The organism is Pseudomonas sp. Gutcm_11s (assembly GCF_028649395.1).
Lineage (GTDB): Bacteria > Pseudomonadota > Gammaproteobacteria > Pseudomonadales > Pseudomonadaceae > Aquipseudomonas.
This window is the reverse complement of record NZ_JAQSUW010000015.1, coordinates 1-55991: the sequence shown is the minus strand read 5'-3', so window position 1 is coordinate 55991 and position 55991 is coordinate 1. Positions and strand designations below refer to the sequence as shown.

The window sequence follows — 55991 nt, the reverse complement described above, 5'->3', positions numbered from 1 at the left end:
GACTGATCCACCGCCAAGCCGCAGCATGAGCCTCCATCTACACGGAGAAACCATGCCATGCGTCTTGCCCATCACCCTCACCGCGACCGGAGGGACTGAGCCATGCAGTCCCTGTTGCCCTTCCTGCTGTTCGCCTTCGTCGCCACCATCACACCGGGGCCGACCAATATCCTGGCGCTGAGCCACGCCGCGCGCTTCGGTCTGCGCGCCACCTGGCCGCTGGTGCTCGGTGCGTGCCTGGCGGCGGCGCTGATCGTGATGCTGGTCGGCCTGGGCCTGGGCGAGGCGCTGCTGCGCTACCCGCGCGTGCAACTGGCGATGAGCTGGCTCGGCGCGCTGTGGCTGAGCTGGCTGGCCTGGCAGCTGTGGCGCAGCGCGGCCCAACCGCTGAACACCGAGGCCAGCGGCCAGCGCGAGCTGGGCCCGCTGGGCGCGGCGCTGCTGCAGCTGGTCAACCCCAAGGTGTGGATGATGGCGGTCGCGGTGGTCAGCGTGTTCGCCGCAGGCAGCGAGGACAAGGCCGCGCGGGTGCTGCAGCTGTCGCTGATCTTCCTGCTGCTGGCCGTGCCGAGCATGAGCGCCTGGGCGTTGCTCGGCGCCGGCAGCGCGCGCCTGCTGCAGTCGCCCACACGCATGCAGCGCTTCAACCAGGCGCTGGCGCTGCTGCTGTTGGTCTCGACCTGGCTGGCGTTGCTGCTCTAGGGGATCAGCGCAGCGGCCAACTGGTGCACCACTTGCGCCTCGACCGCGCCCTCCGCCGCGCCTGCGGCGAACACCGCGCCAGTGGCCGTACGTTCGCCCTGGGCGCAGTGGTAGACCGCCACCACACTGCCCGGCCCGCCACCGGTGTGGCCACTCAGCGGCAGGCCGTTGTCCGCCGGCCCCTGCATCAGGCCCAGCGCATAGCCGGGGGCAGTCCAGGGCCGGCCGGGAAGCGGCCCGCCCAGTACACGAACCTCGTGCATGGCCTGCAGCAAGGCTGGCGGCAGCAGATCGCCGGTCAGCAGGCGGTCGAGCAGCAGCGCCGCCTCGTCGAGCGGGCCGACCAGCAGGCCGTGGTAGACCCAGCCGGGGTGATAGGCGCTGGCGCTGCCCATGCTCACGTCCTGCAGGTCCGCCGGGGTTCTGGCCAGGCGTGCCTGGGTCAGGCCCAGCGGCGCAAACAGGCGTTGTTGCAGCGCCTGCTCCAGCACCAGGCCGGTGCTGCGCTCGATGATCCGCGCCACATACAGGTAGCCGACATTGGAGTAGCGCCAGCCAACGCCCGGCTGGTAGCGCAGGCGTGTGGCGTCGAGGCGCTGCAGCATCTCCTCGGCCGGCCAGGGCTGCTCGTGCCGGGCGACGGCGGCGTGGTACTCGGCCAGCTCGCTGTAGTCGGCCAGGCCGGCCTCGTGTCGCAGCAGCTGGCGCAGGGTGAAGGGGCCTTCGGCGACTGGCTCGTCCAGGCCGAGCAGGCCGTCACGCACCAGGGTCAGGGCCGTGGCGGCGAGCGCCGTCTTGGTGAAGCTCCACCAGGGCACCCGCGAGACGGGTTGGCCGGATGCTTGCGGGCGCCCGTCGATGAACAGGGCGCTGGGCATGGGCTGATCGCCCATCAGGGTTTGATGCTCTTCACCGCGGCGATCCAGGCCGGGTCGAGGCGCTTCTGCTCCAGGTCCAGCCCGCGTTGTTCCATCAGTTCGCGGTGGGCGTCGATCTCGCGGATCAGCTGGGCCTCCTCGCTGCTGTTGCCGTCCAGCTGGTGCATCTGATGCAGGCCCAGGTGGTAGAAGCGCAGCAGCTTGATGGCGCTCTCGTCGCCCACCGCCACGCCGGCCCGCACGTGGTGCATGACGTTGGTGACGCGCATCAGGCTGCGCTTGAGGCCCCAGCCATAGGCGGCAGCGGCCATGAACGGACGCTGCCACAGCTGCTGGCGCACCACGGCCACGGTCAGGGCCATGCCGGTAAGCACGCCGAGCAGGTTCCACTTGAAGTTGTCGCCGGGCGGGCCGCCGAACAGCTTGGTGCTGGCGGTGGCGCAGAGCATGGCCAGGACCAGGAAGATGGCGATGACCACGAAGGTGCTGCGACGGGTCTGCTGGCGGTAGAGCTCGGGGCTCATGGACTGGAGTTCGAACATGACGGTTCCGGGGCGTTGCGGGGAGCGCCACCTTGCCCGATTGGGCCCGGCGGGTCGAGCGGCAGATGATGACAAGGCTTGAGCGGTGCTTACTTGCTCACCGCGATCAACGGATCCAGATGCTTGGCGCCGGGCTCGGGGCTGATGGCCAGATCGCCGAAGCTGTACCAGTCCTCGCCGAAGGTCTCCACCGGGTGCATGGTGCGCTCGGCGCCGTTGCCACAGGCCAGCGCGCCACTGGGGCAGTAAAGGTCGCAGCCCCAGCACAGGCGCTCGGGGTGCGGCGGGTTGAGCGGGAATTTCTTGGCCATGGCGTGCCTGCGGCGAATTGCGGCGATAACTGCAGGCTACGCCGGTAGCGCGGGAACACCTTGACCTGGGTCAGCGCCTCAGTGCACTTCGATGCGGTCGCGGCCGCCGGCCTTGGCCTTGTACAGGGCGCGGTCGGCGCGATCGAGCATGTGCTGTGGGCTCTCGTCACCACGGAACTGGGTGATGCCGAAGCTGGCGGTCTTGCGCAGCACGGTGTCGAAGTCGAACTGGCGGATGCGCGCCTGCAGGGTGTGCGCGGCAGCCTGGGCCTGGGCCGCATCGATCTCCGGCAGGATGATGAGGAACTCCTCGCCACCCAGGCGCCCGACCTTGTCGCTGGTCCGCACGTTGTCGCGCAGCAGCGCGGCGAACTGGCGCAGCACGCTGTCGCCGACGGCGTGGCCGTGGTGGTCGTTGACGTGTTTGAAGTGGTCGATGTCCAGCAGGATCACCGAGAACGGCGTGCCGTAGCGCTGGGCGCGGGCGATTTCCTCGATGAACAGCTGGTCGATGCGCGCGCGGTTCCACAGCCCGGTGAGGCCGTCGATGCTGGCGCTCAGGGCCAGCCGGCCCTGGTCGAGGAACATGGTCTTGTGCGCCTTCTCCAGCACCATGGCGCAGAGCAGGCCGAAGGAGAACGCGGCCAGCACCCAGATGAAGTGCAGGCGATGGGCACCGGGCTGCAGGGCGTCGACCAGGGTCAGCGCGATCAGCACCAGCGCCGAGCAGGAGGCCGTCAGCGTGGCCTGGCGCAGGGTCAGGCCGGAGACGGTGAAGGTCCACATCAGGTTGAGGTAGATCTCCGGCACGAAGTAGGCGAAGTCCGGGCTGCCACGGTTGAAGGCGAGGTTGGTGAGCACCGCGCTGACCGGCGCCACGCAGAGGATGGCCAGCATCCAGCGGTGCCAGGCGGGGAAATAGCTGGCCACGCCCACGGCCAGCAGCGCTAGCGGCACCAGAATGCCGTGGGCGAGCAGGCGCAGGCCGAGGTGGTCCTGCGCCACGTTCTGCTCGATGGCGGCGTAGATCAGGTACAGGACCATGGTCAGGAAGGCCACCGAGCGGATCTGCGGCAGCTTGGCCTGGCTGTACCAGCAGGCGAACTCCTGCCGCGTTGCCTCGGGCATGCCGTGCAACGGGTCGAGCAAACGCTGCAGCTTCTCGATCAGGGTCAATCCGAACTCCCCGCCACCTTCTACCGGGTGGCTCTAGTGTGTCGGCCTAGGTTGCTCCGGCATGAATGCAGAATGCCATCATGTCTCGACCTGGCTCCACTGCTTGCTCAGCCGCTTGTCGGACACCGCCATCCTGGTGCCGAGCTGCTGGGCGAACAGCGACACGCGGTATTCCTCGAGCATCCAGCGGTACAGCACCAGCTCGGGGTCGCGCTTGCCTTCCTGGGCATGCTTGGCGGCGCGTGCCTGGTACTGCTCCCAGGCGGCAGTCAGCTCGCCGGTCCACACGCGGTCGCGCTGCACCTGGCTGCCGACCTTGTCCAGGCGCTGCTCGATGGCCTTGAGGTAGCGCGGGATTTCCTTGAGCCACTCGCCCGGCGTTTCACGGACGAAGCCGGGGTAGACCAGGTTGGCCAGCTGCTGCTTGATGTCGTTGAGGGCCATGGCCTGGGCCAGGTCGATCTTGCCCTTGAAGCGCTTCTGCAGGCCGTGGGCGAGCTTGAGGATGTCCAGCACCAGCCTGGCGATGCGCTCGGCGTGGCCGGTCCAGTCGCCGCGCTTTTTCTCGGCCAGGGCGGCCAGCGCCGCACCGTCGCGCGGCAGGGTCGCTTCGCCGTCGAGCACGCAGGCGTCGAGGCTGGCCAGCAGGATGTCCTCGACCAGCGCCTCGGGGCGGCCCATTTCGCGGTACAGCAGGCCCAGCTCAGTAAGGCCAGGCAGCTTGCCGCGCAGGAACTTGGCGGATTCGGCCAGCTGTTGCAGCAACAATTTCTGCAGCGCACGGCGGTGCTGGAAGTCGGCCTCGGCCTGGGTCGGGAAGCGTCCTTCCTTGACCACGCCGCCCTCTTCCACCAGCGCCGGGAACACGGTCATGGAGAGGCCGGCGATCTTCTGCTGGGTCTTTTCGGCGACCTGGGCGAAGGCCTTGGCCTCCAGCGGTTTCTGCGCTTGAGGTTGCTGCGGAATGGCCAGGGCAGCCTGGCTGGCCTCGGCGAAGCGCGCGGTCAGCTCGGCCAGGTCGCGGCCCTCGCCGAGGAACTTGCCACGGGCGTCGACCACTTCCAGGTTCATCTTCAGGTGGTTTTCCAACTGCTGCGCCGCCTCTTCCCAGGCCTCGTCGGAGACACGGGCGCCGGTCATGCGGGTCAGCTCGCGGCCGAGGGATTCGGGCAACGAACCCTGGCCGAAGGCGATCTTGGAAAGCGCGGCGCCGACGAAGTCCGGCACCGGCACGAAGTTCTTGCGCAGGGCCTTGGGCAGGTTGCGCACCAGGGCAATGGCCTTGGCCTCGATCAGGCCTGGCACCAGCCATTCGAGACGGTCAGACGGCAGTTGCGGCAACAGCGGCGCCGGCACGCGCAGGGTCACGCCGTCTCGCGGATGATTGGGCTCGAAGTGGTAGGTCAGCGGCAGTTGCAGCTCGCCGAGCTGGAGGATATCCGGGTACTGGGCGGCGGTGACTTCCTTGGCATCACGGGCCAGCACATCTTCCTCGCGCATGATCAGCAGCTGCGGGTTCTTCGCGCCCTCGGTCTTGTACCAGCTCTCGAAGGTGGCGGCCTGGTGGATCTCGGCCGGGATGCGCGCCTCGTAGAAGCCGTACAGGGTTTCCTCGTCGGCCAGGATGTCGCGGCGGCGAGCCTTGGCCTCCAGCTCGTCGAGGCGATCCAGCAGCTCGCGGTTGGCCGCCAGGCACTTGGCGCGGCTGTTGATCTCGCCACGCACCAGGCCCTCGCGGATGAACAGCTCACGCGAGGCCACCGGGTCGACCGGGCCGAAATGCACCGGGCGGCGGCCGACCACGATCAGCCCGTACAGGGTGACCTGCTCGAAGGCCACCACCTGGCCACGGCGCTTCTCCCAGTGCGGCTCGAAGTGGTTCTTCTTGATCAGGTGGCCGGCCAGCGGCTCGATCCAGTCCGGCTCGATCTTGGCGACCTGACGGGCAAACAGCTTGGTGGTTTCCACCAGCTCGGCGGTCATCACCCAGGTCGGCTTCTTGCGCCCGATCACCGACGACGGATGAATCCAGAAGCGCCGCTGGCGCGCGCCGAGGTAGTCGCCTTCCTCGGTCTTCTGACCGATCTGACTCAGCAGGCCGGAGAGGATCGCCTTGTGCACGGCGGCGTAGCTCTTCGCGCGCTGCGCCGCTTCGCCGGCCTCGGCCTGCTCGCGGACGATGACATTGACCTTGGTGTCGGTAGTCGGCTTGGCCTTCTGCGAGCCCTGGGCCGGGCGTTCGCGGCCACCTTCCGCCTTGCTCGTCGACAGCTGCAGTTCGCGGGCGATCAGCACCAGCTGGCGGTGGGCGTCGCGCCATTCGCGCAGGCGCAGGTAATTCAGGAAGTTCTTCTTGCACCAGCTGCGCAGCGGGTTGCTGCCCAGCTCCTGGCGCTTCTCCTCGAAGCCACGCCACAGGTTGATCAGCGCGGCGAAGTCGGAATCCACGTCCTTCCACTGCGCATGGGCCTGGTCGGCGGCCTGCTGGCGATCCATCGGCCGCTCGCGCGGGTCCTGCACGGACAGCGCCGAGGCAACGATGAGGATCTCGTCGAGGCTGCCGAGCTTGGCTGCTTCCAGCACCATGCGACCCAGGCGCGGGTCGATGGGCAGGCGCGCCAGCTGGCGGCCCAGCGGGGTGAGCTGGCTCTCGCGGTTGACCGCCGAGAGTTCCTGCAACAGGTTGAAGCCGTCGCTGATGGCCTTGCCATCTGGCGGCTCGATGAAGGGGAAATCCTCGATGCTGCCCAGGCGCAGATGGAGCATCTGCAGAATCACCGCCGCCAGGTTGGTGCGGAGGATTTCCGGATCGGTGAATTCGGGGCGACCGAGGAAATCCTCCTCGCTGTACAGACGGATGCAGATGCCCGGCTCGACCCGGCCGCAGCGGCCCTTGCGCTGGTTGGCGCTGGCCTGGGACACGGCCTCGATGGGCAGGCGCTGCACCTTGGCGCGGTAGCTGTAGCGGCTGATGCGTGCCGTGCCGCTGTCGATCACGTAGCGGATGCCCGGCACGGTCAACGAGGTTTCCGCCACGTTGGTGGCAAGGACGATCTTGCGCCCGCTCATGGGCGCGAAAATCTTCTGCTGCTCGGCCGGGGTCAGCCGCGCGTACAGCGGCAGCACTTCGGTGAAACGCAGGTTGGCCTTGCGCAGCACTTCGGCCGCGTCGCGAATCTCGCGCTCGCCGGGGAGGAAGATCAGTACATCGCCAGGGCGCTTGCCCTCGGCCTTCTCATGGGCGTCGATTTCGTCCAGCGCGGCGAGGATGCCCTGGTCGACGGTGAGGTCGTCGAGCAGGCTCTCGCCCTCCTCGTCCACCTCCGCGGCCAGCGGGCGGTACCAGGTGTCCACCGGATAGGTGCGGCCCGACACTTCGATGATCGGCGCATCGTTGAAATGCTTGCTGAAGCGCTCCAGGTCGATGGTCGCCGAGGTGATGATCAGCTTGAGATCGGGGCGGCGCGGCAGCAGGGTCTTCAGGTAGCCGAGGAGGAAGTCGATGTTCAGCGAACGCTCGTGGGCCTCGTCGACGATGATGGTGTCGTACTTCTCCAGGAAGCGGTCGTGCTGAGTCTCGGCGAGCAGGATGCCGTCGGTCATCAGCTTGATCAGCGTGCTGTCCTTGCTCTGGTCCTCGAAGCGCACCTGGTAGCCGACCAGCTCGCCGAGCGGCGTGGCGATTTCCTCGGCCACCCGGGTAGCGACGCTGCGCGCGGCCAGGCGGCGTGGCTGGGTGTGACCGATCAGGCCGTGCAGACCGCGGCCGATCTCCAGGCAGATCTTCGGCAGCTGGGTGGTCTTGCCCGAGCCGGTCTCGCCGGCGATCACCAGCACCTGGTGTTTCTCCAGCGCGGCCTTGATCTCGTCGCGCTTGGCGGCGATCGGCAGGGCGTCGTCGTAGCGGATGCTCGGGATGCTGCGCTTGCGCGCCTCGACCTTGGCGCAGGAGGCCTGGAAACGCTCCAGCCACTGCGCCAGCTTGGCCTCGTCCGGCTGCTTTTGCAGCTCGTGCAGCTGGCGGCGCAGGCGGTGACGGTCGGCCTGCATGGCCAGGTCGAGGTTCTTCAGCAGGGAGGCGTGGTCGGTCATCGGAAGGCGGGCAATCGTGGCAAAGGCGCGATTGTCGCAGATTCCGCCGCCGCGTTGCGCCCCGCGCCGTGGATGGCGCCAGGCGCTGCGGATCGGCTCAGCGGGTGGCAGTCACCGGCAGGCTGCGCAGCTCCTGCGGCACGCTGCGCAGGGCCAGGTCCTGGGACTGGATCGCCGCCCAGGCATAGCCCTGCAGATCACCCGGTTTGGCCTGGCCGAGGTGGGCCAGTTGCTCGGCGGCAGGCGCCGGCGGCGGCGTGCCGTAGATCAGCGCATAGAACACCGAAGCGGCCAGGTAGCTGCCGGCGTAGCTCGGGTGGCTGCCGTCCTCGATGAACAGCTGCGGCTGCGGCGAGACTGCCAGCGCGCGTTGCCAGGCCTGGCCGACCGGCGCCAGCAGTGCGTGGGTCTCGTTGGCCAGGCCGGTGTAGACGCTGTCGAGCTGCGCCTGCATGGCCGGCTTGGCCTGGCGTGCCCAGGTCAGGTAGAGGATCGGCTGGGCGCCGGCCTTGCGCGCGGCCGCGGCCACGCGGCGCACGTACTCGCGGGTCAGGTCCGGGTTGTCCACCGGCATGGTGCTGAAGTCCTGGATCACCACGTAGTCCCAGTGCTGGCTGGCGATCACCTTCTGCACCTCGCCGCGCTGCCAGTGGGCCTGCAGGCTGGCGCCGCCGAAGGTCACGTCGCGCACCTGCAGCGGCCTGGGCTGGACGGCCTCGACCGACATGCGTTGCACCATCTGCGGCAGGTCGTTGTAGAAGGTGTAGCTGTTGCCGACGAACAGCACGCTGATCGGCTGGCCCGGCAAGGGTGCCTGGGCGGTGGAGCCAATCACTGGCGTTTCGGTCGGCAGATCGCCGGCCAAGGCTTGGCCGACAGCGGCCACTCCCAGCATCCAGGCCAGGAGGAATCGACGCACGAAAAGACGCATGAAAATCCCCCGGGAAGCGCAACGGCGCGGGTTACAGGCCCGCGCGACCGGCGCAGATTATGTTATTGCGCGTCTGTCGCAAGGCTCGAAACCGGCATGAGCGACGAGAGGTCATACCGTTCAGCGGAGTTCCAGGCGCCGTTGACCGTGATCAAGGTTCGCGGCCGGCGATTGGGCAAACTGTGGCGAAATGCCACTTCTCTTGCGTGCAGATAAAAAAACCATGAAAAACTGGATCCTCAACCTCTCCCTCAAATACAAGTTCTGGGCGGTCAACCTGGTGGCTTTCGTCACCACCCTGCTGCTGGTGCTGTTCGCCATGCAGCAGGAGCAGGCCGGCCGCGCCGAAGCGGCCCGCGAGGCAGCCCAGGCCGAGGCGCGCCTGCTGGCCAACTGGCCGGCGGCCACGCCGCTACCCAAGGATGCCCGTGTACTGAGCTTCCCCAGTGGCGGCAAGCCGGCGCTGCCGGGCGTGAGCGGCAAGGAGCGCGGCTGGGTCGACCTGGAGCACGACGGCCTGTGGGGCAACAGCCCGCTGATCGGTGCCTGGCTGCAGGATGCCGGCGACGGCCAGCGCGTGGCGATCACCGCCAGCGCACCGAGCCTGTGGCAGGTGTTCGAGGCTCGCGCCGGCGCCTACGCGGCCTGCGTCATGGCGCTGATGCTGCTCCTGCTCGGCGCTTCGCAGCTGCTGATCCGCTTCATCCTCAGCCACCTCAACCAGCTCAAGGACGTGATGCTGCATGTGGAGCGCAGCGGTGACCTGTCCGCCCGCGCCGAACTGAACAGCAGCGACGAGGTGGGCCAGATGGCCAACGCCTTCAACGCCATGCAGGCCGGCTACCAGCGCGTGGTCGGCACCGTGGCCCAGGCTGCCGCCAGCCTCGACGACGGCGCGCGGCGCCTGGCCGGCAGCATGGAGCGGGTGCGCGGCGGCATGCTCGGCCAGCAGAGCGAGACCGACCAGGCCGCCACGGCGATCAACGAGATGTCCGCCACGGTGCACCACATCGCCCAGCACGCCGCCGACACCCGCGACCAGTCCACCGAGGCGGATCGCCTGAGTGGCGTCGGCCAGCAGGTGGTCGGCCGCGCCAGCCAGGCCATCGCCAGCCTGTCGCAGGGCGTGCAGCAGACCGCCGAGATGATCCAGCGCCTGAACGACGACAGCCGCACCATCGGCGGCATGGTCGAGACCATCCACGGCATCGCCGAACAGACCAACCTGCTCGCCCTCAACGCCGCCATCGAGGCAGCGCGCGCCGGCGAGATGGGCCGCGGCTTCGCCGTGGTCGCCGACGAGGTGCGCAACCTGGCCAAGCGCGTGCAGGACTCCACCGACGAGATCACCCGCATGATCGGCAACCTGCAGGCCGCCAGCCGCGACGCGGTGGAGTTCATGCAGGAGAGCTCGCACAAGGCCGACCACTGCGTGCAGGAGGCCAACGCCGCCGGCGCAGCACTCGGTGATATCGCCCGCGCGGTGGCACTGATGCGCGAGAGCAACACGCAGATCGCCGTGGCCGCCGAGCAGCAGAGCCAGGTCGCCGAGGAAATGACCCGTTCGGTGGTCGGTATCCGCGACGTTACCGAGCAGACCGTGCAGCAGACGCTGACCTCGGCCAGCACCAGCGGCGAGCTGGTCGGCCTGGCGGAGGAGCTGGGCAAGGCGATTCGCAAGCTGAAGCTGTAGACGAGTCGACCGAACGGGAGCACAAGCCTGGTCTAGCATTCGCCGAAACCGGTTGGCTGGCGAGGTGGACCATGCTCAAGGCGCGTCTGGCGGTGATTCTGTTCGGCATCCTGCTGCCCTATCTGGCCCGCCTGCCCGGCGGCCTCGACTGGCTCGGCCAGTACACCCAATCGGGCCTCGGTGGCGCGCTGTTCCTCGGCCTGTTCAATGCCATCGCCTGGGGCGCCATCCTGCTCGTCAGCCTGCTCTACCGCCGGCCGGCATCCGTGCTGGCGCCGGCAGTGCCGGGCTTCGCTTTCCTGGCCTGGGCGCACTACCAGCTCGACCTCGCCGCGGATGCCCAGGCGGCGCTGGGCATCGTGTTCTTCCCGATCTATGCGCTGCTGCCCATCCTGCTTGGCGGCGCCGCCGGCTACCTGCTGGAGCGCCGCTCCCGGCAGGCGCAGCAGCCGGGCTGATACCCGTCTCAGAACTCCGCCGCGCGGTACACCTCTTCGCCACCGAGCAGGGTCCATAGCACCTTGGCCTGGCCGATCTGGCTGGGTGGCAACTTGAAGATGTCGCGATCCAGCACCAGCAGGTCTGCCTGCTTGCCCACCTCCAGCGAGCCGGTGCGCGCCTCCTGGCGCAGGGTGTAGGCCGCGTCCAGGGTGTAGGCGCGGATCGCCGCGGCCAAGTCGGGCAGGCCGCGTGAACCCAGGCCCAGGGCGTTCTGCATGATGCCCAGCGGCGACAGCGGGTTCACGTCCCAGTCGGAACTCAGGGTGACCCGTGCGCCGCTGTCATACAGCGCGCGCATCGGCAGCATCTGGTAGGCGCGCTGGCCGATCAGCGGCTGGTTGTCCTTGAGGAAGGACGGGGTGAAGTACGGGCTGGGCTGGAAGTCGGCGATCACCCCCAGCTGGCGGAAGCGCGGGATATCCGCCTGATCGACCAGCTCGACATGGGTCAGGCGATGACGGCCGCGCCCGGCCTGCTCGATGGCGTCCAGCGCATCGCGCACCGCCTGGTCGCCGATGGTGTGGATATGCAGGTCGAAGCCCGCGGCCGCCAGCTCGCGGGCATACAGCTTCAGGCGCTCGGGGGGGAAGTAGTACAGGCCGCGTGGATCGACGCCGGCCAGGCTGTGCTGGTAGGGCTGACGCAGGCGTGCGGTGGTGTTGTGCACGATGCCGTCGACATACAGCTTGATCTGGGTGACGTGCAGCAGCTCGTCTTCATCGCCCGGCTGATAGAGCGACTTGAGCTCGGCCAGCTGCTCGCCATCGTCCAGCTGCGGATAGGCCCACAAACCGAGACTGGTGCGTGCCTTGAGGCGGTCCTCGCGCGCCGCCTTCTGCCAGGCCTCCAGGTGACCACGGCGCCAGAACACGCGGGCGTCGGCCACCGAAGTGATGCCGTTGCGCGCCAGCTCATCCTGGCCATCCAGTACCGCCTGGTAATACAGCTGCTGTAGCGCTTTGGAGGGCGGCAGGGCCTTGTCCATCACCAGGTCGCCGGCGTTGTCGAGCACCACGCCGGTGGCCTTGCCCTGCGGGTCACGCAGGATCACGCCGCCCTCGGGGTCATCACGCTCGCCGTCGAAGCCGGCCAACTGCAGCGCCTTGCTGTTGAGCCAGTAGGAGTGCGAGGTCTCCTCCATGATGGCGATGGGCAGGTCGGTGGATATCTCGTCGAGCAGCGCGCGCGGGCTCGCGCCGGCCTCCAGCAGGGTGTTGAGGGCAAAGCCGCTGCCCAGCAGCCATTCGCCCTTGGCCGCATCGGCGCACTCGCCGATCTCGTCCAGCCACTGCTCCAGCGTGTCGTCGGATTGCAGCGGGCAGTCGCCCTGGGCCTCTGACGAGGCGTCCAGCACATGCGCGTGGCTGTCCTGAAAACCGGGCAGGACCAGGCGGCCGCCGAGGTCGACGAGCTCGGTGTCGTCGTCCGCGTATTCCTCGACCTCGGCCCGGCTGCCGACGGCGAGTATCTCGCCCTCCTCGCCGATGGCCAGGGCCTCGGCCCAGGGCTGGTCGGCATCCACGGTGTAGATGCGGGCGTTGTGCAGCAGCAGGCTGGCGGCAGCCTCCTCGGCCTGGGCCAGCGGCGCGAGCAATGCCGCGCAAAGCGGCAGACAGCGGAACATGGAGCGATCCTCAAGCAAAAAAGCCATGCCCGAACGGGCATGGCACAAGTGTGGGAACTGATGAATCCCCCGATGGGAGCAGGTCAGGAAAGGCTAGATCACAGGCGCGGCATGTTCTTGGTCACACAGTGGATGCCGCCACCGCCGCCGGCGATCGGGTCGATGTTGACCTGGACGATGACGCGGCCCGGATAGAGCTGGGTGAGCAGGTCCTTGCAGTACTTGTCCGCCGCCGCGTCGCCGAACTGCGGGGCGATCACCGCGCCGTTGATCGGCAGGTAGTTGATGTAGCCGGGGGCGAAGTCCGGGTTGTTCTGGGTGTAGACGTTGCTGCGCTTCTTCAGGGGTGGCGGCAGGGTGTGCACCACCAGCTTGCGGCCGTCGGCGTCGGTGGCCGCCTTGAGGATGTTCAGGTGGGTGCGGGTCACCGCGTAGTCGTAGGACTTGGGGTCGTTGTCCAGGTTGGCGATGACCACGCCCGGCTTGACGAAGCGCGCGTAGAAGTCGACGTGGGCGTCGGTGATGTCCTTGCCCTTGATGCCGGGTAGCCAGATGATCTTGCGCAGGCCGAGGTTGGCCTTCAGCTCGGCCTCGATCTGCGCCTTGCTCATGCCCGGGTTGCGGTTGCTGTTGACCCAGCAGCTCTCGGTCATGATCGCCGTGCCGTGGCCGTCCACCTCGATGCCGCCGCCCTCGCCCACCAGCTGGCTGCCGACGTAGCTGGCGTCCAGCTCGTAGCTCAGGGTGTCGGCCACCATGGTGTCGTTACTCGAGCGCTGCTTGCCGCCCCAGCCGTTGAAGTTGAAGTCGACCAGGCCTCGGCCGCCCTGGCCGTCGACCACGAAGCAGCCGCCGTAGTCGCGCACCCAGACGTCATCCAGCGGCATGGTGAGGAACTTGATGTTCGTGGTGCCGCACTTCTGCTTGGCCTGGGTCAGCTGATTGGAACGGCACAGCACAGTTACCGGCTGGTACTTGGCGATGGTCTTGGCCAGCAGGGCGATGCAGTCATTGACCGGCGTGGCCCAGTCCTCCCAGATCGCCGTGGAGGCAGCGAAGGCGAGGATCACCCGCTCCTGCGGGGCGTGCTCGTCCGGCATGTACCAGCTGCCGGCCAGGGCGGCGCGCGCCCGTGGCGCGCCGATGCCCAGACCGAGGGAGGCGACGGCGCCGATACCGGCGGCCATCGTCAGGTGCTTCATGAAATCGCGACGCGTAGACATGGTGTGTCCCTCTTCTCGTTGGGGGTTGTGCTGCGCCATCAATGGCTTGCTGCTCCCTGGCGAGACGGATGGGCCGGCGGCCCATGGCCGGCTCAAAAACTCTTGTTGGCGCCCAGCACCAGGGTCGCCGAGCAGACGTCGTCGAAGCCCATGTAGTTGGCGCATTCGCTGTCGCCGAGGTCGGTGTCGACGTAGCTGGCCGACCAGTTCAGGCCGAACAGTTCCTTGCTCAGCTTGAGCTGCCATTCGCGGTAGCTGCTGCGGGTGTCGCCGCTGCCATCGAGCAGCAGCGGGTCCTTGAGGTCGACGTTGCCGTAGCGCAGGTCCAGGGCCACCTCGGCCGGCAGCAGGGTCTCGTAGCCGACGTAGCTGTACAGGTAGCTCTGGTCGCCGCCCAGGTTGTCGGAATAGTAGGCGCCGAGCTTGGTCCCGTAGGCGGTGAGCTGGCTGAAGTACTCGCCGTAGTTGAGCGCGCTCTGCCGTGGGTACTCGTACTGGAAGTAGGCGGTGTCGAGGCTGATGTCGTCGCTGATCTGCCAGTTGTAGCCGGCGTAGTAGTCGATCTCCTGGCGGGTGTTGCTGCCCAGGCCGAAGTCGACGTTGGAGCTCCACACCCCGGCGTACAGGCCGCTGCTGTGGCTCAAGGTCGCCGAGCCCTGCAACGCCGGGTCGTTCTGCGTCTGCGAGATGCCGCGGGTGCGGTGGTCGCTGTAGACGCCGGCATCCAGGTACAGGGCGAAGTCTTCGTTCAGCTCGATGGCCTGGCTCAGCCCCCAGGGGGCGAGCAATACGATGGCCAGGGCGGCCTTGGGGTACGACATGGTGAGGCTCCTTTCTTGTTGTTGTGGGCATGGCTTCGCCGTACCGCGCCGATGGGCGCAGCGGCGGCTGGTACTGGCGGCTTAGTGAGCGGTGGTCTTGAAGGTGGTCCAGGCACGCATGCGCGCACGCATCGAGCGTTGCGGGATGTCCTTGCCGGGAATCAGCCGCGCGTAGGTGGCCTCGTCGACGTAGATGTCCGGGTTGTTGCGCATGTCGGCGTCGACCATCGGCCGGGCCTTGGCGCTGGAGGTCGGGTAGCCGGTGAAGTTGCTGATGGCCGCCATGTTCTGCGGACGCATGACGAAGTTGATGAAGGCGTAGGCGTATTCCGGGTGCTTGGCATCCACCGGGATGGCCATGGTGTCCATCCACACCGTGGTGCCCTCGCGCGGGATGTGGAAGCTGAAGTTCGCCGGCTTGCCGGCACCGCTGGCGGCGCGCTGGGCCTGGGTGAAGTCGCCGCTGTAGCCGAGCGACAGGCACAGGTTGCCGTTGACCAGGTCGGTGACCGGTTGCGACTGGAACTTGCGGATGTACGGCTTGATCGACACCAGCAGCTCGGTGGCGGCCTTCAGGTCATCGGGCTCGGCGCTGCGCGGCGAGCGGCCCAGGTAGTTGAGCACCACGGCCATGACCTCGTCCGGCGAGTCGATCATGGAGATGCCGCAGTCGGCGAACTTGGCCGCGTTCTCCGGCTTGAACAGCAGGTCGAGGCTGTTTACCGGCGCGTCACTCATGCGCTTGCCGACCATCTCGGCGTTGTAGGTGATGCCGATGCTGCCCCAGGTGTAGGGCACGGTGGTGTGGCGCGAGTACGGGTACTTGGTCTGCAGGGTGCGCAGGCCCGGCTCGATGTCGGCCAGGTGCTGCAGCTTGTCCTGGTCGAGCTTCTGCAGCGCGCCGGCGCGCATCAGGCGCTCGGCCACGGTATCGCCGGGGAAGATCAGGTCGTAGCCGCTGCCACCGGCCATCATCTTGGCCTCCAGCGTCTCGCTGCCTTCCATGACGTCGTAGATCACCTTGATGCCGGTCTCCTTGGTGAAGCTGGCGAGGGTGTCCTCGGCGAAGTAGTCGGCCCAGTTGTACAGGCGCAGGGTCTTCTCCTCGGCGGCGGCCTGCGCCTGGGCGCAACACAGCGCCAGGGCAGCGAACAGCAGAGTGCGATGGTTCTTCATGGTCAGGCTCCCCGATGGTTCCAGTGGCTGTGCAGGTGGCGGCCATCCAGGCCCAGCAGCGCTCCGTACATCTCCGGGCGGCGGTCGCGGTAGATGCCCCAGGTCATGCGGTCCTCGCGCATGGCGGCGAGGTCCAGCTCGCGCACCAGCACACCGCTGGTGTCGCGGTCGGCCTCGGCGAGCAGCTTGCCTTTGTGATCGGTGATGAAGGACGAGCCGTAGAAGCTCATCTGCAGGCCCGGATCGGTGGTCGCCACCTCGCGGCCGACGCGGTTGGCGGCGATCACCGGGACGATGTTGGCGGCGGCGTGGCCGCGCTGGGTCAGCTGCCAGTGGTCACGCGAGTCCAGCGCCGCGGCGCCTGGCTCGGAGCCGATGGCAGTGGGATAGAGCAGCACCTCGGCGCCCTGCAGAGCCAGGCAGCGCGCGGTCTCGGGGAACCACTGGTCCCAGCAGATGCCAACGCCGATGCGCCCAACAGCGGTGTCCCAGACGCGGAAGCCGGTATCGCCGGGGCTGAAGTATTCCTTCTCCTGGTAGCCGATGGCGTTGGGGATGTGGGTCTTGCGGTACACGCCGAGCAGGCGGCCGTCGGCATCGGCCACGGCCAGGGAGTTGAAGTAGGCATTGCCGGCCTTCTCGAACCAGCTCAGCGGCAGCACCACGCCCAGCTCGCCGGCCAGCGCGGCGAAGCGCTTGAGCAGCAGGCTGTGCTCGTACTCCTCGGCTAACGCCAGGTGCTTGTGGTGCTGTTCGATGCAGAAGTACGGCGTGGCGAACAGCTCCTGCAGCAGGATCAGCCGCGCGCCGCGGGCGGCGGCGTCACGCACCAGTTGCTCGGCGCGGTCGAGGTTCTGCTTGAGGTCCCAGCTGCAGGCGAACTGGGTGGTGGCGACGGTCAGTCTGCTCATCGCCTTACCCCTTCAGCGGCCACAGCGGCTGCTGCTGGGTGATGCAATGCACCCCGCCGCCGCCATGGGCCAACTGGTTGATGCGCACCGGCACCACTTCGCGGCCGGGGAAGGCCATGCGCAGGGTATCCGCCGCCACCTGGTCGGCGGCGATGCCGTAGGCCGGCATGATGATGGCGCCGTTGCAGATGTAGAAGTTGGTGTAGGAGGCGCAGAACACCTCGGCCTCGGTATCCACCGCGTCGGTGGCCTCATACAGTTCGAGCAGCTCGAACTGGCGGCCCTTGGCGTCGGTGGCCAGCTCCAGGGCACGGCGGTTCTCGCGCACCACCTCGGCGTACACCGAGCCGTGGTCGTGAGTGGCGTCCACCAGCAGCGCGCCGGGCTTGGCGAAGGCGCACACGCCATCGACGTGGCCGTCGGTCATGTCGCCGGTGACGTACTTGGGATCGCCCGGCAGCCAGATGGTCTTCTTCACGCCGAGCAGGCGAGCGAAGATCTCCTCCATCTCGGCCTTGCTCATGCCCGGGTTGCGGTTGGGGTTGAGCAGCACCGACTCGGTGGTGATCAGCGTGCCCTCGCCGTCCACATGAATGGCGCCGCCCTCGTTGGACAGCGGCGTGCCGAAGCACTCCAGGCCCTGGCCGTTGAGGATGCGCCGCGCCAGACCCTCGTCGAGGCTGTGCTCGGATTTGCCGCCCCAGGCGTTGAAGCGCCAGCTGACGCCGGCCAGACCCAGCTGCGGGTGGCAGACGAAGCTCGGGCCGGAGTCGCGGCACCAGCTGTCATCCACCGCCAGCTCGATCAGTTCGACACCCTTGCCACAGAGTTCGCGAGCACGGAACGCCGCCGACGGGTCCACCACCATCTTCACCGGTTCGAAGCGGGCGATGGCGTTGGCGACACGGGCGAAGTCGACCTGCACCTCTTCCAGGGTCACGCCCCAACCGGACTCCCACAGCGGCTGATTGTGCGGCCAGACCATCCAGGTGGCGGCGTGCGGGGCCCATTCGGCGGGCATGAACCAAGTGTTCGAAGCGACTGCGTTCTGTTGCATACAAGTGCCTTTCAGTTAAGTCTTTGTTATCACTGAAAACCGCGAATGCGGTGATGACTTGCATGCTAGGCCTGTAAAAAAGGCGCAACAAACGATAGATTTTCCACAATTCTGATTAGACAGGCTTATCAGTCATGCTCAAGCACTGGCCTCCCCTGAACGCCCTGCGCGGCTTCGAAGCCGCCGCCCGCCTGGGCAGCTTCCACAAGGCCGCCGAGGAACTGCATCTCACCCAGTCGGCGATCAGCCAGCAGATCCGCAGCCTGGAAAGCTTCCTCGAACAGCCGCTGTTCTTCCGTAACGGGCGCAGCGTGGCACTGACCGATGCCGGCTTCGACCTGCTCAGCACCACCCAGGCGCTGCTGCAGCAACTGGCTGTGGGCATCCGCCGCCTGGAGCAGTACCGCAAGCCCAACCAGCTGGTGGTCAACACCACGCCGGCCTTCGCCCGCCACTGGCTGGTGCCGCAACTGGGCGACTTCCATCGCCGCCATCCCGACGTCGATCTGTGGCTGTTCACCAGCGACGAGGTGCCGGACATGGCCACCCAGACCATCGACATCGCCGTGCGCGACGACCTCACCGCCCAGGTCGAATGCAGCTTCCGCGTACTGCTGGAAGACCGCCTCTACCCGGCCTGCCACCCCAACCTACTGGCGCTGCCTGCGGGCGAGCGCACCACCCTGCACGGCGAACGCGAGATGGACTGGGCCCACTGGCAGGTACAGGGCGGCGCCGACATCGGCCAGCACAGCCAGGGGCTGAACTTCTCCGACCCCGGCCTGCTGCTGGATGCCGCCAGCGGTGGCCTGGGCATCGCCCTGGTCAGCGAGCTGCTGGCCGCCACCGCTTGCGCGCAGAACCTGCTGCAACCGCTCAGCGAACAGCGAGTACGTGGCCCGCGCTGGACCTGGCTGGTGCACCGCGACAGCGAGAGCGACCCGCTCACCCGCCAGTTCTGCGCCTGGCTGGAGCAGCGCCTGAACCCTGGCGCCGGCAGCTGAAACCACCCGGCAGCCGTTATGATCGCGGTATCTCTCAATGGCTCAACCCGACACGGAGCTGTCATGCCCTTCACCACCACCCGCACCGTTCTGTTCGGCGACTGCGACCCGGCAGGGATCGTCTACACGCCGCGCATCGCCTACTTCGTCATCGAGGCGATCCACGAATTCCTCTCCCACCGGCTCGGTGGCGAGGGCCTGCGCAAGCTGTTCGCCATGGGTATCCTGCCGCCGGCGCGGGCGCTGTCGGTCGAATTCCTCTCGCCCATGACCTGGGACGAGGTGATCGACATCGAGGTGCGCAGCGACGCGCCCGGCACCACCTCGTTCAGCTTCGCCGTGGAAGGGCGCCAGGCCTCGGGCAAGGTGACCTTCCGCGCCTCGATGACCCAGGTGTGCATCGACCCCGAGAGCAAGCAGCCAACCGCCCTGCCCGACGCCTTGCGCCAGGCCCTGCGGCCCGAATAAGAGAACCGCAGAAACGAAAAAGCCCCGCCGAAGCGGGGCTTTTTCATGCTGTTCGAGGATCAGGCCGTGGCCGCAATCTTCTTCAGCTCCTCGTCACGCAGCTCGCGACGCAGGATCTTGCCGACGTTGGTGGTCGGCAGGGTGTCGCGGAACTCGACGAAGCGCGGCACCTTGTAGCCGGTGACGTTGGAGCGCATGTGCTCCATCACCTGCTCCTTGCTCAGGCTTTCGCCCGGCTTGACCACCACGAAGACCTTGATCGCCTCGCCCGACTTCTCGTCCGGCACGCCGATGGCCGCGCACTGCAGCACGCCCGGCAGGGTGGCGAGCACGTCTTCCAGCTCGTTCGGGTACACGTTGAAGCCGGACACCAGGATCATGTCCTTCTTGCGGTCGACGATGCGCAGGTAGCCGTCGTCCTGAATCACGGCGATGTCGCCGGTCTTCAGCCAGCCGTTGGCATCGAGCATCTCGTCGGTGGCTTCCTGGCGCTGCCAGTAGCCCTTCATCACCTGCGGGCCCTTGACGCACAGCTCGCCACGCTCGCCCAGCGGCAGATCGTTGCCTTCGTCGTCGATGACCTTGCACAGGGTCGACGGCACCGGAATGCCGATGGTGCCGATCTGGATGTTCTGGTACGGGTTGACGGTGGCGACCGGACTGGTCTCGGTCATGCCGTAGCCTTCACAGATCGGGCAGCCGGTGACTTCCTTCCAGCGCTCGGCGGTGGCCAGTTGCAGGGCCATGCCGCCGGACAGGGTCAGCTTCAGCGAGGACAGGTCGAGACGACGGAAGTCTTCGTTGTTGCACAGCGCCACGAACAGGGTGTTGAGGCCGACGAAGGTGGTGAACTTCCACTTCGACAGCTCCTTCACGGTGCCCGGCAGGTCGCGCGGGTTGGTGATGAGGATGTTGTGGTTGCCGGTCAGCATCATCGCCATGCAATGGAAGGTGAAGGCGTAGATGTGGTACAGCGGCAGCGGGCAGATGACGATCTCGCAGCCTTCGCCGAGGTTGGAGCCCATCAGCGCCTTGGACTGCAGCATGTTGGCCACCAGGTTGCGGTGGGTCAGCATCGCGCCCTTGGCCACGCCGGTGGTGCCACCGGTGTACTGCAGCACGGCGATGTCGCCGTTGCTCGGGTTGGCTTCGGTGAAGGACTTGCCACGACCCAGGGCCAGGGCCTTGTTCAGCTTGACGGCCTGCGGCAGGTTGAACGCCGGGACCATCTTCTTCACGTGCTTGACCACGGTGTTGACCAGCAGGCGCTTGAGCGGCGGCAGCAGGTCGCCTACCTCGGTGACGATGACGTGCTTGACGCCGGTCTTCGGCAGCACTTCCTCGGCCAGGTGGGCCATGTTGGCCAGGCAGACGAGGGCCTTGGCACCGGAGTCATTGAACTGGTGTTCCATTTCCCGCGCGGTGTACAGCGGGTTGGTGTTGACCACGATCAGGCCGGCGCGCATGGCACCGAACACCACGACCGGGTACTGCAGGACGTTGGGCAGCTGCACCGCGATGCGGTCACCGGCCTTGAGGTCCGTGTGATTCTGCAGGTAGGCGGCGAAAACGCCGGAGAGTTCGTACAGCTCGCCGTAGGTCAGGGTCTTGCCCATGTTGCTGAAAGCAGGCTTATCGGCGAAGCGTTGGCAGGACTCTTTCAGTACGGCCTGGATATTGGGGTACTGGTCGGGATCGATCTCGGCAGCGATTCCGACAGGATATTTGTCCTTCCAGAAGTTATCGGTCATGGAAGCCTACTCCTGAGCAACAGCTTATCTACACCGCGCGCAATGGCGGTTGTTTGTTGTGATGATTTGCCCTTGGCACTAGGTGGGGACTGGCCAAAGCGTGCCGAGAGTAGCAGCTTTGCCTAGGTGCCACCAGCACCAAACATGGCCATAGCGGTCAGAAAAATGACTCGCTATAGATTTGCAGTCACATGTTTGACTCGCGCATGAAAAAGCCCCTGGAACGGGGCTTTCGAGGATGCCGGCGTCCACCCCGCCGGCCGGGTGGAACTCAGGCGATGTCGCGCAGTTCGCGCCGCAGGATCTTGCCCACCGGCGTCATCGGCAGGGCGTCCTTGAACACGATGTGCTTGGGCACCTTGTAGCCGGTGAAGTTTTCCTTGCAGTAGGCCTTGATCTCCTCGGCGGTGACGCCGCCCTCGCGGGCCACGACGAACAGCTTGACCGCCTCGCCGGACTTCTCGTCAGGCACGCCGATGGCCGCGCAGCTGGCCACCTTCGGGTGAGCCATGACCACGTCCTCGATCTCGTTCGGGTACACGTTGAAGCCGGAGACGATGATCATGTCCTTCTTGCGGTCGACGATGCGGGTGTAGCCGTCCGGATCGATCACCGCGATGTCGCCGGTCTTAAACCAGCCCTCGGCGTCCAGCACCTCGGCAGTGGCCTCTTCGCGCTGCCAGTAGCCCTTCATCACCTGCGGCCCCTTGATGCACAGCTCGCCGCGCTCGCCCAGCGGCTGCTCGACGCCGTTGTCGTCGATCACCTTGAGTGCGGTGCCGGCTACCGGGATGCCTACGGTGCCCAGGCGCGCCAGGGCGCCGTAGCAGTTGGTGGTGGCCACCGGCGAGGTTTCGGTCAGGCCGTAGCCCTCGACCACGGCGCAGCCGGTGACTTCCTGCCAGCGCTCGGCGGTGGCCTTGACCAGCGCGGTGCCGCCGGAGTTGGTCAGCTTGAGGCGGGAGAAGTCGAGGTTGCGGAAGTCCGCGTTATCCATCAGCGCGACGAACAGGGTATTCAGGCCCAGCAGCGCGGAGAACTGCCACTTGCCCAGCTCCTTGACGAAGCCCGGGATGTCGCGCGGGTTGGTGATCAGCACGTTGTGGTTGCCGCTGACCATCATGCACATGCAGTTCGCGGTGAAGGCATAGATATGGTAGAGAGGCAGCGGCGCGATCATGATCTCGCCGCCTTCCTTCATCAGCGGCAGGCCATCATCGCCGGTCTGCTGCAGGCAGTTGTGCACCTGCTGCATGTTGGCCACCAGGTTGCCGTGGGTGAGCATCGCGCCCTTGGCCACGCCAGTAGTGCCGCCGGTGTACTGCAGCACCGCGACGTCATCCAGGCTCACCTTGGACGGCTGGAAGCCATGGCCCTTGCCAGCGCGCAGCACGTCCTTGAACGATATGGCCTGGGGCAGCTGGTAGTCCGGCACCATCTTCTTCAGGTGCTTGACCGCAGCGTTGATCAGCAAGCCCTTGAGCGGCGACTGCATGTCGCCCATGCGCGCCTCGATCAGGTACTCCACCTGAGTATCGGGCAGCACTTCCTGCACCGACTTGCCGAAGGTGTTGAGGTACACCAGGGCACGCACACCAGCGTCGTTGAACTGGTGGCGCATCTCGCGCACGGTGTACAGCGGGTTGGTGTTGACCACGATCAGCCCGGCGCGCATGGCACCGAACACGGCGATCGGGTACTGCAGGATGTTGGGCATCTGCACGGCGATGCGGTCGCCGGGCTTGAGGTCGGTGTTCTTCTGCAGCCAGGCGGCGAAGGCCGCGGAATGGCGCTCCAGTTCGGCATAGGTCAGCGTGACGCCGAGGTTGCTGAACGCCGGGCGATCGGCAAATTTCTTGCAGGACCGTTCGAAGACTTCTACCACCGAGCGATAGGTGGTCAGATCGATCTGGTTGGATACCCCGGCCGGGCGCTTGTCGTCCCAGAAGTCAGGTTGCATTGTTGTTATTCCCCTTGACCTGAATGAACTGGCCGGCCTGCAGCCACGCGACCGGATTGCCCCGGAACTTAGCAGCTAGCGGACGAGAGGCAAATACCCGCGCCCCTCTCATTGACCGTATGAATCTTTACCATGCTTTTCCGACGATCCATGTCGGCCTGCGCTATAGCTATTACTGGCTTTCCCCACGGCATCCCCATGCGTCGACTCCTCGCCCTCGCCATCCCTCTTCTGCTCTGCCTGCCGCTGGCTGCCGAACCGCGCCTGGCCACCCTGGAATACCCGCCCTACAGCTCCCAGCTCATGCCCAGCGGCGGCAGCATCGTCGAACTGACCCGGCGCGCCTTCGCCACCCAGGGCTACGAGCCGCGCATCGACTTCATGCCCTGGGCACGGGTCCGCGCCGAGCTGCATAACGGCCGCTACCAGGGCGCCCTGGCCTTGTGGCCGCAGGAGATAAAGGAAGAGGACCTGATCGCCTCGCGCCCGCTGTTCTACAGCCAGCTCGGCATGTTCGTGCGCCGCCGCACCCCGCAGCCGTTCCAGTCCATCGACGACCTGCGCGGACGCAAGGTCGGCATCGTCCGCGGCTACGGCTATCCCCCGCGCCTGCTCAACTCCGGCCTGCGTACCGAAGAGGCAGTGGACGACATCAGCAACCTGCGCAAGCTCGCCGCCCGGCGCTTCGACCTGGTGCTGCTGGAGCGCATCGTCGGCGAGTACCTGGTGGCCAGCGACGACGAGCTGCGCGGCCACTTGGTGTGGCAGGAGCCGGCGCTGGAACGCATCCCGCTGGTGGTCGGCTTCACCGAGCCGCGCGCCGGCCAGCCGGACTGGGCCGCCATCTTCGAACGCGGCCTGCGTGAACTGCATGCCAGCGGCGAGTACATGCTGATCCTCAAACGCCACAACGTCTGGCGTTAACGGCCCTTTGCGCGGCCTGCCCGGCCATGCACAATGCCGCGACTTCACCGGGCACAAGGACCGCCATGCAGCAACAAGAACTGTGGATCGACGCCAGCGACGGCACCGCGCTGCGCGTACTGCACTGGCCCACCGCAGCGGCGCCCAAGGCGCTGCTGATGATCGCCCACGGCATGGCCGAGCACGCCGAGCGCTACGCGCGCCTGGCCGAGGAGCTCACCGAAGCCGGTTACGGCGTATATGCCCTCGACCAGCGTGGCCACGGCCGCACCGCCGAACGCGGTGTGCTTGGCCACTACGCCGACGCCGAGGGCTGGAACAAGGTGGTCGGCGACCTCGCCACGCTCAATCACCAGATCCGCCAGCAGCACCCGCGCTCGCCGATCTTCCTGCTCGGCCACAGCATGGGCAGCTACATCGGCATGGCCTACCTGATGCAGCACAGCTGCAGCCTGCAGGGCGCCATCCTGTCCGGCTCAAACTACCAGCCGCTGCCGCTGTACAAGGCGGCCGGCCTGATCACCCGCCTGGAGCGCTGGCGCCTGGGCCCGACCGGGCGCAGCAAGCTGATCGACTTCCTCTCCTTCGGCTCGTTCAACAAGGCCTTCAAGCCCAACCGCACCGGCTTCGACTGGCTCAGCCGCGACCCTGCCGAAGTGGACAAATACGTGACCGACCCGCTGTGCGGCTTCGTCTGTACCACCCAGCTGTGGTGCGATCTGATGCACGGCTTCCAGCAGATCACCCCGGTGCGCAACCTGGCGCAGATCGACGCCGACCTGCCACTGCTGGTGATCGGCGGCGACCATGACCCGGTCAGCCAGGGCAAGCGCCTCGGCCACCTGGCCGGCGCCCTGCGCACCGCCGGCATCCATGACGTCGAGCTGAAGATCTACCCCGAGGCCCGTCACGAGCTGCTCAACGAGAGCAATCGCGACGAGGTCACCAATTATCTGCGCGACTGGCTGGAGCGGGCCCTGATCCGTAGCCGCCAGTGCCCCACCCCCATCGAGGAACCCGTATGACCCAGGTCACCAACATCCCCTACGACAAGCTCGAAGTCGGCCAGCAGGCCAGCCTGGTGAAGACCGTGGAAGAGCGCGACGTGCAGCTGTTCGCCGCCGTCTCCGGCGACAACAACCCGGTGCACCTGGACGCCGCCTTCGCCGCCGAGACGATGTTCAAGGAGCGCATCGCCCACGGCATGTTCAGCGGCGCGCTGATCAGCGCCGCCATCGCCTGCAACCTGCCCGGCCCGGGCACCATCTACCTCGGCCAGCAGCTCAAGTTCACCCGTCCGGTGAAACTCGGCGACACCCTGACCGTGCAGCTGGAAGTGCTGGAGAAGCTGCCCAAGGGCCGCGTGCGCCTGGCCACCCGCGTGTTCAACCAGAACCAGGAGCAGGTGGTGGACGGCGAAGCCGAGGTCCTGGCCCCGCGCGCCGAGCAGACCCTGAGCATGCCGGAAATGCCCAAGGTCACCGTGGGCTGATCCTGCTGCACATGAAAAAGGCCGCTCATCGAGCGGCCTTTTTGTTTTCCCTGCAGATCACTCCTCCCCCATCACCCTGACGCTCGCCGTCATCCCCGCGCTCAGCGGCAGGTCCTTCGGCACGTCCTCCAGCTCGATGCGTACCGGGATGCGCTGGGCCAGGCGCACCCAGTTGAAGGTCGGCTCGACATTGGCCAGCAGCTGCGCATCCGCCACCGCGTTGCGGTCGGTGATGCCGCGGCTGATGCTCTGCACCTTGCCCGTCAGGCCCACGCCACCGCTCATCAGCGTCACCTCGACGGCCGCACCGACGCGAATGCCCGGCAGCTTGGTCTCCTCGAAGTAGGCCTGCACGTAGAAGGAATCGTCGGCCACCAGAGCCATCACCGCCTGGCCGGCCTGCACGTAGTTACCCTGAGCCAGGTGCAGGTTGGTGACCTGCCCGGAGCGCGGCGCGCGCACCTCGCTGCGCTTGAGGTTGAGCTCGGCCAGGGTCACCTCGGCCTCGGCCTGCTGCAGCTCGGCACGGGCGATCTCGGCATTGATCAGGGCGTTCTCGCGCAGCTCGGCGCTGATCGCCTGCGGCCCAAGGTGGGCGCGACGCGAGGCCTCGTGCTGACGCAGGTTGAGCTGCTGACGACGGGTCTGGGCCAGGGCCTTGGCCTTGTCGAGGTTAGCCTGGTAGCGCTCGCGGTCGATGCTCATCAGCAGGTCGCCGGCCTTGACCTGCTGGTTGTCCTGCACCTTGAGCTCGACCACCCAACCGGACACGTCCGGGGCGATGGTGACCACGTCGGCGCGCACCCGCGCATCGCGGGTCCAGGGCGCGTTCATGTAGAAGTCCCACAGCCACCAGCCAGCCAGCACGGCCACCAGCACCATCAGCAGGGTCACCGCCACACGCGGAAGTGCACTCATCAACGACTCCTCACCAGGTCGCCAGCAGGGCCACCAGGCCCGCCAGCACACAGACATACAGGGCGCAGTCGAACAGCGCCTCGTGCCAGATCCAGCGCGCCAGCCCGGCGCGCTGCAGGCCCAGGCGCAATACACCGGTCAGCAACAGCGCCAGCAGCGCATACAGCAGCATCGGGCTGAGCAGCACGCCGCCCAGCGCCCATTCACGCAAATCCATGCTTGCCTCCCGGCTGTTCGTCGCACCAGCGCCGCCAGCTGCTGCGCAGTTGTAGCAAGGCCGCCTCGGCCAGCTGCAGCTCGATCGCCGGCGGGCGGTCGTGCAGGGCTCGTGTCAGCGCCTGGATGAACGGATCGAGCGCCTCGCCGCGACTGGCCTGAGGGCCGCCACGCAGCACTTTCTCCAGGCCGGCGAAGAAGCGCTGCTCGGCCTCTCGCGGCGCGTTCGGCGCCGCCGCCAGGCAGGCGCGCAGGTGCAACAGCTCGTCGCCCAGGTCGAGGCTGTCGACACCGTCATCCCAGCGGCTGCGCCCGCCATCCGGCAGTTGCGGATAGAAGCGCGCCAGCTGCAACAGGCGATCGGCCATGCGCCCGCCGAACCAGTTCTCCGCACCACCCAGCGAGCGGGTACACAGGCGCGCCAGGTCATCCAGCGTCGCACGCAGCAGTCGCCGGCCGTGCCACAGCGGATTGCGCAGCACCAGCAGGCGCAGCGCCAGCACCGCGCAGCCGACACCGAGCAGCATGGCCAATGCCGAATTGAGGAAGTAGGCGACGTCGTAGGCCATGTCGTTGCGCGGCGCGCAGAGCACGATGAAGTGCAGGCAGAAGGAGGTAGCGGCGCCGGCCAGCGCCGGCCGCGACATGGCCAGCAGGCCGAAGAACAGCGGCACGCCCAGGGCCAGGCAGAGCAACGGGAAGCCGTTCCACTGCGGCAGCAGCACCTGACCGACGAAGAAAGCCACCGGCAGCGCGTAGAGGATGCCGCGCAGGAAAGCCATGCCGATCAGGTCAGCATTCTCGCGGCTGGCGAACAGGCTGCACACCACCGAGGCCAGCAACATGGCGCCGCTGGCCGCCGGCCAGGCGGTGGCTAGCCAAAAGGCCGACAACGCCAGCAGGGTCAGGCAGCTGCGCAGGCCATAGACCGCGGCGGTCTGCACGTCGCGATGCCAGGACAGTGGCGGCGGCGCATCCACCGGCGCCTCGCCGAGCTCCACTGCCAGCAGCGCCTCGTGGGCCCGGCCGAGCTGGCGCATCAGCAAGGCCATGCGGCCCAGGCAGTACTGCCGCGCGGCGGGATGCTCGGCCGCCTGGGACTGTTCGCGCAGGCGCGCCATCAGCTCGGCATCCGGACCGCGTTCGGGGTCGAGCAGGCGCTCCTGCAACTCCGCCAACCAGGGCGCCAGGGCATGCGCATCGGCATCGTCGAGTTGCCGCCACTGCCGAGCCACGCCGCGCGCCAAACGCAGCAGGCCGAGTAGTTCGCGAGTCAGGGCGCGCAGGCCACGGGCCCGCTGGCGCCCGCGCACGCCCTCGAACCAGGCGTGCTCGCGCTGGGCATCCACCGCAACGATGCGTCCCAGGGTCTCGAGCAGCCCGCGCGGTCCGGCGCCCTGGCGCTGCAGCGCGGCGGCCGCCACCTGTACGCCACCAAGCCAGGCCGCGCGCGCCTGGCCCACCAGTTGCTGCTCGACCCGCTGCGGCCAGAGCACCGCGCTGACCACCATGGAACAGAGAATGCCCAGGCAGATCTCGGTGCAGCGCGCCACCGCCTCGTCGAACACCACCAGCGGCTTGCCGAATATCGGCAGGCAGATGATCGCCACGGTGTAGCCGGAGAGCACGAAGGCATAGGACCAGGCGCTGCGCAGCAGGGTCGAGGCCATGGTGCACAGCCCCAACCACAGCGCCATCACCAGCAGGAACAGCCACGGTGCCTGGGCGAACAGGGCCATGAACACCACCGACAGCACGGTGCCGATCACCGTGCCCAGCAGCCGCGCCAGGCCCTTCTGCACCACCATGCCGGCCAGCGGCTGGGCGACGATGAACGCAGTCATCAGCGCCCATTGCGGCTGGTCGAGGCCGAAACGAAACGCGCACCACAGCGCCAGTGCGCCGCTGAGCAGCGTCTTGCAGGCGAACTGCAGGGCCAGCGGACTGGGAGCGAAGATGGCGGAAAGGAAATCACGCACTGCGGCTACTACCTGACGGGACACCCGCATTGAGGGTAGTTGGCCGGCGCCGGGCCGGCGAAATCATCCGAACCAATGCCCGCCCCTGCTGCACTAACTCTGCAGAGCCGCTAATGGACGAGCGGTCGTTGCCATAAATTAATTAACTGTTTAATTATTTCCACATGAACAAACCGACCAAGACCCCACGTGCCCCCGGGCGCCCCACCGCCGATGCCACGGCGCAGCGCGAGCTGCTGCTGAACACGGCCACCGACCTGTTCTCCAGCCAGGGCATCCAGGCCACCAGCCTGCGCGCCATCGCCGAGCGCACCGGGGTCACCCCCGCACTGCTCAACTACTACTTCGGCAGCAAGGACGGCCTGGTCGATGCCATGGTCGAAGAACGCTTCCTGCCGCTGGTGATGGGCGCCGCCGAGGAGCTTCGCCAGGCCGGCGACGACCCGCTGGAGCTGGTCGGAGCCTTCGTCCGCCACATGAGCCACAACGTCGCCGCGCATCCGTGGATTTCCCAGTTGTGGGTCCGCGAGATCCTCTGCGAGGGCGGCGTGCTGCGCGAGCGGCTGATGGATCGCGTCGCGCCCCTGGTGCCGCTGCTGCTGGCGCAGAAGTTCGCCGCTGCCCAGGCCCGTGGCGCGCTCAACCCCGAGCTCGACCCGCGCCTGCTGGTGGTGTCGCTGATCGGCGTCACCCTCCTTCCCTACGCTGCCGCCCCGATCTGGCGCGGCGTGTTCGCCAACCCGCAGATCGGCAACGAAGCGCTGATCGCCCACACGCTCGCCCTGCTCAAGGGCGGAATGGAGCCCTGAGATGTACCCTGTGTCGCTCTCTCGCCCACTACTGGCCGGCCTGCTCATGGTCAGCCTGGCCGCCTGCGACTCCGGCGGCGAGCAGCTGCTGGGCACCCTGGAATGGGACCGCGTCGGCCTGCCCGCCGAAGCCTCGGAGACCATCCTCACCTGGCAAGTCGCCGAGGGCGACCAGGTCGCGGCCGGCCAGCCATTGCTGGAACTCGACCCACGCCGCCAGGACGCGCGCATCGCCCAGGCCCGCGGCGAAGTGAACCAGGCCGCCGCGCGCCTGGCCGAGCTGAGCAACGGCGCGCGCAGCGAGACCATCGACTCCGCCCGCGCCACCCTGGCGCGCAACCGCGCCGAGCTGACCGACGCCGAGCGCAACTTCAAGCGCATCGCCGAGTTGTATCAGCGCAAGCAGGTGGCCATTGCCGAGCAGGACCGCGCCCGCGCCGCCCGCGACCAGGCCAGCGCCTCCACCCGCAGCGCCGAGGCGCAGCTGCGCGAGCTGACCAACGGCACCCGTGCCGAGCAGATCGAACAGGCCGCCGCCGCGCTCGACGCCGCCCGTGGCAACCTGGCCCATCTGGAGGTTGGCCGCGAACACCTGAGCCTGCGTGCGCCGCGTGCCGGGGTGGTCGATGCCCTGCCGTTCAAGGTCGGTGACCAGCCGCCGGCCGGTGCCGAGCTGGTCAGCCTGCTGGTCGGCGAGCAGCCTTACGCGCGGGTCTTCATCCCCGCCAGCATCCGCGCCGAGGTGCGGGTTGGCGATGCGATGAACATCCACGTGCAGGGCATCGAGCAGCCCTTCCAGGCCAAGGTGCGCAGCATCCGCAGCGAGGCAGCGTTCACCCCCTACTACGCACTGACCGGCGACGACGCCAGCCGCCTGGTGTACCGCGCCGAGCTGGTGCTGCAGGGCGAGGCCGCGCGCAAGCTGCCGGCCGGCCTGCCTTTGCATGCGGAGCGCGTCTCCGCGGAGCAGCAGCCATGAACGGCAACGAGCTGGTGATCCGCGCCCGCGGCCTGAGCAAGCGCTTCGGCCAGCTCACCGCGGTGGATCACCTCGACCTCAGTGTGCCGCGCGCCGAGGTGTTCGGCTTCCTCGGCCCCAACGGCTGCGGCAAGTCCACCATTATCCGCATGCTCTGCGGCCTGCTGCTGCCCAGCGAGGGCGAGGTGGAAGTGCTCGGCTACCAGATCCCGCGTGACGCCGAGGAGCTGAAACGGCGCATCGGTTACATGACGCAGAAGTTCTCGCTCTACGAGGACCTCACGGTGCAGGAGAACCTGGAATTCCTCGCCGCCGTACAGGGCATCAATCGCCGCGAGACCCGCGAACGCATCGACGAGCTGCTGGAGCGCTATTGGCTGGCGGACCGTCGCAAGCAGATGGCTGGCACCATGAGCGGCGGACAGAAGCAGCGCCTGGCCCTGGCCGGCGCCGTGCTGCACAAGCCCGACCTGCTGCTGCTCGACGAGCCGACCAGCGCCGTCGACCCGCAGTCGCGCCGCGAATTCTGGGACTCGCTGTTCGAGCTGGCCGAGGAAGGCACCACCCTGCTGGTCTCCACCCACTACATGGACGAGGCCGAGCGCTGCACGCGCCTGGGCATTCTCGACGCCGGCCGCCTGGTAGCCGACGGCAGCCCGCGCGAGCTTATGGACGCCCTGCCCGGCCAGCCGCTGCTGGTCGAATGCGCCCAACCGCGCGACGCCCAGCGCGCCCTGCAGGGCCACCCAGCGGTGCTGGCCACGGCGCAGATCGGCGCCACCCTGCGCGTGCTGTGCACGGCCGACGGCAACCGCGACGAAATCGCCAGCGCCCTACGCAAGGCCGGAGTGGCGGCCGAGCTGCGCGACGGCGAGGCCAACCTGGAGGACGTGTTCGTCGCCGTCACCCGCAAACCACTGGAGGCCAGGCCATGAACCTGCGTCGCCTGGGCGCCATCGTGCTCAAGGAGCTGCGCCAGCTGCGCCGCGACAAGCTGACCTTCGTCATGATCGCCGGCGTGCCGCTGCTGGAGCTGGTGCTATTCGGCTACGCCATCAACATGGACGTGCGCGGCATCGACGCCGCCGTGCTGAACCAGGCCAACACCGCGCAGTCGCGCGAGGTGGTGGCGGAAATCGCCTCCAGCCAGGTGATCAACGTGAAATACCAGCTGGACAGTCCGCAGGAGATCGACCGCCTGCTGCGCGAGGGACGCATCAATGCCGCCCTGGTGGTGCCCAGCGACTTCGAGGCGCGCCTGCAACGCAAGGACCGCCCGCCGCTGCAGCTGGTGATCGACGGCTCGGACCAGAGCATCCAGGCCTCGGCGCGCCAGCTGGCCGCCTACCCACTGCCCGGCTGGGAGGCCCGGCAAGGCGTGGAGGTGGTGAACTTCTACAACCCCGAACGCCTGGCGCCACTCAACACCGTGCCCGGCCTGCTCGGGGTGATCCTGACCATGACCATGGTGCTGTTCACCGCCGTGGCGCTGGTCAGGGAGCGCGAGCACGGCAACCTGGAGCTGCTGATCGCCACGCCGGTGTCGCCCTGGGAGCTGACCATCGGCAAGGTGCTGCCCTTCATCGGTATCGGTTTGATCCAGGTCAGCGTCATCCTGGTCGCCGGGCACTGGCTGTTCGGCGTGCCGGTGCGCGGCTCGTTGCTCGACCTGTACGGCGCCTCGCTGCTGTTCATCATCGCCAGCCTGGCGCTTGGCGTATGGCTGTCGACCCTGGCCAAGACCCAGTTCCAGGCGATGCAGATGGCCTTCTTCACCTTCCTGCCGCAGATCCTGCTGTCCGGCTTCATGTTCCCCATCGCCGGCATGCCCAAGGCGGCACAGTGGGTCGCCGAGTTCATGCCGCTGACGCATTACCTGCGCCTGGCGCGCGGCATCATGCTGCGCAACGCCGGTTTGCATGAACTGTGGCTGGAGGTATTGATCCTAATAGTGTTCTGCGTGGCATTGCTGGGCCTGGCGGTGACGCGCATCCACAAGCGCCTGGACTGACGCGATGTTTAAGCGGATGTGTCGCGGTAACACCGCGGCCATGCGCAGGCACTATGCTCGGGCCAGCCAATGACGACGAGGCACGCCATGCGACGACGCGTCCCCGCTCTGCCGATGATTGCCCTGCTGGCCTGCATCGCCCTGCTGGGCGCCTGCAGCCGCATCGACCTGGCCTACCGCAACCTCGACCGCCTGCTGACCTGGCGCATCGACAGCTACCTCGACCTCAACGCCGAGCAGAAGGCCTGGCTCAAGCCGCGCCTGAACCAGCACCTGGCCTGGCATTGCAGCACCCAGATACCGCAACTGACCCACTGGCTGGACCAGGATCGCGCCGACCTGGCCGATGGCCGGCTGGACGCCGCGCACTTCCAGGCTCGTTTCCTCGACCTGCGCCAGGCCCTCGGCGAGGTCTCCAGCGAGATCGGCCCGACCGCCGCCGGCCTGCTGCAGCAGCTCAGCCCGCTGCAGGTGCAGCAGCTGCGCGAGCAGATGGCCAAGGAGAACGAGAAGCTGCGCCGCGAATTCGTCGAACCGTCGCTGAACGAACAAATTGCCAAGCGCGCGGAAACCACCGAGGAACGCCTGGAGCCCTGGTTCGGTGATCTGAATACCCAGCAACGGGCCATGGTGCGCGCCTGGGCCGGGCAGCGTGGCGAACAGAACCGCCTGTGGCTGGATAGCCGCGAGCGCTGGCAGGCCGCGCTGCTGCAGGAGTTGGAAGGCCGGCGCAGCGCCGATTTCGCCCAGCGCATCGAACACCTGCTGAACGAGCGGCAGAGCTACTGGACCGAGGCCTACCGCGAGTCGTTCGCCGATGGCGAACAGAGCCTGGCCGAGCTGCTCGGCCAGTTGGTCGCCAGCGCCGACGAGCAACAGCGCCAGCGCCTGCAGGACAGCCTCGGCAGCCTGCGCGAGGATATCGCCGGGCTGAGCTGCGCTACGCCGGCAGAGCCGGCAGTCGCCAGTCGATCGGAGTGAGGCTGCACTGCTTCAGGTACTGGTTGGCGCGGCTGAAGTGGCCGTTGCCGAGGAAACCGCGATAAGCCGACAGCGGCGACGGGTGCGCCGACTTCAGCACCAGATGGCGGGTGGTATCGATCAGTTTCTGCTTGCTTTGCGCATGCGCGCCCCAGAGCAGGAACACCAGGTTGCCCGGCCGCGCATTGACCACCTCGATCACCTTGTCGGTGAACGGCTGCCAGCCCTTGTCGGCGTGCGAGCCGGCGCTGGCCTGCTGCACGGTCAGCGAGGTGTTGAGCAGCAGCACGCCCTGTTCCGCCCAGCTCTGCAGGTAGCCGTGCTCGGGGATGTCGATGTTCAGGTCGCGCTTCAATTCCTTGAAGATGTTCACCAGCGAGGGCGGCGCCGGTACGCCGGGCTGCACCGAGAAGCACAGGCCGTGGGCCTGCCCCGGCCCGTGGTACGGGTCCTGGCCGATGATCACCACCTTGACCTGCTCCAGCGGCGTGGAATTGAGCGCATTGAAGATCATCGGCCCCGGCGGGTAGACCACCTTGCCGGCGGCCTTCTCGGCGCGCAGGAACTCGCTCAGCGCCTTCATGTAGGGCTTGTCGAATTCCTCGCGCAGGGCCTCCTTCCAGCCCGGTTCGAGTTTGATGCGGTCGTCGGCGCTCATGCGGCTGTCCTGCTGAAAAAACGAAAACGGCACGCTAGGGAAGCCCCGGAGCCAAGTCAAGGCTGATGCCTGCTCATCACGCCCATAGATGTATTTGGCCTGACGCCCGCCGCCGGCCAAGACTGCAAGCTCCACCACCCGCAGGAGCACGGATCATGGCCATCAGCGAGACCACCGGCGGCATCAGCCGCGAACGCCTGGAGCAGGCGCTGCAGCACTCCACCTTCGCCCAGCTGCTGGGCGCCGAACTGCTCGACTTCGCCCCGGGCAAGGTCAGCCTGCAGGTGGCCAGCCGCCCGGACCTGTGCCAGCACCACGGCTACATGCACGGCGCGGTGGTCGGCTTCATGGTCGACAGCGGCTGCGCCTGGGCTGCGGCCTCGCTGGTCGGTGACGTGGTCACCAGCGAGTACAAGCTCAACCTGCTAGCACCGGCGCTGGGCGAGCGCCTGGTGTGCCGCAGCGAAGTGCTCAAGGCCGGGCAGCGCCAGGCGGTATGCCGGGCCGACGTGTTCGCGATCAAGGATGGCGCGGAGAAGCTGGTCGCCACGGGCCTGGCGACCATTGCCCGGGTATGAACGCGCAGTCCGTCCGATCACCCTTGGCCTGGCGGCGATGGCCACTAGGCTTGTGGGTGGGACAACGGACGGAGATAGCCACATGGATGAGTATCCAGATGGTCTGAAATTTTCGCTCTACTTCAACTTCCTCAAGGGCAACGCCAAGGTGCCGCAGATGCCCGAGACCTCGCTGCGCCTGCGCGAGCTGCTGGCCTCCGACCGCGCCGCGCTGGAGCAGGTGACGCGCCTGCTGCACAGCAACCCGCCGCTGGCGGCCTATCTGCTGCAATTCGCCGAGAGCCCGCTGGTGCGCGGCGCCCGGCCCGGCATCAGCCTGCAGGAGGTGATCTCGCGCCTCGGCCTGCAGCGCCTGAACAACCTGGTGCTGACCTTCACCATCCACCACCTGTTCACCCAGACCGACCCGGTGCTGCTCAAGGTGTTCCGTGCACGCTGGAACGCCTCGCTGCTGTGCGCGGCCTACAGCGCCTGCCTGGCCCAGGAGCTGACGCGCCTGCCGCTGGAGGACGCCATGCTGGCCGGGCTGGTGCAGGACATCGGCAGCCTGCCGGTCATCGAGGAGGTGCAGAGCTGGTACGGCAAGGTGCCGTCGGAGGCGGAGCTGCTGACGCTGTGCGACGAGCTGTCGGCGGATGTCGGGGTGATCGTACTGACCAGCTGGAACCTGCCGCAGCCGCTCATCGAATGCGCCCGCCTGCGCGCCCAGTGGGACCGCAACCACCCTGCCCCCGCGGACCTGATCGACGTGGTCCAGGTCGCCCGCTGCCTGGCCTCGGGCGACGACGAGCATCTGGTGCAACTACCGGCCTGGCAGCAACTGGTCGGCAAGGGCGCCGAAGCCCCCACCCCGGCCCAGCTGCGCGACAACATCGGCGAGGTGGTGCGTTTCTGGTTCAAGCTGCTCGGCGGCAAGAGCGCCTGAAACCTAGGCCGCCAGCGGCTGGTGCTCGCGGCAGATCAACTCGGCCTCCGCCGGCAGCAGCGGCTCCTGGGTCAGGCCACAGAACGGCGCCCCGTCGCGCTGCTGGTGGAAGCGGCAGGTGCGACACAGGCCGAAGCCCGGCACGTCCTGGTTGCGCTGGATCTGCCGTAGCAGGTCGCCGAACAACTCCTCCAGCGCCTGCGCGCGCTCGCCCATCTGCTCCAGCGCCGCCACCAGGAACTGCGGCGGCGCAATGGCCGCCAGCAGCTCACGGGCCGGCGCGGTCAGCTGCAGGTGCACGCTGCGCCGGTCGTGCGGGTCCTGCGCCTTCTCGATCAGGCCCTTGGCCTCCAGCGCCTTGAGCGACTGCGACACCGTGCCCTTGGTCAGCCCCAGGTAGTCGGTCACCGCCAGCGGCGTGTTCGAGTAGCGGTTGCAGCGCGACAGATAGATCAGCGCACTGACCTGGATCGGCTGCAGCTCCGCCAGCAGCGGGTGCTGGCGGTTCCACATGCGCATCAGGCTGGTCAGGCGCTCGAGCAGGTCGAAGAGGTTCGTGGCGGTCATATCATCACTCCTGTCGAAATATAGTATCGACTAAAAACCATATTGACAAAGAGTGCAGCGGTAGTAGCCTTCGCATCAGTATCGAATCGATACCAAATTAACTTGAAGGAGACTCGAAATGACTACTGCACGCTTCTACCACGCCGGCTGCCCCGTTTGCGTCTCGGCCGAACAGACCCTGCTCAACCTGCTGGACCCGGCCATCAAGGTCGAGGTCGTCCACCTCGGCGACCAGCAGCAGCGCGTCGCCGAGGCCGAACAGGCCGGCGTCAAGTCGGTGCCCGCACTGGTGGTCGATGGCCAGGTGTTGCACCTGAACTTCGGCGCTTCCATCGACGACCTCAAATAAGGAGCCGGCCATGAAAGCCCCCTTCGCTCTCGCGCTCACCGCGCTCCTCGCCAGCCAGGCTTGGGCCCATGGCCCGGGCGGCATCCACAGCGAGAAGACCGCCAAGGTCGACGCCGCCTTCGACCTGGTCCACACCCGCGTCTTCAAGGACGGCAGCGACCTGGTGTTCGAACAACTGGTCGACGGCAAGGCCGGTAGCCGCGTTCCTGCCGCCAAGGGCAGCTTCGCCGCCGCCGAGGTCTACAGCTACGTCTGGCCGACCAGCCTGGACGCCGGCAGCGTCGGTTTCGAGCAGGGCTCGGGCATCCTCGCCCTGGCGCTGACCTCGCACCCGGATTTCGACGACACCCCGCAGCTGGATGAAAACGGCGACGGCAAGCAGGACAACGACGGCGGCCTCTGGCACTCGCACTGGGTGGTGCTGACCAAGGACGCCAGCTGCGGTCCGTCCGGCCTCAAGGTGCGCGACATCCCCGAGGGGGCCAAACCCAAGCTGCCAGCCACCTGGCCCGGTGCGCCGATCTACATCGACTCGCCCGGCTATGACCTGAGCGTGCAGGACGACGCCGCGCGCATCCGCGTACCGCTGGCCGCCGTCGGCTTCCCGCAGAGCTTCAACTACGACGGCGTGACCGCCGCCCTGCAGGTCAACGCCGACCTGCACAACCCCCTGCTGTGCGTCTCCAGCGTATGGGACGTGGCCTCCGGCAACCTGTCGCTGCCGGCCACCTGGAAAGAGGAGAAATGACATGAACGTGAAAGTGTTCGACACCCACGTGCGCACGGTCGACGGTGGCTACCTACACTTCGACGTGCTCATCGAAGGCAACGACCAAGAGCTCGCCGCCCGCTACGCCCGCGAATGGCTCGCCAGCCGCGGTGTAGAGGATGCGGACGTATCGCAGAGCCGCTGCCAGTTCTGCCACAGCGAACCGGCCCACCCCGAGGTGGCCGCGGCCATCGCCCAGCAGGGCTACTTCATCATCCCGCTGCAGGGTTGCTAGGAGAAATCACCATGAACACGTATCAGCCCCTGAACTGCGATCTGCACGACTTCCTGGAGATCGCTTGCATGCACGGCTATCGCCTGCAGGTTGAGCTGGTCGAGGGCCCGAGCTTCGTGGCCAGGGCGCTGGATACGCGCACGGCCCCGAGCAAGGAAGAGTTCCTCATCCTGCAGACCGAGGCAGGCAAACAGGAGGTGCGTCTCGACCAACTGCTGGCCATCACCCCGCTCGACCCCGGCGCCAGTTTCGGCCGGGTGGAACTGGCGGGAATGGTCTGCTCGATCTGACCGCGCAATAAAAAGCAAAAGGCCGTGGACTCCCCGTCCACGGCCTTTTGTTTTATCCCCGATGCAACGCCCGGTAGTGACTGGGCGCCATGCCCACCACCTTTCTGAACAGCCGCGAGAAGTAATAGGGATCGTCGTAGCCCAGCTGCTCGGCGATCTGCCGCACCTCCAGGCTGCCCTGGTCGAGCAGGCGGCAGGCCTGGGCCATCTTCAGCTGGATGAAATCCTGGATCGGCGCGTGGCCGGTCAGGGCGCGGTAGGTCTTGGCGAAGTGGAAGCGCGACAGCTTGAACTGCGCGGCCAGTTCGTCGAGTTCGAGACTGCCGTGCAGGTGGCTGCGCATCACCGCCTGCACCGCGTCCACGTCCAGCACCCGCCCGGATTTCAGCGTGGTGCGCGCCGGCAGCACCGCCAGCGAGCTGAGCAGCGCCTGCAACTGATGGGCGGCGTGGATGAAGTGCGCCGGATTCAGGCCCTGGCGGTGCAGGCCGAGCAGCGCCTCGAAGTCCGCCAGCAGCCGCGGCTGCACGCCGATGCGGCGCACGCCGGGCTTGCCCAGCAGGCGCAGGAAGTCGTCGCACAGGGCACCATCGAAATGCACCCAGTGAATGGTCCAGGGCCGCTCGGGGTCGGCGCCGTAGGTGTGCGCGAGGCCCTTGGGCAATAGCAGCAGGTCGCCGCCGCCAACCTGTAATCGTCCATCCGCCGTTTCCAGCCAGCCACGCCCGGCGCGGCAGTAGATCAGCAGGTGGTCGTCCGGCTCCGGGCGCTGCATGCGGTGCCCGGCAGCTTCCGGGTAGAAGCCCAGGGCCAGCGGATAGCAGCCATTCGACAGCGGATGACGGGCCAGCACACGCCTGAGCCGGGGCGGCACGATGAAGCGCAGGCCATTGGCCGGCAGCGGCCAGTTGGAGGTTTCCACCGAGGCGTTCATGGCGCCCTCTTTCTTGTTCGAATGCCAAGATCGTCCATCCCGCGAGCAAGATCGTCAATCCACAGCAGCGCGCGGGGCGGCTATAACTGGCCCACACAAGAACAACAGGAGGCCCACGATGCCCCAGGTGATCCCGCAGCTGATCGACGGCCAATGGCAAGCCAGCCAGGCCCGCGAACTGATCGAAGTGACCGACCCGGCCACCCAGGAAGTCCTGGCCCTGGCGCCCAAGGCCACCCACGAGGAGATCGAGGCGGCCATCGCCGGCGCCAAGAAAGCCTTCCTCAGCTGGCGCGAAGTGCCGGTGCCGGAGCGCGCACGGTTGATGCTGCGCTATCAGCACCTGCTCAAGGAGCACCACGACGAGCTGGCCGAGATCCTCGCCGCCGAGACCGGCAAGACCTTCGCCGACGCCAAGGGCGACGTCTGGCGCGGCATCGAGGTGGCCGAGCATGCGGCCAACATCTGCAGCCTGATGATGGGCGAGACGGTGGAGAACGTCGCCCGCGAGATCGACACCGCCAGCTGGATCCAGCCGCTCGGCGTGTGCGTCGGCATCACCCCGTTCAACTTCCCGGCGATGATCCCGCTGTGGATGTTCCCGCTGGCCATCGCCTGCGGCAACACCTTCATCCTCAAGCCCTCCGAACAGGACCCACTGACCCCCAACCGCCTGGCCGAGCTGTTCGTCGAGGCCGGCGCCCCGGCCGGCGTGCTGCAGGTGCTGCATGGCGGCCGCGAGGTGGTCGACGCCCTGCTCACCCACGAGGATATCCGCGCCATCTCCTTCGTCGGCTCGGTGCCGGTGGGCCAGCACATCTACCGTACCGGCACCCAGCACCTGAAGCGCGTGCAGGCCTTCGCCGGCGCCAAGAACCACATGGTGATCATGCCCGACGCGCCGAAGGACCAGGTGCTCAGCAACCTGCTCGGCGCCAGCTGCGGCGCCGCCGGCCAGCGCTGCATGGCGATCAGCGTGGCGGTGTTCGTCGGCGAGTCGAAGCAGTGGATCGACGAGCTGGCCGCGCAGATGGCCGAACTCAAGCCGGGGCACTGGAAAGACCCGGGTTCCGCCTACGGCCCGCTGATCAGCCAGCAGGCCAAACAGCGCGTGCAGAAGCTGATCGCCGAGGGCAAGGCAGAAGGCGCCGAGTGCCTGCTCGACGGCTCGCAGTGCGAAGTGGCCGGCTACCCCAACGGCAACTGGCTGGGCCCGACCCTGTTCCGCGGCGTGACCACCCGCATGAGCCTGTACCGCGAGGAGATCTTCGGCCCGGTGCTGGTGTGCATGGAGGTCGACACCCTGGAGCAGGCCATCGAGCTGGTCAACGCCAGCCCCTACGGCAACGGCACTTCGATCTTCACCCGCTCCGGCGGCACCGCGCGGCATTACCAGCATGCGGTGGAGGTCGGCCAGGTCGGCATCAACGTGCCGATCCCGGTGCCGCTGCCGTTCTTCTCCTTCACTGGCTGGAAGGGTTCGTTCTATGGCGACCTGCACGCCTACGGCAAGCAGGCGGTGCGCTTCTATACCGAGACCAAGACCGTCACCAGCCGCTGGTTCGATGACACACCGGTGTCGGGGCCGAACATGACCATCCAACTGAAGTAAACGTTGACCCGCGGCACCACGGTGCCACTACGACGAAAAGACAATGCCTCCGCGTTCGCCAGGGCTGCACAGTCAGCCCCGGCACAACAAGAACAAGGAGCCATTAGATGAAACGACTGACTGCCTGTCTGGCCCTCTGGGTCGGACTCACCGCCGCCGCGCAGGCGGCCGAGCCGATTACCCTCGGCCTCAGCTACCCGCGCACCGGCAGCTACAAGGAAGAAGGACTGGCACAGATGCGTGGAGCCCTGCTGGCCATCGACGAGCTGAACGCCAAGGGCGGCGTGCTCGGCCGCCCGCTGCGGCTGTCCAGCCTGGACGACGCTTCGCGCCCCGAGAAGGCCGCGCGCAACGTCGACAAGCTGGCCGGCGAAGGCGCTGCCATGCTCTTCGGCGGTGCTTCCAGCGCGGCTGCCATCGCCGCCGGCAAGCGTGCCCAGGAGCGCGGCCTGCTGTACTTCGGCACCCTCACCTACTCCAACGACACCACCGGCAAGGACGGCCACCGCTACCTGTTCCGCGAATGCAACAGCGCGTGGATGAGCGCCCGCGTGCTCGGCCAATACCTGGCCAAGCACCTGCCGGACAAGCGCTACTTCTACGTCACCGCCGACTACACCTGGGGCAACACCACCGAGAGCTCACTGCGCGAAACCACCGGCACCCAGGACGGCGCACGCAACCCCGGCCTCAAGGTGCCCTTCCCGGGCGCGCGCATCGCCGACTACCAGAACGCCCTGACCCAGGCCGCGCAGAGCAATGCCGACGTGCTGGTCCTGGTGCTGTTCGGCGAGGACCTAGTGCGCGCCATGCGCGTGGCCGAGGACCTGGGCCTGACCCGCAAGGTGCAGATCGTCGCGCCCAACCTGACCCAGGGCATCGTCGAGCAGGCCGGCCCCGGCCTGATGGAAGGCGTGCTCGGCACCGAGCCATGGACCTGGCGCGTGCCGGAGCTGGAAGGCAGCCAGGCCGGCCAGGCCTTCGTGCGCAACTTCAGCGAACGCTACGAGGTCTACCCCTCCAGCGCAGCCGCCTCGGCCTACAGCATCGTCCAGCAATGGGCGGAGGCCGCCGGCCGCGCCCGGAGCCTGGACAGCGAGGCGTTGATCAAGGCCCTGGAAGGCCACAGCTACAGCCTGCTCAAGGGCCCGCAGCAATGGCGCGCCTTCGACCACCAGAACGTGCAGTCCGTGTACGCGGTGCGGGTCAAGACCCGGGCCGAGGTGATGGCCTCGCCGGGCCACCAGGACTACTTCGAGATCGTCCACCGCCTGGACGGCGAACAGGCCGCGCCCAGCCTGGCCGAATGGCAGGCCGAGCGGCGCGCCGCCGGCCAGCCCACCACCCTGCAGTGAGAGCCTATGGACTTTGAGGTGAACGAAGAACAACGCCTGCTGGTCGACAGCGCCCGCGCCTTTGCCGCGCGGGAACTAGCGCCACACGCCGCCGACTGGGACCGCGAACATCACTTCCCGGTGGAAGTGATACGTCGCGCCGCCGAGCAGGGCTACCTGGCCCTGTACATCGGCGAGGATGACGGTGGCCTCGGTCTGTCGCGGCTGACCAGCTCGCTGATCTTCGAACAGCTCGCCGCCGGCTGCGTGGCCACCACGGCCTACCTGACCATCCACAATATGGCCACCTGGATGCTCGCCAGCTTCGCCGACCAGGCGCTGAAAGATACCTGGCTGGCCGGGCTGACCACCGGTGAGCTGCTGGCCTCCTACTGCCTGACCGAACCGGACGCCGGCTCCGACGCTGCCCATCTGCGTACCCGCGCCAAGCGTGACGGCGACGAGTACGTGCTGGACGGCAGCAAGTGCTTTATCTCCGGCGCGGGATCGACCGATGTGCTGATCGTCATGGCACGCACCGGCGAGGACGGCGCCAAGGGCATCTCCTGCTTCCTGGTGCCGGCCAATGCCGAGGGCGTGAAGTACGGGCGCAACGAGGACAAGATGGGCTGGAAGGCGCAGCCGACCCGCACCATCGCCTTCGAGGGCGTGCGCATTCCCGCCGGTAACCGCATCGGTCCCGAGGGCCAGGGCTTCGTCTATGCCATGAAGGGCCTGGACGGCGGCCGCCTGAACATCGCCAGCTGCTCGCTGGGCGCAGCCCAGGCGGCGCTGGAGCAGAGCCTGCGCTATGTCGAGGAGCGCAAGCAGTTCGGCAAACAGCTCAGCGAGTTCCAGGCCCTGCAGTTCAAGCTGGCCGACATGCTCACCGACCTGACCGCCAGCCGGCAGATGGTGCGCCTGGCCGCCCACAGGCTGGATAACCGCCACGGCGAGGCCAGCCTGTACTGCGCCATGGCCAAGCGCTTCGCCACCGACCACTGCTTCACGGTATGCAACGAGGCCCTGCAGCTGCACGGCGGCTACGGTTACCTCAACGACTACCCGCTGGAGCGCTGGGTGCGCGACAGCCGCGTACACCAGATACTGGAAGGCACCAACGAGATCATGCGGGTGATCATCGCCCGCCGCCTGCTGAACCAGGGCGGCATGCTCGATCGCCTGCTGTAAGCCACGAGGACCATTCATGACCACAGCCATCGAACCCTACAACCCCGGCATGTTCGACCTGACTCACAAGCTGACGGTGGAGAAGCACGGCCACACCGCGCTGATCACCATCAACCACCCACCGGCCAACACCTGGGACCGCGACTCGCTGATCGGCCTCAAGCAGGTGGTCGAGCACCTCAACCGCGACGACGACGTCTACGCGCTGGTGGTGACCGGCCAGGGCGGCAAGTTCTTCAGCGCCGGCGCCGACCTCAACCTGTTCGCCGACGGCGACAAGGCTCGCGCCCGCGAGATGGCGCGGCGCTTCGGCGAGGCCTTCGAGACCCTGCGCGACTTCCGCGGCGTATCGATTGCCGCGATCAACGGCTACGCCATGGGTGGCGGCCTGGAATGCGCTCTGGCCTGCGACATCCGCATCGCCGAGCGCCAGGCGCAGATGGCCCTGCCGGAAGCCACCGTCGGCCTGCTGCCCTGCGCCGGCGGCACGCAGAACCTACCCTGGCTGGTGGGCGAAGGCTGGGCCAAGCGCATGATCCTCTGCGGCGAGCGCATCGACGCCGAGACCGCCCTGCGCATCGGCCTGGTCGAGCAGGTGGTGGACAGCGGCGAGGCCCGCGGCACCGCCCTGCTGCTGGCAGCCAAGGTGGCGCGGCAGAGCCCGGTGGCGGTGCGCACCATCAAGCCGCTGATCCAGGGCGCCCGCGAGCGCGGCCCGAACACCTGGCTGCCCGAGGAGCGCGAGCGCTTCGTCGACCTGTTCGACGCCGACGACACCCGCGAGGGCGTCAACGCCTTCCTCGAGAAACGCGACCCGCAGTGGCGCAACAAGTGACCAACGCCATGAACATGCATTTCGAAGAACGCCCCGCCCTGCACGGCTTCCGCATCGGCATCGCCAGCCTGGACGCGGAGAAGAGCCTCAACGCCCTGACCCTGCCGATGATCGAGGCGCTGGACGCCAAGCTGAAGCAGTGGGCCGAGGACGACCACATCGCCTGCGTGCTGCTGCGCGGCAACGGGCCCAAGGCCTTCTGCGCCGGCGGCGACGTGGTGCAGCTGGTACAGCAGTGCCGCGAACATCCCGGCGAGGTGCCGCCGCTGGCGCGCCGCTTCTTCGCCGACGAATACCGTCTCGACCACCGCATCCACACCTACCCGAAACCGCTGATCTGCTGGGCCCATGGCCACGTGCTGGGCGGCGGCATGGGCCTGATGCAGGGCGCGGCCATCCGTATCGTCACCCCGAGCAGCCGCCTGGGCATGCCGGAGATCAACATCGGTCTGTATCCGGATGTGGGCGGCAGCTGGTTCCTCGCCCGCCTGCCGGGCAAGCTCGGCCTGTTCCTCGGCCTCACCGCCGCCAGCATCAACGCCCGCGACGCCCTGGACCTGGACCTGGCCGACCGCTTCCTGCGTGACGAGCAGCAGGACACGCTGGTCGAGGGCCTGGTGCAGATGAACTGGCAACACCAGGCGCCGGAGCAGCTCAACAGCCTGCTGCGTGCCCTGGAGCACGAGGCCCGCCCGGACCTGCCGCCGGCCCAGTGGCTGCCGCGCCGCGAACGCATCGACGCCCTGCTCGACCTTGCCGACCTGCCCGCCGCCTGGCACGCCCTCACTGCCCTGCACAACGACGACGACCTGCCACTGGCGCGCGCCGCCAAGACCCTGGCAGGTGGCAGCCCGCTGACCGCGCACCTGGTCTGGGAGCAGATCCACCGCGCCCGCCACCTGTCGCTGGCCGAGGTGTTCCGCATGGAATACGCCATGAGCCTGAACTGCTGCCGCCACCCGGAATTCCCGGAAGGCGTGCGCGCCCGTCTGATCGACAAGGACCAGGCGCCGAAGTGGCACTGGCCCGACCCGGCGACCATTCCGCCGGCGGTGATCGAGGCGCACTTCTCGCCGGTCTGGGAGGGCGAGCACCCGCTGGCGGATCTCTAGACACTCACCTGAGGAGAACAACAACAATGACTCAGATCGCCTTCATCGGCCTCGGCCACATGGGCCTGCCCATGGCCCGCAACCTGCTGAAGAACGGCTTCGCCGTGACCGCCTTCGACCTGGTCGCCGAGGCGCTGAGCGCCTTCGCCCAGGACGGCGGCAAGACCGCCGCCAGCGCCGCCGAGGCGATCAAGGGCGCCAGCGTGGTGGTCAGCATGCTACCCGCCAGCCGCCATGTGGAAGGCCTGTACCTGGGTGACAGCGGCCTGCTGCAGCAGATCGTCCCCGGCACCCTGGTGCTGGAGTGCTCGACCATCGCCCCGGACTCGGCGCGCAAGGTTCACGCCGCAGCGGCAGCCAAGGGCATCGCCCTGCTCGATGCGCCGGTCTCCGGCGGCACCGCAGGCGCCGCGGCTGGAACCCTGACCTTCATGGTCGGAGGCAAAGCAGAAGACCTGGAGAAAGCCCGACCGATCCTCGCCGCCATGGGCAAGAACATCTTCCACGCCGGCCCCGATGGCGCCGGCCAGGTGGCCAAGGTGTGCAACAACCAGTTGCTGGCCGTACACATGATCGGCACCGCCGAGGCCATGGCCCTGGGCGTGGCCAGTGGCCTCGATCCGGCCGTGCTGGCCGAGATCATGCGGCAGAGCTCTGGGGGCAACTGGAGCCTGGAGAAGTACAACCCCTGGCCGGGGGTGATGGAGAACGTGCCGGCGTCGAAGGGCTACAGCGGCGGCTTCATGGCCGAGCTGATGACCAAGGACCTGGGCCTGGCCCAGGAGGCGGCGCAGGCCACCGGCAGCAGCACACCGATGGGCGCGCTGGCACTGCAGATCTATCGCATGCTGCTCAAGCAGGGCGACGGCAAGCTGGACTTCTCGGCGGTGCAGAAGCTGTTCGTCGAATAAGCACTAGCGAGCGTGGCGACCAGCCCGCCACGCTCGCAGCGCCTCAACGCAGGCGGACGATCTGCCCCTGCTGCGGCGGCAGGCGGCCATGCACCAGGCCGGAGATGATCTCCGCCGCCGCAGCGAAGCCCTCACTGCGCACCACCTCGACCAGCTGCGTGCCGCTGGCCTCGACCCGCTGATAGAACTTCACCATGCCCTCGCCGACATAGCGCGAGACGCCCCCCGAGCCCCAGTCGACATTGCGTTTACGCATCTGGATCGGTGCGAAAAACATCTTCGGCTCCGGCCCGCTGGCGGCCTTGTACTCGGCCTCTTCGGTGTTCTGCGCCGAGCCAGCCACGCAGCTGTAGGCCAGTTGGTCGGCGAAGTGCGCATGCACCCGATCACGCAGGGCCAGATCGCTGGAGAAGTCGACGTAGATGGTCGGCACGCTGGCATCGAGCGACTCCAGGTCCTGGTAAGCGAGGGCGCTGTCATAGCAGCCGAGCTGCTCGACGAAGGGAATGTTGCCGCGCGAGGTCAGGCCGATGCATTCGATGTCGTACTCCTCCAGACAGAACAGCGTGCAATAAGCGGTCTTGCTCGACGCGCTGGAGAACAGCAGGCGCCGGGCGCCGAAGAAGTCGTTGTCGACCAGGAAGTCGGCGAGCATCGCCGAGGTCAGGTACAGCGGCTTGAGCAGCGCCTGCAGGTCCTCGTGCTCGGGGCTGTAGTAGGGATCGGCCGCGCACAGGGCGTACTGGTTGTAGGGCGTCGGCAGTTCGGCGCGATGCGCATCCAGTGCGCGGAAACCGCGCGGCGAGGCTTCGGCCTTGACCCGCGTGTAACTGGCGATCGGGTAGTAGCCGTAGTAGTGCGCACCGACCTCGATGCCTTCGACCGCCGAGGCGACCACATCGGCGAAGCCCCATACAGGCATGTGCCCCCACTCGGCCTCGCCGGTCGGGTAGAAGTCCCAGTAGCGCATCGAGTCGCCGAACGCCGCATAGGTGATGTTGTTAGTGGTCAGAGCGAAGTGATCGGGCCTGAGGATGATCTCGCCGGGCGCCACGCTCAGGTCGAAGTCGAAGCTGTCGATACGGCTCTGGTCGAGCTCGCCCTTGCGCGTGAGCAGGCGGCTGGCCTTGACGAGTTGGGTCATTTGCGGGTCCTCTGGCGGTCGACTGACGATGAGCCAACAGAGTAGAGGGCGATGGACAGGAAGGGGTTCGGAAACCGCGGCGCAGCCATCGCGCCAGGGCAAAAGCCCAGAACCAAGCCGCTCAAGCGCCCGCAGCAGGCCCGCGCGCAGTTCACCGTGGAGGCCATCTACCAGGCCTTCGTTCGGATTTGGCAGCGCGACGGCTGGACAGCCGTCACCACCCGCGCAGTAGCACTGGAATCGGGCTTCGCCGTGGGCACCCTGTACGAATACTTCCCCAACAAGCAGGCGCTGCTCTCCGGCTACGTGCGCCACAGCATCGAGCAGTTGTTGCGCAGCATCGATGAACAGGTGATCGCGCCGCAGCTGGACTGGCGCAGCCGTGTCAGCCTGCTGCTACGGCTGAGCTGCAGCCCGGACGAGCCAATCAGCCAGCTGTTCACCTTCGAGGTAGCGCAACTAGAGGCACAGGTCGCCGAACCCAGGCATCACCAGCGGGCCTACGAGGAGCTGCTCGGCAAGTGGCAAGAGGTGTTCGCCAACTGCCGCGACCTGCCCCGCCCCGCCTCGACGGCTACGGTCGAAGCGCTATTCCTGATGGTCTGGGGCGGCCGCCGTTACGCGGCGCTCGGCCAGCTCGACGAGCTGCGCCTGGGCCGCTGGCTGGAGGAGACAGAGCGCCTGCTGCTAGGCGCCCTGGAGAGCACCTAGCGCTCGCGCAGCGCCTCGGCGCGGGCGCGAATGATCGGCTTGAACAGGTAGCTGAGGATGCTCTTCTTGCCGGTGATGATGTCCACGGAAGCCACCATCCCGGGGATGATCAGCAGCGGATGCTCTTCGGTGCCGAGGTGGCTCTTGTCGGTACGCAGCTGGATCAGATAGAAGCTGTTGCCTTCTTCGTCGGTGATGGTGTCCGCACCGATCTGCTCCAGCTTGCCCTGCAGGCCACCATAGATGGTGTAGTCGTAGGCGGTGAACTTGATCACTGCCTTCTGGCCCGGATGCAGGAAGGCGATGTCCTGCGGGCGGATGCGCGCCTCGACCAGCAGCGTGTCGTCCAGCGGTACGATCTCCACCAGGTCGCTACCCGGCTGGATCACGCCACCGATGGTGTTGACCAGCAGCTGCTTGACGATGCCACGCACCGGCGAGGTGACCAGGGTACGGTTGACCCGGTCCTCCAGCGCCTTGCCGGTCGACTGGATCTTGCTCAGCTCGGTACGCGCCTCGTTCAGCTCGGTCAGCGCATCGCTGCGGAAACGGCCGCGGGTCTCGTCGATCTTGCGCTCCACTTCCTTGATCGCCGACTCGGCGCGCGGAATGGCCAGGGTCGTGGCCTCGAGCTGACCACGGCTCTCCACCTCGGCACGCTTGAGGCGCAGCACTTCCACCTGGGAAATCGCGCCCTCGGCCACCAGCGGCTCGGACATCTGCACTTCCTGGCGCAGCAGGCTGAGGCTGTTGCGGAACTGCGCCTGCTTGGAGAGGAACTCGCGCAGTTCCTGCTGGCGCTGAACCAACTGCTCTTCCAGGCCGGCAACCTCGTCCTTCAACTGCTGCTGGCGACTGAGGAACAGCTCGCTCTCGCTTTCCGCGAGGCCAGGTGCCTTTTCGCGCACCTCGTCCGGGATCATCAGCTCACGCCCGGCCACCTCGGCACTCAGGCGCTCCACGCGCATCTGCAGCGACAGGCGATCGGCCTCGGTCTCGCCGACGTTGGAGGCGAAGCGGGTGTCGTCCAGGCGCAGCAACGGATCGCCCACCTCGACGATCTGCCCTTCGCGCACGAACAGCTGGGCGACGATGCCGCCTTCCAGGTTCTGGATCTTCTGCAGCTTGGACGAGGGAATGGCCTTGCCGTCGCCACGGGTGACTTCGTCGATCTCGGCGAAGTGGGCCCAGAGCAGGCAGAAGGCGACGAAGGCGATCACGCCCCAGATGGTCAGGCGAATGACCCGTGGCGCGTCCTCGATCAACGCCTTGCTCACCTCGGGCATGGGCTCGTTGCCCTGCCCCGCACGCTTGCCGAAGTAGGCGCCCAGCGAACTCTTGATGCTGTTCTTAGCCGACACTGATCTGCCCCTTCTTCAGCGCTTCCATAACGGCGCTTTTCGGGCCGTCGGCGATGATCTCGCCACGATCGACGATGATCAGTCGATCCACCAGGGACAGCATCGAGGAACGGTGGGTCACCAGCAGCAGGGTCTTGCTGCCGATCACCGCGTTCAGGCGCTGCTTCAGGCGCTCCTCGCCGGGGTTGTCCATGGCGCTGGTGGGTTCGTCGAGCAGCAGGATCGGCGGGTCGAGCAGCAACGCACGAGCCAGCGCAACGTTCTGCCGCTGACCGCCGGACAGGTTCTGTCCGCGCTCGCCCACCTGCAGCTCGTAGCCCTTGGCATGCAAGCGCACGAACTCGTGCACGCCGGCCAGCTCGGAGGCCTGCAGGACCAGCTCGTCCTCGACATAGCGAGCGCCAGACATCAGGTTGTCGCGCAAAGTGCCGGAGAACAGCTGGATATCCTGGGGGACGTAGCCGATGTTGTGGCGCAGATCGCTGACATCCAGCTGGCGCACGTCGATTCCGTCGACCAGCAGGCTGCCGGCGTCGGCCTGGTGCAGGCCGACGATCAGCTTGGCCAGCGAGCTCTTGCCCGAGCCGCTGCGGCCGATGATGCCGATCTTCTCGCCGGGGCGAACCACCAGATTGATGTTCTTCAGCGCCGCCTGTTGCTGGTCCGGGTAGTGGAAGTCCAGCTGGCGGAACTCGATGGCACCCTGCAGCGCCTGGCGCTTGAGCGGGCGCTCGTCGGGCTGGCGCTCCTGCGGCAGGTCCATCATGTGGTTGACCGAACCCATGGTGACGCGTGCCTGCTGGTAACGCGTGAGCAAGCCGGACATCTGGGTCAGCGGGCCGAGCGCACGGCCGCTGAGCATGTAGCAAGCGATCAAGCCACCCATGCTCAGGTTGCCGTCGATAATCTGATACACGCCGATGACGATGACAATCACCCCGGCCATCTGCTGCAGGAGGATGGTCGAGTTCATCGCCAGGTTGGACAGCATGCGTACGCGCAGCTCGAGGCGGCTCAGCGTGCCGATGGTCTGCTCCCACAGGTACTGACGCTCGCTCTCGGCGTTGTTGACCTTGACCGCGTCGAGGCCGGCCAGCGTCTCGATCAGGCTCGACTGGCGCTCGGCGGCCAGCGCCATGGTGCGTTCCATGGTTTCTGCCATGGGCCGCTGCAGGCTCCAGGTGATCAGCGCGGCCAGCGGGAATGCCAGCAACGGCACCCAGACCAGGTGCCCGCCGAGTATCGCGATCACCGCCAGGATCAGCACGGTGAACGGCAGGTCGATGATGGTGGTCATCGTCAGCGAGGCGAGGAAGTCGCGCAGCGACTGGAACTCGTGGATGTTCTGGGCGAAGCTGCCGACCCGCGCCGGGCGGTACTTCATCGCCATGCCGGCGATGCGCTCGAACAGGGTGGCCGAGATGATCAGGTCGGTCTTCTTGCCGGCCAGGTCCAGGCACAGGCTGCGCAGCGTCTTCAGCAGCAGGTCGAAGGCGAAGGCGCCGGTCACGCCGATGGCCAGCACCCACAGGGTGGCGGCAGCCTGGTTGGGCACGACGCGGTCGTAGACGTTCATCACGAACAGTGGCGTGACCAGGCCGATCAGGTTGATCAGCAGGCTGGCGGCGACGGCGTCGATATATAGCCAGCGCGAACGCTTGAGGGTGTCGCGGAACCAGGACTTGGTGCGCGGGATCAGCTCGCCATGGCCCAGGTCAAACTTGTGCTGTGGCTGGGCGAAGAACACCTGGCCGCTGTAGTCGTCCTTCAGCGCCTCGAAGCTGACCAGCACCTCGCCGCCCTCGCTCTCGCAGGGCATCACACGGGCACGTTTCTGCTCGTCCCAGCCAAGCAGCAGCGCGCTGCGGCCGTCACGCAGCAATAGCAGCGCCGGCAAGGCAATGGTGGGGATCTGTTGCAGGTCGCGCCGTAGCCAGCGCCCCTGCAGGCCGGCACGGGCAGCGGCGCGCGGCAGCAGGTCGGCACTCAGGCGCTGCTCGGGCAACGGCAGCCCGGCGGTGAGCATCGCGCGGCTGACGGACTTCTGGTGCAGGACGCAAAGCGACAGCAGGCTGTCCAGCAGTGGATCGTCATAGCGATCCCGGGGGTCGCTATGGGTCTGGGTCTGATTGTTCTCTACTACCACGCGAGGTCCACTCTTGCGTCTGAGGAAGCTGACTCAAAGCCACGAATCGCGTCGCTACAGACGAGGCACAGGAGCTACTGTCCCGTGCCCGGCCTGCCCATCAGATGACGACCACCGTGAAACTCAGTTCAGACCAGGGAGCGTAGCTTTAGTCTGGATCTCATCCAGCGGAATCGACGCCATCGGCGCGACCACACCCTGGCTCTTGAGCAGCGCGCCTATGGTGGCCTTGATCCGATACTGAGTAAACAGCTCCATGTAGCGCACGTCTTCCAGTCGACGAGATGCGGTGAACAGCTCGTTCTCGCTGTCCAGCAGGTCGAGCAGAGTACGTTCGCCGAGGGTGAACTGCTTTTGATAGGACTCGCGCACGCGGGTGCTGTAGTCGACGTACTGCTGGGCGATCGGCAGCTGCTGACGCGCATTCTCCAGTGCGTTCCAGGCCAGGCCCAGTTCTTCATTGAGTACGCGCAGGGCGTTGTTGCGCACGTCCATGGCCTGGTTGGTCAGGTGCGCCTTGGACTGCAGGTCGGCCTTGTTGCTGCCACCGGCGAACAGGTTGTAGCGCATGCGCACCATCGCCTGCCATTCGTTGGAGTGACCGGCGACGCCATCGATATTGTTGTCGGCGCCATGCGACAGCTCTGCATCGAAGCGCGGGTAGAAGGTCGACTTGGCCGCCTCGTACTGCTCTTCGGTGGCCTTCACATCGGCCTCGGCCGAACGCAGCAGCGGGTTGTTGGACAACATCTCCACGCGGGCAGCTGGCAGGTCAGCCGGCAGTTGGCCGGTGAGATTCGCCGGTACGCTCAGATCGACCGGGTCGGCGCCCACCACGCTGAAGTAGTTGACCCGCGCATCAGCCAGGTTGGTCTGTTCGGTGATCAGGTTGTTGCGGGCCTGAGCCAGGCGCGCCTCGGCCTGGTCGAGGTCGGCGGTACGGCCGACGCCGCGCTGGCTGCGCAGGGTGATCTGATCGTAGATGCGCTCGTGGCTGCTCAGGTTGTTCTGCGCCAGACGCACCAGTTCCTGACGGTTGATCACATTGATGTAGGCCTGCACCACATCCAGAGCCGTGCGCTCGGAAGTACCGAGCAGCTCATAGGCACGCGCATTCACGGTGGCACGCTGGCGCGCCACTTCACTGCTGGTGGCAAAGCCGTCGAACAGCATCTGCTGCAGGCGCACGCTAGACTCACCGCGGGTCAGCGTTTCGTAGCCATGATCGCCACCAGCACGCACACCCGGGCTATCGGTGCCTTCACGACCATAACCGGCGAGCAGGTCGACCTGCGGCAGGTATCCCCCCTTGGCTGCATTCATCTGCTCATCGACGGACAGGCGAGCATTTACTCCAGCCTGAATTTCCGGATGGTTCTCCAGCGCACTGCGGATGGCCTCGTCCAGGGTCTGCGCTTGCGCAGAGAGGGACAGCGTGAAGATGAGCGGCAAAGCGACCGATGAAAAACGCATGACGAAGGAGGTCCTTTCTACAGTTTGGCAAGGCGGGAAGCGCAGCGTGCTAGGCAGTCCATGAGCACCTGTGTGCGGTGCTGATAAAGCCGCTGCATCAAGGAGACGCAGTTCACAAAATAAACTTATCGATATCAAAGTGACATCAGCGGTGGCGATTGTTTATGATCGCTGCCAGATGGTCAATAGTTTGGCATATAATCAATTCCGATTAGTAATAACGCCAAAGTTATGGCGACCCTTTATTGTCTGTAACCGCCGCACGTCAACTAAAGTTTTCTTTTTTCATATGCATGCGTGCCCTCCCGACACGCAGCATCAGGAGCCTCACGCATGAGCCTTATCGTCGCCGTCATCAAGAGCATCGTTGGCCAGGTCTTCGCCGTTTCGGCAGACGGATTCAAGCGTCAGGTATTTGAAGGAGAGAAGCTTCTCGCGGGCGAGCAACTCATCACCGAAGCTGGCGGCAGCGCCACCCTGCAACTGGCCAATGGCGAGACCACTCAAGTCGGCGCAAACAGCACCTGGCAGACCACCAGCGCCACCGATGAGGCGACCGCAGACTCCGGCGACAACAAGAGCACCGACCTCGAACAAGCACTGGCGGCTGGCTTCGACCCGACTGCCGAACTGGAAGCAACTGCTGCCGGCCCAAGCGCAGGTGGCGGCTCGGGTGGTGCAGCGGGCGGCGGCCATAGCTTCGTAATGCTGAATGAAACCGGCGAACAGCTTAATCCGACCGTCGGCTTTGAGACAGCAGGCCTGAGCTTCGACGGCTCGCCTCTGGAAGAAGAGCAGGAGCCGCTGATCCAGACCGCGGACAACGGCGACAACGACGGCACCGGTGAAACCACCCAGCCCAACCGCGCACCCGCAGCCCAGAACGACAGTTTTACCGTCAACGAAGACGGCACCATCACCATCGATGTACTGAGCAACGACAGCGATCTGGATAACGACGCCCTGACCGTTTCCCAGGTCAACGGTCAGGCCATCTCAGAAGGCGGCTCGGTCAACGTCAGCAATGGTTCGGTGACCCTGACCAATGGCCAGCTGGTATTCACCCCGAACGCCAACTACCACGGCCCGGCAAGCTTCACCTATACCATCACCGATGGCGTGCTGAGCTCGACTGCTACCGTCAGCGGCACCGTCACTGCGGTCAACGATGCCCCCGTCAGCGGCAACCAGAACCTGACTACCGACGAAGACACCCCGATCACTGGCCAGATCGTCGCCAGTGATGTCGATGGCGACACGCTTGCCTACAACGTGTCCGGCAACCCAGCCAACGGCACCGTCACACTGAACCCGGCCACCGGCGGTTTCGTCTACACGCCCAACAGCAACTACAACGGCAGCGACAGCTTCGTCGTCACCATCTCCGACGGTAACGGCGGCACCACTACCAGTACGATCACCGTTGGCGTCACTCCAGACAACGATGCTCCGGTCAGCGGCGACCAGAGCCTGACCACCAACGAAGACACCCCGATCACCGGCCAGATCGTCGCCAGTGATGTCGATGGCGACACGCTTGCCTACAACGTGTCCGGCAACCCAGCCAACGGCACCGTCACACTGAACCCGGCCACCGGCGGTTTCGTCTACACGCCCAACAGCAACTACAACGGCAGCGACAGCTTCGTCGTCACCATCTCCGACGGTAACGGCGGCACCACTACCAGTACGATCACCGTTGGCGTCACTCCAGACAACGATGCTCCGGTCAGCGGCGACCAGAGCCTGACCACCAACGAAGACACCCCGATCACCGGCCAGATCGTCGCCAGTGATGTCGATGGCGACACGCTTGCCTACAACGTGTCCGGCAACCCAACCAATGGCACCGTCGTGCTGAACCCGGCTACCGGTGGTTTCACCTACACGCCCAACACTGATTACAACGGCAGCGACAGCTTCATCGTCACCATTTCCGATGGCAACGGTGGCACCACAACCAGCACGATCACTGTCGGCGTCACTCCGGTCAACGATGCACCAGTGGGCGTCAACGACAGCATCACTGTCGTCGAAGACACACCTTTCACCGGCAACCTGCTGACCAATGACACCGATGTTGATGGTGATGTCCTCACCGTCACGCAGTTCAACCTCACCGCCCTACCCGCCTTCACCTTTGCTGCAGGCAGTACTGCCACCATTCCGTTCATCGGCCAGTTGACGGTTGCCAGTGATGGCACCTTCACCTTCACCCCCGGCGCCAACTACACCGGCGGGGTACCGGAGTTCACCTACACCCTCAGCGACGGTTCGCAGACCAGCACTGCCACCCTCAACATCAGCATCACTCCGGTCAACGATGCACCAGTCAACTATGTCCCCGGCGCACAAAGCGTCAACGAAGATGGCTCACTGGCCTTCAATGGCGGCCGGAAGATCTCCGTCGGCGACGTGGACAACTTCAATCTCAGTACCACGCTGAGCGTCGAGCATGGCGTACTGACCCTGGGGAATTTCCCGGGCGTCACCGTCACCGGTAGTGGCACTGGCAGCGTCACCCTGTCCGGCAACCAGATATCGATCAATCTCGCGCTCAATGGCCTGCGCTATACCCCTGCAGCCGACTACAACGGCGCCGACCAACTGACCATCGTGACCAGTGACGGCAGCCTGACCGATACCGATACCGTCGCCATTGCCGTCAACCCGATCAACGATGCGCCGACCAACTCCCCGGTAACTCTGACGCCCATCGTGGAAGACAGCGGTGGCCGCCTGATCACCCAGGCCGAGCTGCTGAGCAATGCCAGCGACATCGATAGCCCGCTGCTCACCGCCAGCAACCTGACCATCTCTTCCGGCAACGGCACCCTGGTCGATAACGGCAATGGCACCTGGACCTACACGCCAGCGGCCAACGACGACACCCAGGTCAGCTTCAACTACACGGTCAGCGACGGCAGTGCCTCGGTGCCCGGCAGCGCAAGCCTGGACATCACTCCGGTCAACGACGCCCCCACGGCGGTCAACGACAGCTTCGTCGTCATCGAGGACACCCCCTTCACCGGCAACCTGCTGGCCAACGACAGCGATATCGAAGGTGACGCACTCACCGTCACCGGATTCCACCTCAGCGCCCTGCCCGCCTTCACCTTCGCGGCCGGCAGCACCGCCACCATTCCGTTCATCGGCCAGCTGACAGTCGCCAGCGATGGCACCTTCACTTTCACGCCGAATGCCAACTACACCGGCGGAATACCGGAGTTCACCTACACCCTTAGCGACGGCTCGCTGACCAGCACGGCCACGCTGAACCTCAGCATCACTCCGGTCAATGACGCGCCAGTGAACACTGTTCCGGGCGCGCAAAGCGTCAACGAAGATGGCTCGCTGGCCTTCAATGGCGGCCGCAAAATCTCCGTCGGAGACGTGGACAACTTCAGCCTCAGCACCACACTGAGCGTCGAGCATGGCGTGCTGAACCTGGGCAACTTCCCAGGCGTCACCATCACCGGTAGCGGCACTGGCAGCGTCACCCTGTCCGGCAACCTGGTCTCGATCAATCTCGCACTCAACGGCCTACGTTATGTGCCAAACGCCAACTACAACGGCCCTGACCAGCTGACCGTCACCACGACCGATGGCAGCCTGACCGACGTCGACACCGTCGCCATTACCGTCAATCCGATCAACGATGCACCGACCCTGACCATCACCCTGGTCAACAACTTCACCGAAGACGCCGCCTCCAACGCCGTCGGT

General features: G+C 66.7%; 52 protein-coding genes (1 of these 52 running past the window's edge). 28 read left to right on the top strand and 24 right to left on the bottom strand.

All coding sequences use genetic code 11. The annotated features are described in order from the left end of the window. Together PTT45_RS15155 and PTT45_RS15150 are read left to right on the top strand one after the other, a co-directional pair. On the top strand, positions 1 to 6 hold the final stretch of the coding sequence (locus PTT45_RS15155; RefSeq protein ID WP_273814341.1) for an AraC family transcriptional regulator. The gene continues 831 nt to the left of window position 1, outside the view; 6 of the gene's 837 nt are visible here — the last part of the coding sequence; its start codon lies beyond the left edge, outside the window; the stop codon is at positions 4 to 6. A gap of 96 nt (positions 7 to 102) precedes the next feature. Continuing rightward, positions 103 to 702, top strand: a complete 600-nt coding sequence (locus tag PTT45_RS15150) for a LysE family translocator (protein WP_273814340.1) — start codon at positions 103 to 105, stop codon at positions 700 to 702. Here the strand turns inward: PTT45_RS15150 and PTT45_RS15145 are convergent. The 6 genes from PTT45_RS15145 to PTT45_RS15120 all read right to left on the bottom strand — a co-directional run bounded on the left by PTT45_RS15145 (position 699) and on the right by PTT45_RS15120 (position 8620). After that, positions 699 to 1580, bottom strand: a complete 882-nt coding sequence (locus PTT45_RS15145) for a serine hydrolase domain-containing protein (protein WP_273814339.1) — start codon at positions 1578 to 1580, stop codon at positions 699 to 701. The genes PTT45_RS15150 and PTT45_RS15145 overlap by 4 nt on opposite strands. Positions 1581 to 1594: 14 nt before the next feature. Then, positions 1595 to 2122: a DUF3087 domain-containing protein gene (locus tag PTT45_RS15140; RefSeq protein ID WP_273814338.1), complete on the bottom strand. Its 528-nt coding sequence runs from the start codon at positions 2120 to 2122 to the stop codon at positions 1595 to 1597. A gap of 89 nt (positions 2123 to 2211) precedes the next feature. Beyond that, positions 2212 to 2433, bottom strand: a complete 222-nt coding sequence (locus PTT45_RS15135) for a DUF3079 domain-containing protein (protein ID WP_273814337.1) — start codon at positions 2431 to 2433, stop codon at positions 2212 to 2214. A 78-nt stretch (positions 2434 to 2511) separates the two neighbouring features. Then, positions 2512 to 3609, bottom strand: coding sequence for a GGDEF domain-containing protein (locus PTT45_RS15130; RefSeq protein WP_273814336.1), 1098 nt, complete (start codon positions 3607 to 3609; stop codon positions 2512 to 2514). A gap of 78 nt (positions 3610 to 3687) precedes the next feature. After that, positions 3688 to 7701, bottom strand: coding sequence for an ATP-dependent RNA helicase HrpA (gene hrpA / locus PTT45_RS15125; protein ID WP_273814334.1), 4014 nt, complete (start codon positions 7699 to 7701; stop codon positions 3688 to 3690). A 97-nt stretch (positions 7702 to 7798) separates the two neighbouring features. Further along, positions 7799 to 8620 carry an SGNH/GDSL hydrolase family protein gene (locus tag PTT45_RS15120; protein ID WP_273814332.1) on the bottom strand — a complete coding sequence of 274 codons (822 nt, stop codon included), beginning with the start codon at positions 8618 to 8620 and terminating at the stop codon, positions 7799 to 7801. Between the two features lie 235 nt (positions 8621 to 8855). On the opposite strand from PTT45_RS15120, the gene PTT45_RS15115 reads away from it, so the two are divergent. Together PTT45_RS15115 and PTT45_RS15110 are read left to right on the top strand one after the other, a co-directional pair. Then, positions 8856 to 10325 (top strand): methyl-accepting chemotaxis protein, encoded by a 1470-nt coding sequence (locus PTT45_RS15115; protein ID WP_273814330.1) that lies wholly within the window; start codon positions 8856 to 8858, stop codon positions 10323 to 10325. 71 nt (positions 10326 to 10396) lie between these two features. Further along, positions 10397 to 10783, top strand: coding sequence for a hypothetical protein (locus PTT45_RS15110; protein WP_273814328.1), 387 nt, complete (start codon positions 10397 to 10399; stop codon positions 10781 to 10783). Positions 10784 to 10791: 8 nt separating this feature from the next. Here PTT45_RS15110 and PTT45_RS15105 read toward each other — a convergent pair whose 3' ends face one another. From PTT45_RS15105 to PTT45_RS15080, 6 genes are all read right to left on the bottom strand, one after another. Further along, positions 10792 to 12450: an amidohydrolase gene (locus PTT45_RS15105; RefSeq protein WP_273814326.1), complete on the bottom strand. Its 1659-nt coding sequence runs from the start codon at positions 12448 to 12450 to the stop codon at positions 10792 to 10794. Positions 12451 to 12548: 98 nt separating this feature from the next. After that, positions 12549 to 13673 (bottom strand): agmatine deiminase family protein, encoded by a 1125-nt coding sequence (locus tag PTT45_RS15100; RefSeq protein WP_273814324.1) that lies wholly within the window; start codon positions 13671 to 13673, stop codon positions 12549 to 12551. A 92-nt stretch (positions 13674 to 13765) separates the two neighbouring features. After that, the gene (locus tag PTT45_RS15095) at positions 13766 to 14494 is read right to left on the bottom strand and encodes a TorF family putative porin (protein ID WP_273814322.1); all 729 of its coding nucleotides are present in this window, start codon (positions 14492 to 14494) and stop codon (positions 13766 to 13768) included. A gap of 81 nt (positions 14495 to 14575) precedes the next feature. Continuing rightward, positions 14576 to 15670, bottom strand: coding sequence for an extracellular solute-binding protein (locus tag PTT45_RS15090; RefSeq protein ID WP_273814320.1), 1095 nt, complete (start codon positions 15668 to 15670; stop codon positions 14576 to 14578). A 2-nt stretch (positions 15671 to 15672) separates the two neighbouring features. Next, positions 15673 to 16581 (bottom strand): N-carbamoylputrescine amidase, encoded by a 909-nt coding sequence (gene aguB, locus PTT45_RS15085; RefSeq protein WP_273814319.1) that lies wholly within the window; start codon positions 16579 to 16581, stop codon positions 15673 to 15675. Between the two features lie 4 nt (positions 16582 to 16585). After that, on the bottom strand, positions 16586 to 17638 hold the full coding sequence (locus PTT45_RS15080) for an agmatine deiminase family protein (RefSeq protein ID WP_273814317.1): 1053 nt from the start codon (positions 17636 to 17638) through the stop codon (positions 16586 to 16588). A 134-nt stretch (positions 17639 to 17772) separates the two neighbouring features. Between PTT45_RS15080 and PTT45_RS15075 the strand changes: the two genes are divergently transcribed. Both PTT45_RS15075 and PTT45_RS15070 read left to right on the top strand, forming a co-directional pair. Beyond that, positions 17773 to 18642, top strand: a complete 870-nt coding sequence (locus PTT45_RS15075; RefSeq protein WP_273814315.1) for a LysR substrate-binding domain-containing protein — start codon at positions 17773 to 17775, stop codon at positions 18640 to 18642. A 63-nt stretch (positions 18643 to 18705) separates the two neighbouring features. Next, entirely contained in the window at positions 18706 to 19110 is a 405-nt protein-coding gene (locus PTT45_RS15070; protein ID WP_273814313.1) for an acyl-CoA thioesterase, read from the top strand. 59 nt (positions 19111 to 19169) lie between these two features. On the opposite strand, the gene fadD1 is transcribed toward PTT45_RS15070, so the two are convergent. Together fadD1 and fadD2 are read right to left on the bottom strand one after the other, a co-directional pair. Further along, positions 19170 to 20861, bottom strand: a complete 1692-nt coding sequence (gene fadD1, locus PTT45_RS15065) for a long-chain-fatty-acid--CoA ligase FadD1 (RefSeq protein ID WP_273814312.1) — start codon at positions 20859 to 20861, stop codon at positions 19170 to 19172. Between the two features lie 271 nt (positions 20862 to 21132). Next, a complete protein-coding gene (gene fadD2 / locus PTT45_RS15060; RefSeq protein WP_273814311.1) occupies positions 21133 to 22821 on the bottom strand; it encodes a long-chain-fatty-acid--CoA ligase FadD2 in 1689 nt (562 codons plus the stop codon). A gap of 198 nt (positions 22822 to 23019) precedes the next feature. Between fadD2 and PTT45_RS15055 the strand changes: the two genes are divergently transcribed. From PTT45_RS15055 to PTT45_RS15045, 3 genes are all read left to right on the top strand, one after another. Beyond that, entirely contained in the window at positions 23020 to 23745 is a 726-nt protein-coding gene (locus PTT45_RS15055; protein ID WP_273814310.1) for a substrate-binding periplasmic protein, read from the top strand. A 65-nt stretch (positions 23746 to 23810) separates the two neighbouring features. Further along, the gene (locus PTT45_RS15050; protein WP_273814309.1) at positions 23811 to 24770 is read left to right on the top strand and encodes an alpha/beta hydrolase; all 960 of its coding nucleotides are present in this window, start codon (positions 23811 to 23813) and stop codon (positions 24768 to 24770) included. Beyond that, entirely contained in the window at positions 24767 to 25237 is a 471-nt protein-coding gene (locus PTT45_RS15045; protein ID WP_043309610.1) for a MaoC family dehydratase, read from the top strand. The genes PTT45_RS15050 and PTT45_RS15045 overlap by 4 nt, the downstream gene beginning before the upstream one ends. Before the next feature lie 57 nt (positions 25238 to 25294). On the opposite strand, the gene PTT45_RS15040 is transcribed toward PTT45_RS15045, so the two are convergent. The 3 genes from PTT45_RS15040 to PTT45_RS15030 are packed head-to-tail and all read right to left on the bottom strand — an operon-like array spanning position 25295 to position 28350. Further along, positions 25295 to 26155 (bottom strand): efflux RND transporter periplasmic adaptor subunit, encoded by an 861-nt coding sequence (locus tag PTT45_RS15040; protein WP_273814308.1) that lies wholly within the window; start codon positions 26153 to 26155, stop codon positions 25295 to 25297. 10 nt (positions 26156 to 26165) lie between these two features. After that, positions 26166 to 26372 (bottom strand): DUF1656 domain-containing protein, encoded by a 207-nt coding sequence (locus PTT45_RS15035; protein WP_273814307.1) that lies wholly within the window; start codon positions 26370 to 26372, stop codon positions 26166 to 26168. Next, positions 26359 to 28350 carry an FUSC family protein gene (locus tag PTT45_RS15030; protein ID WP_273814306.1) on the bottom strand — a complete coding sequence of 664 codons (1992 nt, stop codon included), beginning with the start codon at positions 28348 to 28350 and terminating at the stop codon, positions 26359 to 26361. The genes PTT45_RS15035 and PTT45_RS15030 overlap by 14 nt, the downstream gene beginning before the upstream one ends. Before the next feature lie 164 nt (positions 28351 to 28514). Between PTT45_RS15030 and PTT45_RS15025 the strand changes: the two genes are divergently transcribed. From PTT45_RS15025 to PTT45_RS15005, 5 genes are all read left to right on the top strand, one after another. After that, positions 28515 to 29159 (top strand): TetR/AcrR family transcriptional regulator, encoded by a 645-nt coding sequence (locus tag PTT45_RS15025; RefSeq protein WP_273814305.1) that lies wholly within the window; start codon positions 28515 to 28517, stop codon positions 29157 to 29159. A 1-nt stretch (position 29160) separates the two neighbouring features. Then, complete coding sequence (locus PTT45_RS15020) at positions 29161 to 30138, top strand: HlyD family secretion protein (RefSeq protein ID WP_273814304.1); 978 nt, start codon at positions 29161 to 29163, stop codon at positions 30136 to 30138. Next, positions 30135 to 31073 carry an ABC transporter ATP-binding protein gene (locus PTT45_RS15015; protein WP_273814303.1) on the top strand — a complete coding sequence of 313 codons (939 nt, stop codon included), beginning with the start codon at positions 30135 to 30137 and terminating at the stop codon, positions 31071 to 31073. Before PTT45_RS15020 ends, PTT45_RS15015 begins: the two co-directional genes overlap by 4 nt. Next, positions 31070 to 32149: an ABC transporter permease gene (locus PTT45_RS15010; protein ID WP_273814302.1), complete on the top strand. Its 1080-nt coding sequence runs from the start codon at positions 31070 to 31072 to the stop codon at positions 32147 to 32149. Before PTT45_RS15015 ends, PTT45_RS15010 begins: the two co-directional genes overlap by 4 nt. An 87-nt stretch (positions 32150 to 32236) precedes the next feature. After that, complete coding sequence (locus PTT45_RS15005; RefSeq protein WP_273814301.1) at positions 32237 to 33130, top strand: DUF6279 family lipoprotein; 894 nt, start codon at positions 32237 to 32239, stop codon at positions 33128 to 33130. Here PTT45_RS15005 and ung read toward each other — a convergent pair. Beyond that, positions 33090 to 33788: a uracil-DNA glycosylase gene (ung, locus tag PTT45_RS15000; protein WP_273814300.1), complete on the bottom strand. Its 699-nt coding sequence runs from the start codon at positions 33786 to 33788 to the stop codon at positions 33090 to 33092. The two genes, PTT45_RS15005 and ung, sit on opposite strands and share 41 nt — an antisense overlap. Before the next feature lie 155 nt (positions 33789 to 33943). Between ung and PTT45_RS14995 the strand changes: the two genes are divergently transcribed. Next, complete coding sequence (locus tag PTT45_RS14995) at positions 33944 to 34366, top strand: PaaI family thioesterase (protein WP_273814299.1); 423 nt, start codon at positions 33944 to 33946, stop codon at positions 34364 to 34366. 82 nt (positions 34367 to 34448) lie between these two features. Beyond that, on the top strand, positions 34449 to 35291 hold the full coding sequence (locus PTT45_RS14990) for an HDOD domain-containing protein (RefSeq protein ID WP_273814298.1): 843 nt from the start codon (positions 34449 to 34451) through the stop codon (positions 35289 to 35291). 3 nt (positions 35292 to 35294) lie between these two features. Here PTT45_RS14990 and PTT45_RS14985 read toward each other — a convergent pair whose 3' ends face one another. Then, a complete protein-coding gene (locus tag PTT45_RS14985; RefSeq protein WP_273814297.1) occupies positions 35295 to 35858 on the bottom strand; it encodes a MarR family winged helix-turn-helix transcriptional regulator in 564 nt (187 codons plus the stop codon). A gap of 118 nt (positions 35859 to 35976) precedes the next feature. Between PTT45_RS14985 and PTT45_RS14980 the strand changes: the two genes are divergently transcribed. The 4 genes from PTT45_RS14980 to PTT45_RS14965 are packed head-to-tail and all read left to right on the top strand — an operon-like array spanning position 35977 to position 37501. Further along, the gene (locus PTT45_RS14980) at positions 35977 to 36207 is read left to right on the top strand and encodes a thioredoxin family protein (protein WP_273814295.1); all 231 of its coding nucleotides are present in this window, start codon (positions 35977 to 35979) and stop codon (positions 36205 to 36207) included. Between the two features lie 10 nt (positions 36208 to 36217). Next, a complete protein-coding gene (locus tag PTT45_RS14975; protein ID WP_273814294.1) occupies positions 36218 to 36955 on the top strand; it encodes a hypothetical protein in 738 nt (245 codons plus the stop codon). 1 nt (position 36956) lies between these two features. Further along, positions 36957 to 37211 (top strand): DUF2024 family protein, encoded by a 255-nt coding sequence (locus PTT45_RS14970; protein ID WP_273814293.1) that lies wholly within the window; start codon positions 36957 to 36959, stop codon positions 37209 to 37211. A gap of 11 nt (positions 37212 to 37222) precedes the next feature. After that, positions 37223 to 37501 carry a Rho-binding antiterminator gene (locus PTT45_RS14965; RefSeq protein ID WP_273814292.1) on the top strand — a complete coding sequence of 93 codons (279 nt, stop codon included), beginning with the start codon at positions 37223 to 37225 and terminating at the stop codon, positions 37499 to 37501. Positions 37502 to 37553: 52 nt separating this feature from the next. On the opposite strand, the gene PTT45_RS14960 is transcribed toward PTT45_RS14965, so the two are convergent. Beyond that, positions 37554 to 38435, bottom strand: a complete 882-nt coding sequence (locus PTT45_RS14960; RefSeq protein WP_273814290.1) for an AraC family transcriptional regulator — start codon at positions 38433 to 38435, stop codon at positions 37554 to 37556. Positions 38436 to 38553: 118 nt separating this feature from the next. Here PTT45_RS14960 and PTT45_RS14955 point away from each other — a divergent pair, with 118 nt between their 5' ends. The 6 genes from PTT45_RS14955 (at position 38554) to mmsB (ending at position 45430) form a co-directional block, all read left to right on the top strand. After that, positions 38554 to 40047 (top strand): CoA-acylating methylmalonate-semialdehyde dehydrogenase, encoded by a 1494-nt coding sequence (locus PTT45_RS14955; RefSeq protein WP_273814289.1) that lies wholly within the window; start codon positions 38554 to 38556, stop codon positions 40045 to 40047. A 107-nt stretch (positions 40048 to 40154) separates the two neighbouring features. Beyond that, positions 40155 to 41402: an ABC transporter substrate-binding protein gene (locus PTT45_RS14950; protein WP_273814287.1), complete on the top strand. Its 1248-nt coding sequence runs from the start codon at positions 40155 to 40157 to the stop codon at positions 41400 to 41402. A gap of 6 nt (positions 41403 to 41408) precedes the next feature. Continuing rightward, complete coding sequence (locus tag PTT45_RS14945; RefSeq protein WP_273814286.1) at positions 41409 to 42572, top strand: isobutyryl-CoA dehydrogenase; 1164 nt, start codon at positions 41409 to 41411, stop codon at positions 42570 to 42572. Between the two features lie 16 nt (positions 42573 to 42588). Next, positions 42589 to 43407 carry an enoyl-CoA hydratase gene (locus tag PTT45_RS14940; protein ID WP_273814284.1) on the top strand — a complete coding sequence of 273 codons (819 nt, stop codon included), beginning with the start codon at positions 42589 to 42591 and terminating at the stop codon, positions 43405 to 43407. Positions 43408 to 43415: 8 nt separating this feature from the next. Next, positions 43416 to 44519 (top strand): enoyl-CoA hydratase/isomerase family protein, encoded by a 1104-nt coding sequence (locus tag PTT45_RS14935; protein WP_273814283.1) that lies wholly within the window; start codon positions 43416 to 43418, stop codon positions 44517 to 44519. Between the two features lie 26 nt (positions 44520 to 44545). After that, complete coding sequence (gene mmsB / locus PTT45_RS14930) at positions 44546 to 45430, top strand: 3-hydroxyisobutyrate dehydrogenase (protein ID WP_273814281.1); 885 nt, start codon at positions 44546 to 44548, stop codon at positions 45428 to 45430. Positions 45431 to 45473: 43 nt separating this feature from the next. Here mmsB and PTT45_RS14925 read toward each other — a convergent pair whose 3' ends face one another. Continuing rightward, the gene (locus tag PTT45_RS14925; protein ID WP_273814279.1) at positions 45474 to 46574 is read right to left on the bottom strand and encodes a DUF2855 family protein; all 1101 of its coding nucleotides are present in this window, start codon (positions 46572 to 46574) and stop codon (positions 45474 to 45476) included. Positions 46575 to 46625: 51 nt separating this feature from the next. Between PTT45_RS14925 and PTT45_RS14920 the strand changes: the two genes are divergently transcribed. After that, on the top strand, positions 46626 to 47285 hold the full coding sequence (locus PTT45_RS14920) for a TetR/AcrR family transcriptional regulator (protein ID WP_273814278.1): 660 nt from the start codon (positions 46626 to 46628) through the stop codon (positions 47283 to 47285). Here PTT45_RS14920 and PTT45_RS14915 read toward each other — a convergent pair. From PTT45_RS14915 to PTT45_RS14905, 3 genes are all read right to left on the bottom strand, one after another. Further along, entirely contained in the window at positions 47282 to 48571 is a 1290-nt protein-coding gene (locus tag PTT45_RS14915; RefSeq protein WP_273814621.1) for an HlyD family type I secretion periplasmic adaptor subunit, read from the bottom strand. The two genes, PTT45_RS14920 and PTT45_RS14915, sit on opposite strands and share 4 nt — an antisense overlap. Positions 48572 to 48635: 64 nt before the next feature. Beyond that, positions 48636 to 50792: a type I secretion system permease/ATPase gene (locus tag PTT45_RS14910; RefSeq protein WP_273814276.1), complete on the bottom strand. Its 2157-nt coding sequence runs from the start codon at positions 50790 to 50792 to the stop codon at positions 48636 to 48638. A gap of 123 nt (positions 50793 to 50915) precedes the next feature. Then, positions 50916 to 52265 (bottom strand): TolC family outer membrane protein, encoded by a 1350-nt coding sequence (locus tag PTT45_RS14905; RefSeq protein ID WP_273814274.1) that lies wholly within the window; start codon positions 52263 to 52265, stop codon positions 50916 to 50918. 333 nt (positions 52266 to 52598) lie between these two features. Here PTT45_RS14905 and PTT45_RS14900 point away from each other — a divergent pair. Beyond that, positions 52599 to 55991, top strand: a 3393-nt coding sequence (locus tag PTT45_RS14900; protein WP_273814272.1) for a retention module-containing protein, incomplete at its 3' end; no start/stop codon positions are given.

Excerpts from the sequence above, each read along its gene's own strand:
- mmsB (WP_273814281.1), top strand. The coding sequence starts at position 44,546 with ATGACTCAGATCGCCTTCATCGGCCTCGGCCACATGGGCCTGCCCATG.
- PTT45_RS15035 (WP_273814307.1), bottom strand. The coding sequence starts at position 26,372 with ATGGATTTGCGTGAATGGGCGCTGGGCGGCGTGCTGCTCAGCCCGATG.
- PTT45_RS14920 (WP_273814278.1), top strand. The coding sequence starts at position 46,626 with ATGGACAGGAAGGGGTTCGGAAACCGCGGCGCAGCCATCGCGCCAGGG.
- PTT45_RS14955 (WP_273814289.1), top strand. The coding sequence starts at position 38,554 with ATGCCCCAGGTGATCCCGCAGCTGATCGACGGCCAATGGCAAGCCAGC.
- ung (WP_273814300.1), bottom strand. The coding sequence starts at position 33,788 with ATGAGCGCCGACGACCGCATCAAACTCGAACCGGGCTGGAAGGAGGCC.
- PTT45_RS14945 (WP_273814286.1), top strand. The coding sequence starts at position 41,409 with ATGGACTTTGAGGTGAACGAAGAACAACGCCTGCTGGTCGACAGCGCC.
- PTT45_RS15010 (WP_273814302.1), top strand. The coding sequence starts at position 31,070 with ATGAACCTGCGTCGCCTGGGCGCCATCGTGCTCAAGGAGCTGCGCCAG.
- PTT45_RS15015 (WP_273814303.1), top strand. The coding sequence starts at position 30,135 with ATGAACGGCAACGAGCTGGTGATCCGCGCCCGCGGCCTGAGCAAGCGC.
- PTT45_RS15075 (WP_273814315.1), top strand. The coding sequence starts at position 17,773 with ATGCTCAAGCACTGGCCTCCCCTGAACGCCCTGCGCGGCTTCGAAGCC.
- PTT45_RS15025 (WP_273814305.1), top strand. The coding sequence starts at position 28,515 with ATGAACAAACCGACCAAGACCCCACGTGCCCCCGGGCGCCCCACCGCC.
- PTT45_RS15115 (WP_273814330.1), top strand. The coding sequence starts at position 8,856 with ATGAAAAACTGGATCCTCAACCTCTCCCTCAAATACAAGTTCTGGGCG.
- PTT45_RS15105 (WP_273814326.1), bottom strand. The coding sequence starts at position 12,450 with ATGTTCCGCTGTCTGCCGCTTTGCGCGGCATTGCTCGCGCCGCTGGCC.
- PTT45_RS15050 (WP_273814309.1), top strand. The coding sequence starts at position 23,811 with ATGCAGCAACAAGAACTGTGGATCGACGCCAGCGACGGCACCGCGCTG.
- PTT45_RS15005 (WP_273814301.1), top strand. The coding sequence starts at position 32,237 with ATGCGACGACGCGTCCCCGCTCTGCCGATGATTGCCCTGCTGGCCTGC.
- PTT45_RS14965 (WP_273814292.1), top strand. The coding sequence starts at position 37,223 with ATGAACACGTATCAGCCCCTGAACTGCGATCTGCACGACTTCCTGGAG.
- fadD2 (WP_273814311.1), bottom strand. The coding sequence starts at position 22,821 with ATGCAACCTGACTTCTGGGACGACAAGCGCCCGGCCGGGGTATCCAAC.
- PTT45_RS15090 (WP_273814320.1), bottom strand. The coding sequence starts at position 15,670 with ATGAAGAACCATCGCACTCTGCTGTTCGCTGCCCTGGCGCTGTGTTGC.
- PTT45_RS14935 (WP_273814283.1), top strand. The coding sequence starts at position 43,416 with ATGAACATGCATTTCGAAGAACGCCCCGCCCTGCACGGCTTCCGCATC.
- PTT45_RS14925 (WP_273814279.1), bottom strand. The coding sequence starts at position 46,574 with ATGACCCAACTCGTCAAGGCCAGCCGCCTGCTCACGCGCAAGGGCGAG.
- PTT45_RS15135 (WP_273814337.1), bottom strand. The coding sequence starts at position 2,433 with ATGGCCAAGAAATTCCCGCTCAACCCGCCGCACCCCGAGCGCCTGTGC.
- PTT45_RS15020 (WP_273814304.1), top strand. The coding sequence starts at position 29,161 with ATGTACCCTGTGTCGCTCTCTCGCCCACTACTGGCCGGCCTGCTCATG.
- PTT45_RS14985 (WP_273814297.1), bottom strand. The coding sequence starts at position 35,858 with ATGACCGCCACGAACCTCTTCGACCTGCTCGAGCGCCTGACCAGCCTG.
- PTT45_RS15100 (WP_273814324.1), bottom strand. The coding sequence starts at position 13,673 with ATGTCTACGCGTCGCGATTTCATGAAGCACCTGACGATGGCCGCCGGT.
- PTT45_RS14950 (WP_273814287.1), top strand. The coding sequence starts at position 40,155 with ATGAAACGACTGACTGCCTGTCTGGCCCTCTGGGTCGGACTCACCGCC.
- PTT45_RS14960 (WP_273814290.1), bottom strand. The coding sequence starts at position 38,435 with ATGAACGCCTCGGTGGAAACCTCCAACTGGCCGCTGCCGGCCAATGGC.
- PTT45_RS14905 (WP_273814274.1), bottom strand. The coding sequence starts at position 52,265 with ATGCGTTTTTCATCGGTCGCTTTGCCGCTCATCTTCACGCTGTCCCTC.
- PTT45_RS14970 (WP_273814293.1), top strand. The coding sequence starts at position 36,957 with ATGAACGTGAAAGTGTTCGACACCCACGTGCGCACGGTCGACGGTGGC.
- PTT45_RS14915 (WP_273814621.1), bottom strand. The coding sequence starts at position 48,571 with ATGCCCGAGGTGAGCAAGGCGTTGATCGAGGACGCGCCACGGGTCATT.
- PTT45_RS14990 (WP_273814298.1), top strand. The coding sequence starts at position 34,449 with ATGGATGAGTATCCAGATGGTCTGAAATTTTCGCTCTACTTCAACTTC.
- PTT45_RS15150 (WP_273814340.1), top strand. The coding sequence starts at position 103 with ATGCAGTCCCTGTTGCCCTTCCTGCTGTTCGCCTTCGTCGCCACCATC.
- PTT45_RS15110 (WP_273814328.1), top strand. The coding sequence starts at position 10,397 with ATGCTCAAGGCGCGTCTGGCGGTGATTCTGTTCGGCATCCTGCTGCCC.
- PTT45_RS14995 (WP_273814299.1), top strand. The coding sequence starts at position 33,944 with ATGGCCATCAGCGAGACCACCGGCGGCATCAGCCGCGAACGCCTGGAG.
- PTT45_RS15145 (WP_273814339.1), bottom strand. The coding sequence starts at position 1,580 with ATGCCCAGCGCCCTGTTCATCGACGGGCGCCCGCAAGCATCCGGCCAA.
- PTT45_RS15070 (WP_273814313.1), top strand. The coding sequence starts at position 18,706 with ATGCCCTTCACCACCACCCGCACCGTTCTGTTCGGCGACTGCGACCCG.
- aguB (WP_273814319.1), bottom strand. The coding sequence starts at position 16,581 with ATGAGCAGACTGACCGTCGCCACCACCCAGTTCGCCTGCAGCTGGGAC.
- PTT45_RS15140 (WP_273814338.1), bottom strand. The coding sequence starts at position 2,122 with ATGTTCGAACTCCAGTCCATGAGCCCCGAGCTCTACCGCCAGCAGACC.
- PTT45_RS15045 (WP_043309610.1), top strand. The coding sequence starts at position 24,767 with ATGACCCAGGTCACCAACATCCCCTACGACAAGCTCGAAGTCGGCCAG.
- PTT45_RS15040 (WP_273814308.1), bottom strand. The coding sequence starts at position 26,155 with ATGAGTGCACTTCCGCGTGTGGCGGTGACCCTGCTGATGGTGCTGGTG.
- PTT45_RS15080 (WP_273814317.1), bottom strand. The coding sequence starts at position 17,638 with ATGCAACAGAACGCAGTCGCTTCGAACACTTGGTTCATGCCCGCCGAA.
- PTT45_RS14980 (WP_273814295.1), top strand. The coding sequence starts at position 35,977 with ATGACTACTGCACGCTTCTACCACGCCGGCTGCCCCGTTTGCGTCTCG.
- fadD1 (WP_273814312.1), bottom strand. The coding sequence starts at position 20,861 with ATGACCGATAACTTCTGGAAGGACAAATATCCTGTCGGAATCGCTGCC.
- hrpA (WP_273814334.1), bottom strand. The coding sequence starts at position 7,701 with ATGACCGACCACGCCTCCCTGCTGAAGAACCTCGACCTGGCCATGCAG.
- PTT45_RS15055 (WP_273814310.1), top strand. The coding sequence starts at position 23,020 with ATGCGTCGACTCCTCGCCCTCGCCATCCCTCTTCTGCTCTGCCTGCCG.
- PTT45_RS15095 (WP_273814322.1), bottom strand. The coding sequence starts at position 14,494 with ATGTCGTACCCCAAGGCCGCCCTGGCCATCGTATTGCTCGCCCCCTGG.
- PTT45_RS14940 (WP_273814284.1), top strand. The coding sequence starts at position 42,589 with ATGACCACAGCCATCGAACCCTACAACCCCGGCATGTTCGACCTGACT.
- PTT45_RS14975 (WP_273814294.1), top strand. The coding sequence starts at position 36,218 with ATGAAAGCCCCCTTCGCTCTCGCGCTCACCGCGCTCCTCGCCAGCCAG.